The following is a 57,096-nucleotide window of genomic DNA, read 5'->3' on the forward strand; positions in this document are numbered from 1 at the left end:
CGGCATGCCACCGGGTTCGCAGGCGCCGTTCTCGCCCTCGTGGATGGTCGCGGCGACCCAGGCGATGATCTCACCGTCACGCACGATCGGCATGATCATGGACTGGTCGGTGTTGTGCACATTGCCGAACCGGGCGTCATTGTGGATGAATCCGTCGCCTTCGTGGATGCCGACGGTCGGCTCGTCCTTCCAGTACTTCATGATGTACCGGATCGGGTGGTGCAGGATGGCGGAGAACGCGATCACCCCGTGACAGGACAGGTAGGAAACGTCACCGGCGGCCGTGTAGATGGCTGTGGTGAGGTCGCCCCACTTCGCGCCGGGCGCGGCGCCCTGCGCCTCGCACATCTCGTAGCCCTCGTCGAGGGCGCCGGCGATGCGTTTGCGTACCCGCTCTACAGTCACTCGGTCAACGCCCTTGGCGATACAGGCGTCCTCGTAGACTGATCGCTCGGCGATGCTGTGTGAACGCATGATCTCCGGGTCCGGCCCGAGGAACAGCGTTGTCTCGTCCATGAACTTGTCGACCCATTCCTGCTCCTGCTCGGAGAGGTCTTGAGGCCGATCGTCGAATGTGGTCATGATTGATTGATCCTGTTCTTGTTGTCCGGTCAGTCCTGCAGGAACCACACCGCGCCCTGGCGGGTGGGCTCGAGGCGCCAGCCAGGCTCGACGAGGAAGGTGGTGTTCTCGGTGGTCACGATCGCCGGACCCGGGATGACATGCTCATGGGTCAGCGCGTGCTGGTCGTAGACCGGGGTGTCCGCGGCGCCGTCCGAGTCGACGAAATGAGCGGCCCGCCGGCCCACTGCGACCGGGATGCGCCGCGTGCCACCGTATTCCAGTGAGTCGAAGCGCACGACGTCACCCTCGACGTAGGACGCCACCCGTACTGTCCCGACCCGGATGCCCGCCTCGGGCGCGGCGCAACTCGCGCCGAACCGGTGGCTGTACACCTCGCCGAAGGTCTTGATGACGTGCAACACGTCACCGACCCCGTTGATTCGATTGATATCGAGAGTCACTGCCTGTGTGAGCAACTGGTTTCCGTACCGCATGTCCAGTTCAAGTCGGTAGTGGACATCCTCGGCGGCAAAGCCCTGGCGGACGAGGTCTTCACGGCCCAACGCCTCGAGGTCAGCGACGATGTCATTGAACTCGTCATAGCGGTCGTACAGGGCGCGGGTGGTCGCGTTGTAGAGCACCACGTGTGCACCGCGTTCGTGGAAGTGCAGTTGACGCATGTTGCCGGCGCCAAGGGCCGAGAACACCGACGAGAAGGGCGGTGCCAGCACCCGTTTGATCCCGGCGTGTTTCGCGATTCCGCAGGCGTGCAGCGGTCCGTTGCCGCCGTAGGCCAGCATCGTGAAGTCCTCGGGGAGGTAGCCGCGCACCCGCAGCTCTTTGCCAATGCCGATCGCCATCTGTTCGTCGACACCGCGTTTGATCTCCTTGGCGATATCAAGGACATCGGAATCCAGTTCGTCGCAGAGGGTTTCCTCGATGGCGAACACTGCGCGTTTCGGATTGAGCTTGATATAGCCGTTGGCGTAGTTGTCCGGGTCGAGATAGCCGAGTAGCAGGTCGGCGTCGGTCACCGTGGCCCGCAGACCGCCGCGGTCGTAGCAGGCGGGCCCGGGGTTGGAGCCTGCTGACTCCGGACCGATCTTGATGGCGTCGTGGATCCGGTCGTATGACGCGATGGAGCCGCCGCCGGCGCCGAGGGTGTCGAGGTGCACCATCGGCACCGACACCAGCCACCGGTCGATCGTCGGCAGGAAGTCGTAGTGCTTCACCCCGCCCTCGGGGACCAACCCGATGTCGAACGAGGTGCCGCCCATATCCGTGGAGATCACGTGGCCCAGCCCTGTCTCGGTTGAGAGATGCTCAGCCGCACCGACTCCCGCGATCGGGCCCGAGTGAATGGTCTGCAGGGCATCGGTGGAGTTCATCTGCGCCATGCCACCCGAGTTGTGCACCACCAGCATCGGCTTGTCGTAGCCGAAGTCGCGCAGGTTGTTCGACAGCTGGCTCAACGCGTGGAACATGATCTCGTGCAGGAACGCATCGACGATCGTCGACGTCGCGCGGACGTACTCGCCCTTGCGGCCAGAAACCTGGTGGCCCAACAGGATGGGAATGGCACCCAGCTCATGCAGCGGGAACTCCTCCAGGATGATCTCCTGGATCTGCAGTTCGTGCTCCGGGTTCTCGGTGGCGTTCGTCAGCGATACGACAAGCGCCTCGGCGCCGGCGTCGACGAGTTCACGCACAACGTTGCGAACGTCCTGCGGGTCGAGGCGGGCAACCACCTTTCCCGCCGAGTTCACCCGCTCCTTGACTGAGCGGATCAGCCGGCGCGGCACCAGGGGTTCAGGTCTTTCGGCGGCGGGTAGATTCTGCTGCATCGAGGAGTCCAGTCCCTCACCGTAGCCACGTCCGCGCGACAACGGGATGGTGTCCTCGAATCCATGGGTCACGATCGCCCCCACCATCGGGCCCTTGCGCTCGATGAGTGCGTTGGTGCCCAGTGTCGTCGCGTAACGGACCGAGTCCACCTCGGCAAGGGCGGTGCCCCGGTCGAGTTCGGCTCTCTTACAAGCCAGATCGAGCGCTTCGTTGAAGCCGAGCGCGAGGTTGTGGTGCGTGGTCAGCGCCTTGGCCTCGATGTATTTGTCGTCCCAGACGAAGAAGCAGTCGGTGAAGGTGCCGCCGATATCGACGGAGATTCTTTTCATGGTTGCAACAGCTCCTTCAGGTCAGCGGATTTGGCCGGCGGCTTTGAGTTGGGCGGTGTACTTCTGCGCGTCTTCGCCAGGCCCGTAGTTGAAGACCGCCTCGGCGTCGAGTCCGCGCTGTTGCCACTGCTCGCGCAGGGCCTCGACGTCGAAGACCATGTCGACCGTCGGCGGGTGGCCCGGCGGCACGTATTCGGTCTCGAGTTGAGTCGCGCAGCCGGGGCAGTAGAACTCGAGGATCCGGCAGTACGTCGGGTCCGGAGAGAACGTGAACTCGTAACGGTCCGGATCGATGATCGGCTGGTGGATCTCGCGCGGATCGCGGTCGTAGACCAGGGTTCCCGGCTTGTAGTTGCCGTTCGCATCGCCGAGGTCGCGCTCACACACCCGGCACACCCAGCGTTCGGTGTCCAGGTCGATCAGCAGGTACTCGGTCATTGGGACTCGCATGATTGGTTCCTTTCTGCCCGTGGGGCAGGTCAGTGGGTGTCGGTCAGGATGAGATCGCCGTTGGAGGTGACATCCAACTGCCACCCGGCGGGGACACGGGCGGTGAAGAACGGCCCCTCGACGATCGCCGGCCCGGCAGCCCGGGCGCCCGGCTCCTGCTCGTCGAGGCGGTACACACTGATCTGGTCGACGCCGTGGGAATCGGACCGCACCGCCCGAACCCCGTCCGGCACCGCATCGACGGATTCGACCAAGCTGTCGTCGGTCAGGACCGGATGGGGCAGGGCCGCAACGACATCCAGACGCAGGGAGAGTCGAGTGCTACCGGCGTCCACGGGGTCCCCGCGTCGATAGGGTCGCGTCGCGACGGTGTCACCCTCCGGAGTCTCCTCTGCGAGCATCCATTCGGTGTTGCAGTCGGAAAGCTGGTAGCCCTCCTGGAACATGTCCCGCTCGGCGCGCACGATCATGTCGTCGTAGATGGCGGCGGCCGATTCGGCAGTTGCGTCGGGGACGCCGACTGCATAGGACTTCCCGATATCGGAGAAGCTGATCCCGAAGGCCGAGAACACCGCGGCCAAGCGCGGAATCAGGACCCGCTTCACACCGGCGAGCCGAGCCGCCCCGCATGCGCTCATCGGTCCGGCACCGCCGAACGCGGCTAGCGTGGTCTCCGCGTGGGCAAGATCGGCGATGACCGCCGCCATCGTCTCGAAGTACGCCGTCTCCATCCGCAGCAGCGCTTCATCGAGGCTGATTCCCAGCGGGTGGGCGACTGTTTCGGTGATCACCGCCCGGGCCCGATCGGCGTCCAGGTGGAGCTGACCGTCGAGATAGGTTCCGGGGTCGAGGACACCGAGCAACAGGTTGACATCGGTAATAGTGGCTTCCTGGCCGCCGAGACCGAAGCACGCCGGCCCGGGTGCCGCACCTACCGAACGTGGCCCGACAGTGATCCGGCCGTCTGTGACCCCGATGATCGAGCTGCCGCCGACGCCGGCCGAGGCCACGTCGCTCATCGGGAAGGAGATCGGGATGTTGCCAACCGCGCCGCGCTCGGCGGTCGCGATCTCACCCCCGGTCACCGATCCGACGTCGGTGGTGGTGCCCCCGACATCCATCATCAACACGTGGGTCAGGCCGTAGCTGTTGGCCAGCGCCTGGGTGCCCTCCATTCCACCGCGCGGGCCGGAGGAGTACGTCTTGAGCGCGATGGCCTTGGCGACCCGCGACGATGCGCCGTCATTGCGATACACCAGCAGCGGGTTGGTCACCTTGTGCTCACGCAACCGGTGCTGGGCCTGGTAGAGGAACCGCTCCATCACCGGATGCAGGAACGAGTTCAGGATGCTCGACCAACTGCGCCGGTCGCGGCGGCGGTCACCGACCAGTTCCCAGCTGTAGAGCAGTGGTACCGATCCGAGCAGGTGCCGGGGGAACTTGCGCAGTAGTACGTGTCGCAGGGTCTGTTCCGACTCGGGAGAATCACCGACCACCACGATGCGGGCGGCCCCGTCGGTGGTCAGCTGGTTGACCTTCTGGACAAGGTCGAACGCGAGATCCTTATCGGGCAGGGTGAGGTCGACGGTCGCGACCCGCGTACCGACTAGGTCATCGAAGAGCGCCGCTGCCTCGGCACTGTCTCGCAGTTCGTCGACGATGGCGTGATCCTCGACGATGAGGCCGATGGGCGGTCCTTTCCGCTCCACCAGGGCGTTGGTGCCCTGCGTTGTCGAGTAGCGGATGTGCTGCGTCTGGTGCAGGAGCCGGACCAGGTCCTTCTCGCCGTACAACGTGGCGGAGGCCTTCTCGATACCGTCGAACAGACACTGGGAAAGATCGAACGGTGTGGTCAGTGTCTTGGTGAACGAGAACCCATGCCCGTCCCAGACACAGATATCGGTGAGCGTGCCACCGTTGTCGATGTTGATGAGGTGATTCATGCCTCTCCCTTTGGCCCCAGTGGTCGGAGTGGATGCCATGTCGTCATCCACGTGAGCTATCCACGACTGTGACGGATGTCTCAGGGGTCCTCGGTGTCCCAAAAGTCGGACACTTGAGCCCCGCCACACTGCTGCGACAATGTGACGACCACTACTTTTTGGAAGGTTCTCGATGGGAGACTCGGCTGACCGGCGACTGTTGATCGCGGCCGCGCGCGCAGAGTTCCTCAATTCGGGCGTTCAGGCCGACGGTGGTGTCCCCGACCACATAGCGGCCTCGTGGCGGCGCAGTGCGTCCGCGGGAGTGGGCAACACCGCGTTGACACCGCACTACTACGACGACCTGGACGTGGCATCGCGGCTCGTCCGGTGCGCGACGCCGGTAATCACCCGCCTCATCGACGAGACGGCGGATCTGGCACTCAGTGTTGCCTTGACCGACAACCGTGCGCGGATCTTGAGCCGCACCGACACCTCACGCACCATCGGCCTGCTTCTCGACAATGTCTCGCTCAACAGCGGATTCGGCTATGCCGAGACCGACACCGGTACCAACGGAATCGGCACGGTCCTCGAATCCGGACAGGCGGTTCACATCCAGGGCCCCGAGCATTATGTGGACGCCCTGCAAATCTTCTCGTGTGCCGGCGCGCCGATCCGCGACCCGATCACCGGACGCATCGAGGGTGTTCTCGACATGTCCAGCCTGGCCGACCATTCGAGCCCGCTGATGCACTCCCTGGTCCGCTCGGCCGCACAGCACATCGAACGCGGACTCCTCGTGGATCACAGTCAGTGCCAGCAGGCGCTGTTCGACACCTATCTGCGTACCGACGCCCGATCGCGTGCGGCGGTGATGGCAGTCGGTGACAACCTGGTGATGATGAATGCCCAGGCGCAGCAACTGCTCGACGCCGGGGATCAGACGTCGCTGCAGGAGCATGTGCGTTTCCTGATGGCCCGTCACGACGCGGTGGATGATCAGATCGAGGTGCCGTCCGGCATCACCGTGCGCATGCGCGGTAGCCGGATCATGGTGGGCAACGACACCGCCGGCATGGTGATGGTCATTACCGACGTCGCCGCTGCGCGAAACGGCAAGGTTCAACACGCACCGCTCGAGGACCGAATGCTGCCGCCCCCGGTGGGAGGCCCCTGGCCCCGAAACGCTAACCTGGTCGCCCGGCCGGCCGAGGACCGCGCACCGATCGCCGCGGGCAGGACGGCATCGTGGCGGGCGGCGGCCGCAAACATCGAAGCGGGGCTGCGTGGACGCGAGGCCCTGTTGGTGATGGGCGAGACCGGGGCTGGAAAGTTCACGCTGCTGACCGAGGTGTTCCATGCCCTGCAGAAGGGCGGCCGAAGCGTCAGCTTCGACGCGGCTGATATCGCTGCCACGGCCTACGACCCGGCTGTGATGTTCGCCGACACCGCCGTTCCGACCATTTACATCTTCCGCAATATCGACGAGCTGGGCACCGACGGTGTGGAGCGGCTGGGGAATTTCATGCTCGCGGCCCTGGATACCGATTTGCCCGTGACCGTCGCGGCCACCCTGTCCGACGCCAGTCCGGATTCGGGCCTGCCGTTCTGTGAAGTGCTGCCTTACTTCCAGACCTCGGTGACCGTACCGCCGCTGCGGCAGCGGTCCGCCGACCTCGGCGAGATCGTGACTCGGGCGCTCGCCGAGCTGGCCCCGCACCGGGGGGTACGCATATCGGCCGGTGCGATGCGTCTGATCGAGCGCTACACCTGGCCGCGCAACGTCCGCCAGCTTGAAGAGGCGCTGGCCAGCGCGTTGAAGAAGCGTCCGGTGGGTGTGATCGAGGAAACCGACCTCCCCGGCTATTGCCACACCACCGCCCGCCGGGCGCTATCCCCACTTGAGGAAGCTGACCGCGATGCCGTGATCGCGGCGTTGAAGGATGCCGGCGGCAATCGCGTGCACGCGGCCCGGGCGCTGGGACTTGCGCGCTCCTCGCTGTACCGGCGGCTCAAGCAGTACGGCATTACGACCGTCTGAGACGAGCGCGGTCTCGGTGATCGATGGTGCGGGGACCTGATGGCGTCGTGACGACCCGGTAGGGAATTGCCCGACCGCGAATTTTGCACAGTAGGCAATATTATGTCTATCGTGGTGAGTATGACTGGATTGCGAGAGCGCAAGAAGGCGGACACCCGTCGGGCGCTGAGCGACGCCGCCCTGGAACTGGTCTTCGAGCGCGGCCTCGATGGCGTCACGCGGGAGGACATTGCCACCCTGGCAGGTGTCTCGCTGCGCACGTTCAACAACTACTTCACCGGGAAGTACGAGGCGCTGGCCTACCGCCAGGTCGAGCGAATGCGGCGCAGCATTGACCTCCTGAGTGCCCGACCCGCGAGTGAGCCGTTGTGGACCTCGATCGTAGAGTCCGTGGTCGAACCGTTGGAGGACGACTTCGCGGACGTGTACGGCGCGGAGATGGCGCTGCCGACGCGTAAGCAGCTCGCCGAGGTCCGAAAACTCCTCATGGTTCCGGAGATTCGCGATGCGACGTTCCGCGGACTGTTCGACGAGTGGGTCATAGTGCTGGCCGAGCGGACCGGCACTGATCCCGAGCGCGATATGTACCCACGGCTGGTGGCCGCCGTGGTGCGGGCGGTCGGCGATGCCGCGATGGACCAGTACGTGACGTCTGATCCGCCGGTGGCATTCACGTCGTTACTGCGAAGCGGTTTCGCGGCCGTCGCCGCGGGACTGCCCGAACCGGACCGGAGGGGTGCGCCATGACCGAGACCGTTGACGTCGTCATCGCCGGCGCCGGACCCAACGGACTGCTGCTAGCCGGAGAGCTGGCACTGGCCGGTATCCGTCCAGTCGTGCTTGAGCGCTTGACGGGCCCTGACACCGAACTGAAGGCAAACGGGATTATCGGGCAGGCGAATCGGGTGCTCGATCTGCGTGATCTCTACCGGACGCTCAGCGGATCGGACCAGCCACCGCAACCGATGAACGGCTTCCTCTTCGCCGGCATGCAGGTGCCGTTCGTCGATGTGGCCGACAACCCGATGTACGGCATGCTGATTCAGCAACCACGAGTGGTGCGCCACCTGATCGACTGGGTGTTGGGGTTGGGTGTCGAGATCCGTTGGGGGCATGAGCTGGAAGGTGTCGCTCCCGGACCCGACGGCGTCGCTCTGACCGTGGCGTCACCCGATGGCGGCTATGGTCTTGACACCTCCTATCTCGTCGGCGCTGACGGTGGTCGAAGCCAGGTCAGAAAGAGCGTCGGCATCGAATTTCCAGGCCTGACGACGGATCTGGTCGCGCGTCTGGCTCACGTCAGCATTCCCGATGAGCTACGCACCGGAGACGGTGGTATCGACATTCCTGGGGTCGGACGTCTCCCGTTTGGGCACAACAGATTCGATAGCGGCGTACTCATCTATGCCGAGTTTGAGCCAGGTCGTCCCATGGTCGGGACAATCGAGTACGGCACCTTGCTGCCCGACGACGCACCGCCGTTGACCATCGCCGAACTAGGCGAGAGTGTCGGGCGGGTGCTCGGTGTCGATGTGCCGATTGAGCCGCCGACGGGCCCTGGGCCGCACGCATTACGACGCATCAACGGTCAGAACACCCGGCAGGCCGACCGGTACCGGGCCGGGAATGTGTTTCTGGTGGGGGATGCCGCCCATGTGCACTCCGCGATGGGCGGTCCCGGCCTGAACCTGGGGATGCAGGACGCGATGAATCTGGGCTGGAAGTTGGCTGCGGCGATCTATGGGTGGGCCCAGCCTGGGCTGCTGGACAGCTATCACGCCGAGCGGTACCCGGCCGGTCAGCGCGTGATGATGCATTCGATGGCTCAGGCCGCCCTGATGGCAGCAGGCCCCGAAGTCGTGGCGCTGCGAGCGCTTTTCGGCGAGCTGCTGTCCACGCCGGACGGGTCGACTCACATCGCGAACCTGTTGGCCGGATCGGACGTCCGCTACGACATCGGAGACGATCACCCGCTGTCGGGCTACTTGGTGCCCGACCTCGTGCTCGACGACGGTCGTCGCGTCGCCGGCATGTTGCACTCAGCGCGCCCGGTTCTGCTGGACCTGTCCGGCGGCGTCACGCTGTCGCACGACCGGATCGAGGTGGTGCGCGGCACGATGGCGTCGCCCCCCGCGGCCGCGCTGCTGATCCGGCCAGACGGCTATGTCGCCTGGGCGGCGGACACCTTCGAACCAGAGGACGCGCAGCGACTGACGGCCGCGGCGACCCGCTGGTTCGGTCAGGTCAGCGTGGCGCGGATGCAGACCGTCACGTAGGGCAGGGCCAATCCGCTCGAGTTCGCCAATGCCGGGTGGGTGGCCAGCAGTTCGCGAACCTGGTCCAGCGTGCGGGTGCGCACGTCGGCCGGTGAGGTGATGCAGTAGCTACGCGATGCCACCAGGTCGATGAGTGCCTGCGGCGTCAGGTAACTGGTCCACTCGACATGGTGGCGCTCCACATCGGAGAACGCGTCGGGCAGCGACACGTTGTGGTGAGAGGCCTCGTCGTGGCCGATGATGTGGCCCAGATCCTTGACCCAGCCCAGTCTCTCGTCGCGGGTGTTCCACACCAGCCCGAGCCGTCCTCCGGGACGCAGCACTCGGGCGACCTCCTTGACGGCGCGCTCGGGATCGAACCAGTGCCAGGCTTGGGCCACCAGAACGGAGTCGACGCTGTCGTCAGGCAGCGGAATCTCCTCGGCCGTGCCCAGGAGCGCCGGCGTTTCGGGCAGCGATCCGCTGAGCACTTCGAGCATCTCGGGGATCGGGTCAACCGCGAACACGTTCAGGCCGCGTTCGACGAGCCGCACGGTCAGCTTGCCGGTACCCGCTCCGAGGTCGAGCACATCGCGAGCCCCCGAGGGCAGCAGCCAGTCGATCGCCTCGGGAGGATATGAGGGTCGACCGCGCTCGTAGGCCGCCGCCTGCGCACCGAATGACAGTGAACGGGTGGGGTTGGCGTCGGTCACTTCGACGCCAATTTCAGTGTCTGCCGGATGAGTTCGCCCACAGCGTCGGTCTCGACCAGGAAGCCGTCGTGGCCGTAGGCCGAGTCGATGACGTTGAGGCCCGTACAGCCGGGCAGCAGCTCCGCCAGCTCCTGCTGCAGACGCAGCGGGTAGAGCCGATCAGACGTGATGCCGCCGACGATCACCGGACGCGGGCAGCCAACCAGCGCGGCGCGCACGCCGCCTCGACCCCGGCCGACGTCGTGACTGCTGAGCGCGTCGGTCAGCGCCACGTAGGTGCCGGCGTCGAACCGGCGGGCTAGCTTGCCCCCCTGGTACTGCAGATAGCTCTGCACCGCGTACCGGCCGCCCTCGGTCGGCCGCTCGTCGTCCTGTCCGTCGTTGCCGAAGCGCTCGTCGAGTTCTTCCTCACCGCGATAGGTCAGGTGGGCGAACTGGCGCGCGATCTCCATGCCGACGTGCGGTGTCCGCCCGGTGCCGTGGTAGTCGCCGCCCTGCCACTCGGGGTCGGCCTTGATGGCCGCCACTTGGGTGCACTGCGTGCCGATCTGGTCGGCGGTGGCGCGTGCCCCGACGGCCAGGACCAGCGCGGCCCGCACGGTGTCGGGATGGCCGACGACCCACTCCAGCGCCCGCGCGCCACCCATGGACCCACCGACAACGGCAGCCACCTGGGTGATGCCGAGCGCGGCGAGTGCGGCGAGATCGGCGTTGACCTGATCGCGCACCGTGATGGCGGGGAACCGTGAGCCCCACGGTTTGCCGTCCGGGGCAATCGAACTCGGGCCTGTCGAGCCGCGGCAGCCGCCCAGGACGTTGGTGCCGATCGCGCACCAGCGGTCGGTGTCGATCGGGGCTCCCGGTCCGGCGATACCGTCCCACCAGCCCGGCGTGGGATGGCCCGGTCCGGCCGGTCCGGTGATGTGCGAGTCGCCCGTGAGGGCGTGCAGCACCATGACCACGTTGTCGCGTTCGGGGGAGAGCTCGCCCCAGCGCTGCACGGCGATCGAGACGTCGGGCAGGACTATGCCGCTCTCCAGCTTCAGCGCACCGATGTTGACGACGCCGGTGTCTCCGTCAGAGGGCAGGACTGTCGGCACGTCGCTCAGTATGTCGAAGGTGGTCATGTCGTCTCCGCACTCACACCGACGGCACGGTGTGAGCCGCACCGGAGAATGCCTTGGCGGCGACGAAGCCCTGCTCGAGGTCGGCGATGATGTCGTCGATGCCCTCGATGCCGACCGCCAGCCGTACCAGGCCGGGGGTCACGCCGGTGGCCAACTGCTCCTCGGGTGAGAGCTGGGCGTGTGTCGTCGAGGCCGGATGGATGACCAGTGAGCGGACGTCACCGATGTTGGCCACGTGGCTATGCAGTGTCAGGGCGTTGACGAACGCCCTGCCCGCCTCGATGCCGCCGGCCAGCTCGAACGCCAGCACCGCGCCGGTCCCCTTGGGCGCCAGCTTCTTACCCAGCTCGTACCAGGGCGACGTCGGCAGGCCGGCGTAGTTCACCGACACCACGTCGTCGTGGCCGACCAGGAACTCGGCCACCTTCTGCGCGTTGGACACGTGGCGTTCAACGCGCAGGCTCAGCGTTTCTATGCCCTGGGCGATGAGGAACGCGTTGAACGGCGACGCAGCCGAGCCGAGGTCGCGCAGCAGTTGCACGCGGGCCTTGAGCGCGTAGGCGGGCGCGCCGAGTTCGGCGAACACCACGCCGTGGTAGCTCGGGTCGGGGGTGGTGAAACCGGGGTGGCGGCCCTGGGTCCAGTCGAACGTGCCGCCGTCCACGATCACGCCTGCGATCGCCGAGCCGTGGCCACCGAGGTATTTGGTCGCCGAGTGGACCACGATGTCGGCGCCGTGGCTGATCGGCTGGATCAGGTAGGGCGTCGCAATGGTGTTGTCGACGATCAGTGGCACGCCGTTGTCGTGGGCCACCGACGCGACGCCGGGGATGTCGAGGATGTCGATCTGCGGGTTGGAGATCGTCTCGGCGAAGAACGCCTTGGTGTTGGGCTGCACGGCGGCGCGCCAGGAGTCCAGGTCGTCGGGGTTCTCGACGAAGGTGGTCTCGATGCCGAGCTTGGGCAGCGTGTAGTGCAGCAGGTTGTACGTGCCGCCGTACAGTCGGGGGCTGGACACGATGTGGTCACCCGCGCTGGCGAGGTTGAGGATCGCGAAGGTCTCCGCGGCCTGGCCGGACGACAGGAACAGCGCCGCGACGCCGCCCTCGAGTGCGGCGACGCGCTGCTCGACGACGTCGGTCGTCGGGTTCATGATGCGGGTGTAGATGTTGCCGGGTTCGGCCAGTCCGAACAGCGCCGCGGCGTGTTCGGTGCTGTTGAACGTGTACGACGTCGTCTGGTAGATCGGCAGTGCGCGCGCGTTGGTGGCGATGTCGGGGGTTTGGCCGGCATGCACCTGCTTGGTCTCGAAAGACCAGTTGGCACTCGGATCCGCTTCGGGGTTGGCTGCTCTTTCCGGGTCGGTCATGGGGTAGATCTCCTAGCGAGGTGTGCGGCGCGTCGCGATGGCGAGCGCACGCAAGTGATCTGGGTTTTTGGGCGAGATCAACGACACGCACACATGACGGGCCTCCACATCAGGTTTCCCTGTTCTCTCGGGGGGTCCGTTGACTGCGGACCCGCGCTTGCCGTGTGGCCGACTGTCGTTTCACAACCAGTCAGCTACCCAACCTGGTCAATCACCCGGGGCACCCCACCGCGGTTGGAGGGTTGCCGGCCAGCGAGCCGGGGCTTGACGCTGGCACTCATGACCGATACGAAGCCTAACTCACGACCGTGATCCCGTGCCAGTAGGTTGCTGGTGAGGACGGTCGGTGAGCCGACTCCGCGGACCGCGGGGGAGCCTCCTGCCGACCCGTCGCCTACGCGTAGGTTCGGAACCGAAGCGATACTTATGTTCTGAATACTTACGTCCGTGATGCCAGGAGAGTGACCCTTGACTGCCAAGCAGCCCACCATCATCTACACGCTGACCGACGAGGCTCCGCTGCTCGCGACGTACGCCTTTCTGCCGATCGTGCAGACCTTCGCCGAGGCGGCCGGCATCGATGTCACGACGAGTGACATCTCGGTGGCGGCGCGCATCCTTGCCGAGTTCTCCGACTACCTGACCGAAGAGCAGCGCGTGCCGGACAACCTGGCCGAACTGGGTGAGCTGACGCAGTTGCCGGACACCAACATCATCAAGCTGCCGAACATCAGCGCCTCGGTGCCTCAGCTCCTGGCCGCCATCAAGGAGCTGAAGAGCAAGGGCTATGACCTGCCGGAGTTCCCCGGTGAGCCGAAGACCGACGAGGAGCGGACGATCAAGGCGCGCTATGGCAAGTGCCTCGGCAGTGCGGTGAACCCTGTGCTGCGCGAGGGCAACTCGGATCGTCGCGCACCCAAGGCGGTCAAGGAGTACGCGCGCAAGCACCCGCACAGCATGAGTCCTTGGTCACAGGCCTCGCGCACCCACGTGGCGACCATGAAGCACGGCGACTTCTATCACAGCGAGAAGTCGATGACGCTGGACAGCGCGCGCAAGGTGCGGATGGAACTGCTGACGACCGGTGGCGAGACCATCGTGCTCAAGCCCGAGGTGTCGTTGGACAAGGGCGACGTCATCGACAGCATGTTCATGAGCAAGAAGGCCCTCTGCGACTTCTACGAGGAGCAGATGGAGGACGCCTACAAGACCGGCGTGATGTTCTCCCTGCACGTCAAGGCCACGATGATGAAGGTCAGCCACCCCATCGTCTTCGGCCATGCGGTGAAGATCTTCTACAAGGACGCCTTCGCCAAGCACCAGAAGCTGTTCGACGAGCTGGGCGTCGACGTCGACAACGGGCTGTCCGATCTGTACGACAAGATCGAGTCGCTGCCCGCCTCGCTCCACGAGGAGATCATCCGAGATCTGCACGCGTGCCACGAGCACCGTCCCGAGCTGGCCATGGTGGACTCGGCCAAGGGCATCTCGAACTTCCACTCGCCCAGCGACGTCATCGTCGATGCCTCGATGCCCGCGATGATTCGCCTCGGCGGCAAGATGTACGGGGCTGACGGACGAACCAAGGACACCAAGGCCGTCAACCCCGAGTCGACGTTCTCGCGCATCTACCAGGAGATCATCAACTTCTGTAAGACCCACGGCCAGTTCGACCCGACGACCATGGGCACCGTCCCCAACGTCGGTCTGATGGCGCAGAAGGCCGAGGAGTACGGCTCCCACGACAAGACGTTCGAGATCCCCTCCGACGGTGTCGCCAACATCGTCGACAACGACACCGGCGAGGTGCTGCTCACACAGAACGTCGAAGAGGGCGACATCTGGCGCATGCCGATCGTCAAGGACGCACCGATCAGGGACTGGGTGAAGCTGGCCGTCACGCGGGCTCGCGACTCCGGCATGCCCGTGGTGTTCTGGCTGGACACCGAGCGTCCGCATGAGAATGAGCTGCGCACGTTGGTCAAGAAGTACCTGAAGGACCACGACACCGAGGGTCTGACCATCCAGATCATGCCGCAGGTGTGGGCCATGCGGTACACCATCGAGCGAGTAAGCCGCGGGCAGGACACCATCGCCGCGACCGGCAACATCCTGCGCGATTACCTCACCGACCTGTTCCCGATCCTGGAACTCGGCACCAGCGCCAAGATGCTGTCGATCGTTCCGCTGATGGCCGGCGGTGGTCTGTACGAGACCGGGGCGGGCGGTTCGGCCCCCAAGCACGTCAGCCAGCTGATCGAGGAGAATCACCTGCGCTGGGATTCGCTCGGCGAGTTCCTCGCGCTGGCAGTCAGCCTGGAGGACCTCGGCAAGAAGGCCGACAACCCGCGCGCGACGATCCTCGCCAAGACGCTGGACGCCGCGACCGGGAAGCTGTTGGACAACGACAAGAACCCGTCGCGCAAGACCGGTGAACTCGACAACCGTGGCAGCCAGTTCTACCTCGCCATGTACTGGGCGGCCGAACTCGCCGCGCAGAGCGAGGACAAGGAGTTGGCCGAGCACTTCGCGCCGCTCGCCAAGGCGCTGGCGGAGAACGAGGACGCCATCGTTGCCGAACTCAACGAGGTGCAGGGCGAGTCCGTCGACATCGGTGGGTACTACTACCCCGATCGGGAGAAGACCGCTTCGGTGATGCGGCCGAGCAAGACGTTCAACTCGGTGCTGGAGGCATCCAACGGCTAACCGGTCGGCGGTACCTCGGCGCGCTCGGGCACGGTGTGGGCGTCGACGAAGTCGGCGATCAGCTCGGTGACGCGGCCGGGTGCCTCCAGCATCGGAATGTGGCCAAGCCCCTCGAGCCGAGTCAGCTGGGCCTCCTGCGGCAGGTTGTCGACGAAGTAGCGGGTGCCGCGAGGGCTGGGGAACACCCGATCCTTCTCGCACAGCACCAGGTGCGTCGGCGCCGCGACCTTGGCCAGCTCCAGCAGGCCCGGTAGCCGCAGTGTCTTGACCATCAGCTGCACGTAGGCGGTGCAGTGCGTCGCGTCCTCGACCAGGGCAATGAGATCGGGTTGGCTGGGCCCGTCGGCTGGACCGCTGACGGGCAGCGTCGCCAGGCGGCGGGCGAAGGGCAGATCGAGGATCCGGGGGCCCATGAGCCGCGCCGCGATGAGCGCCGGTCCGCCGAGCAGGAACTTCAGCACCGTCTCGTACTTCGTGAGTGCGTGCTTGCCCCAGCCGCCGGCGGGGGCGATCGCGGTCAGGGTCCTGGCCCGGCCGCGCCGCTCCAGCTCGAAGGCGACCCAGCCGCCCAGCGAGTTGCCCACGATGTGGGCGGTGTCCCAGCCGAGCCGGTCCATCCGGCGCTCGATGTCGTCGACCAGGGTGGCGGTGTCGAGGAACAAGCTGCCGGCCCTGGCGCCGCCGTTGTGGCCGACCATCGTCGGTGCGAACACCTCGAAGCGCCCGGCGTCGGCGAGCTGCTCGGCCACGGTGCGCCACACGTTCTGCGAGCACAGGAACGGGTGCAGAAGCAGGATCGGTTCGCCGGACCCGAGGTGGATGGGATCACGTTCTGGCATGCGGCCGACACTAAGGTGATACCGCCGGTACCGCAAGGTGCGTCGTCGCGGTGCCGGTGTCGTCGCGGTGTCGCTGTCGGTGGGGCGGGACATGATTTTGTGAGGCGTCATCAAGTGTTGACGTCATCAAATGTTGACGGCCCGCAAAAGGTGGTGCTCTTCATGGTGGTGGATGGGGCAGCTGAGCCGGCGAGTGAGAAGTCGCAACCGTGGTGGGCCACCGACCCGGAGATCGCGGCCATCAATCGAGCGGTCATCGAGGAGTTCGTGCAGCCGCAGCCGCAGCCACAGCCACAGCCGCGGACACCGGCGCCCACTGAGCCCGATCCGGTGCTCGTCGACGTCCTCAGCGGTGCGAGCGCGCGGAGGCTTGGCGAGGCTCGCGACGACCTCCACCGCGCGAAACGGCGCTACGCCGACGCCATCGGCGCCGCTCGCGCCGCGGGGTTGTCCTGGGGCGAGATCGGGCAGGTGCTCGGGGTATCGCGGCAGTCACTGCACCGCCGCTTCGGGGACGTCGGTCTCCTCGATTAGGGTCTCTCGCTGATGACATCGACGATCGTGAGCACTATCAACGTCAATGGGATCCGCGCCGCCGTCAAGGAGCGATCGCCGGAGAACCTCGGGCTGCTGCCGTGGCTGAAGACCACGCTGGCCGACGTGGTGTGCCTGCAGGAGACCCGCGCCGACGACGAGCAACTCGCCGAGGCGTTGGCGCCCGCGCTGGCCGACGGGTGGCACCTCGCGTCGGCCGATCCGCACATCAAGGGCCGCAACGGTGTTGCCGTGCTGAGCCGTCAGGCCATCACCCGGGTCAAGATCGGGCCCGGTGTGGAGAACGGGGTCGACGAGTTCGAGGCGCACGGCCGCTATCTGGAGGTCGACACCGGCGACCTGACCGTCGCGAGTGTCTATGTCCCCACCGGGGAGGCGGAGACCGACCGGCAGCTGGAGAAGGAGCGGTTCATGGCCGCCGTCGCCGCCCGGATGGCCGACCTGCGGGGCAAGGACCGTGACGCCGTGCTGTGCGGCGACTGGAACATCGGCCACACCGAACTCGACATCAAGGCATGGAAGGCCAACCAGAAGAAGGCTGGCTTTCTGCCAAGCGAACGGCAGTGGTTGACCGATCTGCTGGCCACCGGCTGGGTGGACGTGGTGCGGGTGCTGCACGCCGACGTCGCGGGCCCGTACAGCTGGTGGTCGTGGCGAGGCAAGGCGTTCGACAACGACGCGGGCTGGCGCATCGACTATCAGCTGGCGAACGAGCGGCTGGCCAAGCGGGTCGTGTCCGCCCGGGTGGAGCGGGCCGAGGCGTACGCGTTGCGCTGGTCGGACCACGCACCCGTCACCGTCGAGTACGGCGCCGGGTAGCGCCACTCAGCCCGGGGGCGCGAAGAACTCCAGGGCGATGCCATCGGGGTCGCGGAAGCTTAGGCCTGACCCGTAACCGGCGTCGACCACGCCGCCGTGCTTGATGCCGAGTGCGTCCAGCTTGGTCGCCCACTCCTCGAGCGCTGCCCTGTTTGGACAGCCGAACCCGACGTGGTCCAGGCCGACTCGGTACTCGCTGAAATCGCCGTCCGGCGCGGGTGTCTTGTGCTGATGCAGGCCGAACAGCATGCCGTCGCCGATCAGGAACACGACGTGGCGAAACCCGCCGTCGGTGTCCTCGTCGAGCACGGGGTCGGCGCCGATGAGCGCTCGATACCAGGGCACGCTCACCGCGAGGTCGCGGACCGTGACTGCCACGTGGGCCAGGGGAGCAAACGTTGTGTCGGACATGTTCCCTGCTTAGCCCCCGGAGCGGACCGGCGGTGAGGTTTCGCAATTCGGGTGCCAATCCGGTCGGCGTCCGAGGTGGCGCAGGATCCGATCGGAATCGTCTGCGCTCTCAGACTCGACGGCCCGCGCGAACGGTGAGTCGGCTTGGGTGCGGAACTCGCCGTCGGGCACCGCCATCACGATCGGCAGCACCGCCTCGATGACGTCGGCTGGCAGTTCGAAGGGCACGCCGAGCGAGGCCGCCACATCCCAGCCGTGCACCACGTAGTCGACGAAGTGAAAGCCCTTCGCCGTCGCGCCGGGGACGACCGCGTCGGGGCCGAACTCGGGCAGGGCGAACGGTGCTTCATCCGTGCCGTCGGCCGCGAATGCGTCCAGCACGTCGTGCGCCGCGGCGGCGTAGGTGCCGGCCGGGTCGGCAGTCACCGCCTCGACGACGTTCTCCACGCGCCACACGTTCGGATCAGCGCCCACGCCGCGGGCGGCCGCGGCGAACCCGTGGTGCTGCACGGTCATGTGGGCGAGCAGGTCGGCCAGCGTCCAACCCGCGCACGGGGTGGCCAGGTGCAGGTCGGTGGGGCGGACGGTGTTGACGACGTCGACGGAGGCGAGGACCGCGGTGCGGTGTTGCGCAGTAAATGTAGGCATGCGCTTACGATAAGCGCAAGCGTATGATTTTGCAATGCCTACGATGGCGCGGTGTCCGCGAGCGGTTCATCCCGACGCCCCGATCTGGCGGCGATGCTTGCCCCACTCATGCGCGATCTCATCGCGGCCGAGAGCCCGGTGCTGGCCTCCCACGGACTGTCGATGTGGGGGTATGTGGTGCTGTTGGCGCTGGATCGAGGGGCGATGCGCTCTCAGTCCGCGCTGGCCGAGGCGATCGGCGCCGACAAGACCCGCATCATCCGCACCCTGGATGAGCTGCAGGCCGACGGTCACATCGAGCGCCATCCCGATCCCGACGATCGGCGGGTGCGGTTGCTGGCGATCACGGAGTCCGGCCGGGCGGTCAAGGACGCCGCGCAGGCCGAGATTCAACGTGGCGAGGAGCGCTGGCTGGGGGAGTTGGACGCCGACGAGCGCCGGGTGTTCCTGCGGGTGCTGCGACGACTGGCCCGTGACGAAATCGAATGACCCGGAATGAGAAGATCGACCCATCATGAGCACGAGCGACAGCAAGCGCGTCGTCTTCTCCGGCGCCCAACCCACATCCGACTCCATGCACCTCGGCAACGCCCTGGGCGCGGTGAACCAGTGGGTGGGCATGCAGGACGACTACGAGGCGTTCTTCTGCGTCGTCGACCTGCACGCGATCACCATTCCGACCGACCTGGACCCGGCCGTGCTGCGCAAGCGCACGCTGGTGACCGCCGCGCAGTATCTGGCGCTGGGCATCGACCCCGCCCGCAGCACCATCTTCGTGCAGAGTCACGTGCCGGCGCACACCCAATTGGCTTGGGTGCTCGGGTGTTTCACTGGTTTCGGGCAGGCGTCGCGGATGACCCAGTTCAAGGACAAGTCGGCCAAGCAGGGCGCTGACGCGACCACGGTGGGGCTGTTCACCTATCCGGTGCTGATGGCCGCCGACATCCTGGCCTACGACACCGATCTGGTGCCCGTCGGCGAGGATCAGCGCCAGCACCTGGAGCTGTCGCGCGACGTGGCGCAGCGCGTCAACGCGCGCTTCCCGGGCACCTTCGTCGTGCCCGAGGCGATGATTCCGAAGGCCGCCGCCAAGATCTTCGACCTGCAGGATCCGACCGCCAAGATGAGCAAGTCCGCGGCCACCGACACCGGGTTGATCGCCCTGCTGGACGATCCGGCCAAGACCGCCAAGAAGATCCGTTCGGCGGTCACCGACAGCGAGCGCGAGATCCGCTTCGACCAGCAGGCCAAGCCCGGTGTATCGAACCTGCTGACCATCCAGTCGGCGGTCACCGGGGCCAGCATCGACAAGCTGGTCGACGGATACGTCGGACGCGGCTACGGCGACCTGAAGAAGGAGACCGCCGACGCCGTCGTGGAATTCGTCACGCCGATCAAGGCTCGGGTCGACGAACTGCTGGCCGACCCGGCCGAACTCGAGAGCGTTCTGGCCGCGGGCGCGCAACGTGCGCGAGAGGTGTCTGCGAAGACGGTGCAGCGGGTATACGACCGGTTAGGGTTCTTGCGGCAAACCCACTGACACCCCAGGAGGCTGGTATGACCGAGCCGGCCGAACCGGGAGTGCTCGACCGGCTGCGGGCCAGATTCGGGTGGCTTGACCGTGTGATGCGGGCCCAGCAGCGCTACACCGACAGCAACGGCAATTTCTACGCCGCCGGAATCACCTACTTCACGATCTTCGCGTTGTTCCCACTGCTCATGGTGGGATTCGCCGTCGGCGGCTTCGTGCTGTCCCGCAATCCGGAACTGCTCGCCGAGATCGAGAGCCGGATCAAGTCGGCGGTCTCCGGCGACCTCGGCACCCAATTAGTCAACCTGATGGACTCCGCTATCGAGTCGCGCACGTCGGTGGGCGTCATCGGCCTGGCCACCGCCGCGTGGGCCGGACTGGGCTGGATGGCCAATCTGCGCGAGGCGCTCAGCGCGATGTGGGAACAACGACCGGAACCCGGGAACTTCGTCAAGTCGAAGCTGTCCGACCTTGGCGCACTCATGTCGGCGTTTCTTGCCATCGCGCTGACGATCGCACTGACGGCACTTGGCAGTTCGGACCTCATCAATAACGTCCTCGATTGGCTTGGCATCCCGGACTTTCCGGCATTGGCTGTGGTGCTGCGGGTGATCTCGCTGGTGCTATCGCTGATGGTGTCCTGGCTGCTGTTCACCTGGATCATCGCCCGGCTGCCGCGGGCATCCGTGAGCTTCCGCAGTTCGGTACGGGCCGGACTGCTGGCCGCCGTCGGCTTCGAGATCTTCAAACAGGTCGCCTCGATCTACCTGAAGTCGGTGGTGACCGGCCCCGCCGGTGCGACGTTCGGTCCCGTTCTGGGCTTGATGGTGTTCGCCTACATCACTGCCCGGCTGATCCTGTTCGCGACCGCGTGGGCAGCCACGTCGAGGGACAACCTGGAGGTGGCGCCCGTCGAGCCGCCCAGCCCGGCGCAGATCACCACTCGCGTGCAGGTGCGGGAGGGGCTCGGCGTGGCGGGTGCGGTGACGGCGGTGGTCGCCGGTGCGCTTGGCGCGCTTGGTCTTTCCCGGTTGATGCGACGTCGCTGACATGAAGGTGGGCCCCTCCTCGGAGGAGAGGAGGAGTCCACCGGTCATGCACGCTTTCCTGCCGTGCTGACCCGATGGCAGCTGTCGCCGAGCGCGATCATCTGTTCGCGTGACATGTGATTGAGGTAGTGCGCGCGGATCCCTCGGGCATACGTCTTCAGCGCAGGTCCGAGCCGGGATCGGCCCCTAGTGGTGATGGTGGCGAGCACGCCCCTCCGATCGCCCGGATCGGGGCTGCGACTGACCAGGCCCTGAGATTGCAAGCGGCGAATCTGTTGGGTCACCCGACTGGGCATCATCGCGAATGCGTCGGCGATATCGCGCATTCGAGCGCTCCCGAAGTCCGATTTGGCGAGATAATCGAGCAGTAGCACGTCGAACAGTGTGAGCCCGTGTGCGTCCATCACATTGTTGTTCAAGGTGGCCAAGAGTCGCGTTGACGAGGTGAAAAACTGTTGCCAGCACCTAATCTCGGCCTCATCAGCCTCCAGTACATGACACGTTGACGGCTCTAGATCTGTGTCCACCTGCATGGCGGGCGACGCTAATTAGTGACACCGCCGGGCCGCTGAGGAATGGCCGTCTATGCGCCGATTATTATTCGAACTCATTCTATTTTGTGTAGTCGGTTGACCATCCGGGTGGAGTAGCTCGCAAGCGGGAACTGCGCCGGAGGCGGACTACGCAGTGGGACGGTACGGCTTCAGGGCGGTGTTGATCCGCCGGCTGTTCTCCTCGATGGCGGCGATCTGCGGACGCGATAACCCACCGAGGAGATCTGTGCGAACACTGCGTCCATATGTCGCGGTCGCCTTGGCCACCAGTGCCAGACCGTCGTCGGTGATGATGGCCAGCACGCCGCGCCTGTCGTCTGCACACGTCTCGCGGCGCATCAGTCCGCGCTCCTCCAGGCGACGGACCCGCTTGGTGAGGCGGCCGGGCAGTGATTCCACCGCTTCGGCCAGATCGCCCATTCGCACCGATCCGTCGGTGGCTTTGGCCAGGATGTCCAGCACCCGCAGGTCGACCACGCGCAGCTGGTGCTCGTCGGTCAACTGCCGGTTGACCGCCGCACGAGAGCGCAGCGTCGCGTCCAGATAGTTCTGCCACGACTTCTGTTCGGCGATATCCAGCCCGGGAAGATCACTGGCCGACCGGCGATGCTGACGACGCTCCATGGGCGTCATGCTAAAGCGTGTCGGTGTTCGCGGTGCGCTAGTGGGTGGGGCGTCGGTTCAACGACCGTGCGCCCATGATGAGCGCGAAGACGATCAGCGATCCGACGATGCCGACTCCGACGCGCACCGGGGTGGCGTCCTCGGGTGGCAGCGCCGACGCAAGGTCTTGGGCCGCTTCGAGATTCGACAACGTGGCCGGATCCTTGACGGTCAGCGAGGGGTCGGGGTCGATGAGCGTGCCGATCTTGGTTCCCGGCTCGGTGGCGAAGCCATAGTCGAGGAGGCGGGCGGCCTGCTCCCACGGGGCGATCGGCACGCGGGTGCCACGCAACAGCACCGCGACCAGTCGGCGGCCGTCACGTTCGGCGGCGCCGACGAACGTCTGGCCGGCGTCGTCGGTGAAGCCGGTCTTGCCGCCGAGGGCGCCGGGGTAGTTGTCGAGAAGCTTGTTGTCGTTCTCGAGTTCGTACTCGGGCAGGTTGTACTTGCGGGTGGCCACGATGTCGGTGAACACCGGGTTCTGCCAGGCGTAGCGGTAGAACAGCCCGATGTCGTAGGCCGACGTGCTCATACCGGGGCCGTCGAGGCCCGACGGGGTGGCGGCTCTGGTGTCGCGGCCGCCGAGCTTGCCCGCGAGCTCGTTGATCTTGCCCAGCGCGGAGTCCATGCCGCCGAGCTGTCCGGCCAGCGCGTGGGCGGCGTCGTTGCCGGAGTGCATCAGCAGCCCGTGCAACAGGTCGTTCACGGTGTAGACGCTGCCGTCCTTGACGCCGATCTTGGTGCCCTCGGCGGCGGCGTCGTCGGCGGTGCCGACGACCTGCTTGTTGATCGGCACGTCCTTGATGGACTGCATCGCCACCAGGACCTTGATGATGCTGGCGGGGCGGTGTCGGCCGTGCGGGTCGCGGGCGGCGATGACGTCACCGGAGTCGAGGTCGGCGACGAGCCAGGCCTCGGCCGAGATGTCGCCCGGGACTGGGGGAGTGCCGGGCGCGGTGATGATGCCGCACCCCGACAGTGCGTCGCCGCCAAGCGGTTTGGCCGGGACGGGCAGCGGCGCTGGCGGCGGCCCTGCCTTCGGCACCTCGGAGGAGTCGACGGCGGGTGGGGTGACGACCTTGTACGGGCAGGGGTCCGGGTCGGCGCCCGCAACCGGGACGCCGACGAACACGGGAGCCGCGCCGAAGGCGAGAGCCGCGGCCACGCAGGCCACGCGGCGCGATACGGATCCAAACATGGTGTGTGCAGATTAGGAGATCGAGCGTTGATTTTCGGGGAGGCACGCTGTGACGTGTGTGACTGATGTGAAAACGGTCAGGAGTCGGCTAGGCCCGCTTCGGCTCCGCTGGGGGACTTGTCCACTTCAGCGGTGTACTGATCCGGCGACACGTGTCGCCGAGGTCCAACCGCACAAAGCAGTGGGCCCCCTCATCGAGGGGGCCCACTGGCCTAGGCGGTGGTGCTACTCCTCGCCACCGCCGCTGTCGGCAGAACCGGCTCCGGTCGAGTCCGCCGAGCCACTGGCACTTCCGGCGGGCTTGGCGAAGCCGTGGGCGACGTTGTCGAGCGCCGACTTGACCTGAGCGCCAAGGTTCTTCAACGGGGTCTGCGCCGCCTCAATCGACTTCGACAGCGCGGTGCCGCCGCCCTTCACACCCGTGTTCACCACACCGGGCACGACCTTGTTGCCGTCCTTCACGGTGGTGGCATCCTCTGCCACTGCGGGCTCGGTCTCAGCAGCCACCTCGGCGGTCGTATCCGTCGCATCCGTGACAGGCGTTGACACCACCACGGACTCGGCGTCGATGGCCTCCACGACGGTCGTCGGATCCGTTGTATCCACAACAGGTGTAGCAGTCGAGTCACCACTCGCGGCATCAGGTGCCGGCGTCGCAACGACGGCATCATCCTGGCCCGCTGCGATCGCTCGCGTCTCAGGAGCGGCCGCCAAGGCAGCCACTGCGCTCACCGCGGCCGGGTTGGGCAGGAGCCGAGGTCTCGCCTGGAACGCCCGCACCAGCACGTTCTGGATGACCCGGACCTGGTCGGCCATGCCAGCGGCAAACGAAATCGCCTTCGAGGCCACATCCGCGATGCCGTGTTGAACGGCATTCAGAATGGTCACCGGGTTGCCGGTCATGACGGCGTCGATGATTGTTTGGCCGCTGCGAATGAACTGCTGTATCAGGGGAACCCCGTGCGTGAAACCGGCGATGATGAAGTTCTGTGGCCGACTGAAGGACGCTGCGATCAGCTCCTGGAAGACCGCGACGGGTCGCTGCAGGACCGAGTAGACATGGCTCATCTTGACCAGGAGTGCGCCCGCCGGCGTCAGGATTCCCTGCACGATGTCACCGAACGCCGTGGCGGGATCACCCGCGAGCGACTTGGCAATCGCGCTCTGCAGGATTGCGGGCATTCTCGTGGCGATGACGTAGAGCACCTCGCCCGCCGTCCGGCCCACACCGCCGAGAATGGTGGCGCTCTCGACCTGATTCTTGATGAACTGTTTCAGGACCGGAAAGGGGTTGGCGGCCTGCGTATTGATGAAGCCCTGGATGGCGGCGCCAGCCTGATCGAAGACAGGCCGGAACACATCGACGGGATTGTCGATGGACGCCGTCAGCTGCACTGCCACTGAAGAGGTGCTGATCGACGGCACGTGGATATCGGGCGTGACGGGGCTGATCGGGCTCATCGCGATGACGCTGGCACCGACCAGCGCTATGCCGCTGGTGACGTAGGGGCGAAGTGCGAGTTGCAAGTGGGTTCCTTTGCTGGGCAGGACAGGGGCTTGAGCCAGCGACGAACGTAACTGAGAAGAACCTGAGTGCCGTCAAGCAGTGAGCAATCATGGGCGGAATGCATGCCGGCGGATAACTAGTGGGCAATCAATACGCGGCCGAGGAACACCTGTTGAGAGCGCAGAGTGGTGCAACGTAGCAATCAAGGTTCTACAATGGTGAATAGTTAAAGATGGAAGCATTTCGCGCCACAAAGTAGAACACGTTCAGCCAGCGATCGTCGCCAGTTTGGCCCGGCGGCCAGCCGTCCGCTAACACGATCATCGGTTTGCGTGACGTCGCCGAGTCACCGGGCTGGTGCCTACGGCCAGGCGATCATCAGGCCCCTCGCGCCCGGGTCTGTGACGGGAGTTCGCCGAACAGGGTGCGGTACCTGGCCGACATGCGACCCAATTCGCTGATTCCCCATTGATTGGCCACATCGGCGATCGTTGAGGTCCGCGGGTCGGCGGCGAGCAGGTCGGCCCGGATGCGGTGCAGTCGCATGCGTGCGATGTACGACCACGGTGACTCGCCGAGCGTTTCCTCGAAAGACCTTGTGAGAGTTCGGCGGGAGACGCCTGCGCGGCGTGCGAGATCCTCGATGTCGAGGCGTTGACCCAGGTTCTGGTCTATGTGGGCACGGGTCGACTCGACGATTCTCTCGCGTTGCCGCAGCGGCCGCAGGATCAGGGATTCGGGGCGCTGCGCGAAATGGCCGATGAGGGCCGCGACGATATCGGCGAACGTGGCGGAGCTGAGTCGGGACTGGCTGTCGGCCTGGTGCAGGCGGGCCAGGATGTCGGAGATCATCGTGAGGTGTGCGGGTGCCATCGACTGCGGGTGAACGCGAGTGCGCCGAAAGGCGTTGCGGGAGAAGGGTAAGCCAAGGCGCTCCGCCTCGCGCTCCAATGTCTCCTCGCTGAGGGTTAGGACGGCGTAGCGGGTGTCCAGATCGTGAAATGCCTCCTGCTCTTCGCCGGGGCGAAGCATGCAGACGATCCCGCTGTCGATGTCACGCAGCAGGAGTCGGCTCCTGGGCATCCGCAGGCCAACACAGACGGAAATCTCCTCATCGGACAGTGGCCCGCGGAGCTGTATCCGGCCTTCGTGTTGGCCAGAACTCAGCGTTATGCCGTCGTGGGCGGCGTGCACCAGACTGCCGATGGGAGGTTGGCGCGATAGCTGGAAGGCACTGAGTCCCGCGTTGTCGACCGCGTCGCATAGATCTTCGAGTCGATCGATCTGCGTCCGAGCGAACGGCACCTGCATAAAGCGTCAGTGTAGGACATCGGGCCGTTGTCCAAATCTGCATAGACCGCATTCTCTGGCTCCGTTGTGATCTCCACAGCGGTGACCCACCACACCGCGCAATGGGCGTTTCAGTGGACGAGGGAGGTGTCGAACGCGATGTCGGCAGCTGCATCTGGAGAGCAAGTCCTGGGTCGAGGATTCCTGGAGATGAGTGACGAGGAGCAGTGGAGCTGGAAGCGCTTCGCGGACTCGGCCAGTCGGCTCTACCGAGAGATCAACACCGCCCTCACGGACAAGCACGACCTCGCGATCCGCGATGTGCAGATACTTCAACAGCTCAACACCGACCCGAGTGGTCTTGTTCGAATGGGGGCTCTGGCAGAGACTTTGGTGGTCTCTCCCAGTCGAGTCACATGGTTGGTGACCCGACTGGAGGATCGGGGTCTGGTGGGCAGGGTCCGTAGCCGCAAGGACAGACGAATCGTCGTCGTCGGGATCACCCGAAAGGGAGAGGATCATCTGCGGCTCGCGCTGCACACCTATGCCGATCTCGTGCGGCAGTACTACCTCGGTTCCCTTACCCGAGACCGGATGACCGCGTTGGGGGACACCGCCAGTCGACTCAGTGACGGCTTGAGAAACCAGACTGATGACCGCTTCCGTCACAGCTCGTAGTACGCAAGGGCGGGAAACTCGATGGTCGACATCCACAGCCGCCCGCCGGACTCGACGACGCCGGTGACAGCGCCGAAGTCAGGGTGTGTGGTGCGGATGCCACCGACCGCGGATCCACTGTCGGGGTCGAACCCGATCACCCAGATATCGGGAGCGATCTTCGGATGCAGTCGAGCCGGGAGTCGCCAGACGAGCTTTCGGAGCCACGGCGCCCGCGGCATCAGGCTCTCGGCGGCGGTGTTCACCGGGGTCACCATTGCGGTCCAGATCCGACCGTCGGAACCCGTCGAGATGTTGTCTGGCATGCCGGGCAGATGAACCGCCAGGGGCGTCACGGTTCCAGCTAGCGGGCCCGTGAGCCAGTACTTGGACAGCCTGCGGCCCATCGTCTCGGCGAACACCAGCGCCGACCCGTCGGCGGTCACCGTGACCCCGTTGGTGAAGTACAGCCCCGAGACGAGTGTCGTGACGGTGCCATCGGCGTCGAGGCGGAACAGGCCCCCGCGGCCCCGCGCCTCGAGGAATGGGCCGAGGAAGTTCTCGAAGCCGAAGTCGGCACTTGTCGACTCAGTGAAATAGATTGTGCCGTCCGCGGTCTCGGTGACATTGGAACAGAACCCCAGTGGGCGGCCATCGACCGACGTGGCGAGGGTGCTCAGCACGCCACTGCTTGGATCCAGCGCGAGCAGGCCTCGGTCGCAGTCGCAGATGAGCACCCGTCCGTCGCGGGCCACATGCAGGCCCAGCGGTCGACCGCCGGTGTCGGCGACCACGGAGTACTCGCCGTCATCGGGTGAGATCCGCACGATGCGTCCGTCGACCAAACCCGTCCAGAGCTGACCCTCGGCGTCCACGACGACGTCCTCCGGGCCCATCCCGCCGACCGGCACGATTGTGACCGGTCGGGCGGGCGGGTCGGGGAGGGCGTCGACTGGCGGCGGCCTCCATCGGACGGGGTCGATCGGCGGCTTCCGCAGCTTCGTCGGCACGCGCCGACGATAACGCTCCTGCTACATGCGGGCGCTGGCTTCGCTCAACACGTTGTGCAGGATGTCGTAGATCGCGTCGAACTCCTTCTGCCCGCTGATCAGCGGGGGCGCGAGCTGAACGACTGGGTCGCCACGGTCATCGGCGCGGCAGTACAGCCCGGCCTCCCACAGTGCGGGGGTCAGGAAGCCCCGGAGCAGCCGTTCGGATTCCTCGTCGTTGAAGGTCTCCTTGGTGGCCTTGTCCTTGACCAATTCGATGCCGTAGAAGAAGCCCTCGCCGCGGACGTCGCCGACGATGGGTAGGTCGTACAGCTTCTCCAGGGTCGCCCGGAACGCGGGTGCCATGGTCTTGACGTGGTCGTTGATGCCCTCGCGCTCGAAGATGTCGAGGTTGGCGAGCGCGACCGCCGAGGACACGGGGTGCCCGCCGAAGGTGTAGCCGTGCCCGAAGACCGTCTGACCGTCGTCGAAGGGCTCGAAGAGCCGGTCGCTCGCGATCATCGCCCCGATCGGGGAGTACCCCGAGGTCATACCCTTGGCGCAGGTGATGATGTCGGGGATGTAGTCGAAGTCCTGGCAGGCGAACATCGAACCGATCCGGCCGTAGGCGCAGATCACCTCGTCCGAGACCAGCAGCACGTCGTACTCGTCGCAGATCTCACGGACCCGCTCGAAGTACCCGGGTGGGGGCGGGAAGCAGCCGCCGGCGTTCTGCACCGGCTCGAGGAACACGGCCGCGACGGTGTCGGGGCCCTCGAACTCGATGGCCTCGGCGATGCGGTCAGCACAGTAGCGGCCGAACGCCTTCGGGTCGTTGTCATAGCGCTCGGGTGCCCGGTAGAAGTTGGTGTTGGGCACCCGGAAACCGCCGGGGGTCGGCGGATCGAACGGCGCCTTGAACGCCGGGATGCCGGTGATGGCCAGCGCTCCCTGCGGGGTGCCGTGATAGGCGATGGACCGCGAGAGCACCTTGTACTTGCCGGGTTTGCCGGTCAGCTTGAAGTACTGCTTGGCCAGCTTCCAGGCGCTCTCGACGGCCTCGCCGCCACCGGTGGTGAAGAAGACGCGGTTCAGATCGCCCGGTGCGTACCCGGCGAGCCGGTCGGCGAGTTCGATCGCCGGCGGCGTGGCGTAGGACCACAGGGGGAAGAACGCCAGGGTCTCGGCCTGCTTGGCCGCGGCCTCGGCGAGTTCCTTGCGGCCGTGCCCGACCTGGACCACGAAGAGCCCTGAGAGCCCGTCGATGTAGCTCTTGCCCTTGTCGTCGAAGATGTGCACGCCCTCGCCGCGGGTGATGATCGGCGGGGTGATACCAGCGCCGTGCCGGGAGAAGTGTCCCCACAGGTGGCGGTCGGCCTTGGCGCTCAGGTTGGAAGTGGTGTCGTTCGTTGAGTCGATGAGTGTCATCTTGTGCCCCAATTGTATTGCTGCTTAACGAGTTTAAGGTAAACCAAGGTTTCGGTGGTTATCACTCCTGGCACGGCGCGGATCTTGGTGTTGAGTAGGTCTAGAAGGTCGTCATCGTCCTCGCACACGACCTCGGCGATGGCGTCGAAGGACCCCGCGGTCAGCACGACGTAGTCGACGGACTCGATGGCGGCCAGCTGCTCGGCGACCTTGAGGGTGTCGCCCGTGCAGCGGATGCCGATCATGGCCTGGCGGGCGAAGCCCAGCTGCATGGGATCGGTGACGGCGACGATCTGCATCACCCCGGCGTCCACCATGCGCTGCACGCGCTGGCGCACCGCGGCCTCGGACAACCCCACCGCCTTGCCGATCCCCGCGTACGACCGCCGGCCGTCCTGCTGCAGCTTCTCGACGATCGCCTTGGACAGCTCGTCCAGGTGATAGGCCGCGCCTGGCCGAGAATGGTTGATGCGGAGTGAGACGGCCTGCAACCCGGGGCGAGCGTCAGGGGTGTCCATGCCCACGATTGTGCACGGAATCAGTCGTCAGGGGCAACCGATACATCTGAAATCGTGTGTTTCGAGTGTCCGATGCTGCGGTATTGCGTGGCGGACGCCGTCGAGGGTCGGCTAGCTTGGTGGCATGACGATGGCGAGCAGCTGGATCGACGGTCGCGAGGTTCTGACCGGAGGCCCAACCCACAAGATCATCAATCCGGCCACCGGCGACGTGGTCAACGAGTACGCGCTGGCGACCCCGACGGAGGTCGACACCGCGGTCGCGTCGGCACGCAAGGCGCTCTCGGGTTGGGCGACGGCGACTCCGGCGGACCGCTCGGCGGTACTGGCCAAACTGGCCGAGCTGGCCGGCGCGAACGCCGAGAGTCTGGTCGCCGAGGAGGTCAGCCAGACCGGCAAGCCGGTCCGGCTGGCGACCGAGTTCGACGTGCCCGGCAGCATCGACAACATCGACTTCTTCGCGGGCGCCGCCCGTCACCTCGAGGGCAAGGCGACCGCCGAGTACTCGGCCGATCACACCTCGAGCATTCGGCGCGAGGCCATCGGCGTCGTCGCCACGATCACCCCGTGGAACTACCCGCTGCAGATGGCGGTGTGGAAGGTGTTGCCCGCGTTGGCCGCCGGCTGCTCGGTGGTGATCAAGCCCGCCGAGATCACCCCGTTGACGACGCTGACGCTGGCCAGGCTGGCCAGCGAGGCCGGCTTGCCCGACGGTGTGCTCAACGTCGTCACCGGCGCGGGGCACGACGTCGGCACGGCACTTGCCGGGCACCCGGGCGTCGACCTGGTGACGTTCACCGGCTCGACGGCCGTCGGCCGCAAGGTGATGGCCGCCGCCTCGCTGCACGGGCGCCGCACCCAGCTGGAACTGGGCGGCAAGGCGCCGTTCGTGGTGTTCGAGGACGCCGACCTGGACGCCGCCATCCACGGCGCGGTCGCCGCATCACTGATCAACACCGGCCAGGACTGCACCGCCGCCACCCGTGCGATCGTCGCCCGCCCGCTCTACGACGACTTCGTCGCGGGTGTCGGCGAGCTGATGGGCAAGATCGTCGTCGGTAACCCGCACGATCCCGACACCGACCTGGGCCCGCTGATCACGACGGCGCACCGCGAGAAGGTCGCCGCCATGGTCGCCCGCGCCCCGGGTGAGGGCGGGCGGATCGTGACCGGCGGCAGCGCACCCGAGGGGCCCGGCTCCTTCTACCGGCCGACGCTGATCGCCGACGTCGACGAGCGCTCCGAGATCTACCGCGACGAGGTCTTCGGGCCGGTCCTGGTTGCGCGCGCGTTCACCGACGACGACGATGCGCTCCGGCAGGCCAACGACACCGAATACGGCCTGGCGGCCTCGGCCTGGACCCGCGACGTCTACCGGGCGCAGCGGGCCTCGCGCGAGATCCACGCCGGCTGCGTGTGGATCAACGATCACATCCCGATCATCAGCGAGATGCCGCATGGTGGCGTCGGCGCATCGGGCTTCGGCAAGGACATGAGCGACTACTCCTTCGAGGAGTATCTCACCATCAAGCACGTGATGAGCGATATCACCGCCGTGGCCGAGAAGGACTGGCACCGCATCATCTTCAGCAAGCGCTGACGTTCGCCGCTAGTCGCGGGGAATGACGATCACCGGAGCGTCGGTGCCCGCCAGGATCCGGGACGCAGTGGAGCCCAGGAAGATTCGTTTGGGTGCGGCGAACCGGCTGGAGCCGACGACCAACACCTCCGAGTCGGACCAGTTCAGCTTCTTCAGCGCCGACTCCAGGGTCATGCCCTCAGCCACCAGCGACTCGATAGTGGTGTCCGGCAGGGCGCGATCGGCGACCGCGAGGTTCTCGCGCGCAGCCGCAATCTGCTGTGCGCGTAGGTCTTCCAGGTTCTCGGCCGTCGCCAGATTCTCGGCCGATACCAGTGACACCATGCGGATGGACAGCCCCGCGGCGCTGGCCAGGGTGATGGCGAAGGGGAGCGGGTTGTCGTCACCCGCCTTCGTCGGTACCGCCGCCGTCACCGCGGTGATGGCGGCCGGCGGGTCCTCGGCGTAACCGCGTGGCGCGAGGGCCACCGGAATCGAGGAGGTGTGCAGCAGCGCGCTGGAGACCGGACCGATCACGTGACCGCCGAAGAACCCGTCCCGCGCACCGCCCACGACGATCAGGTCCGAGTGGTGTTCCTCGGCGAACGACATCAGCATCTCGGGGAACGAGTCGCCGATCGTCACCGTGGCAGCTGCCTTGATGCCCGCGGCGGCGAGGGTCGATATGGCCTTGCTGATCCACTCCTTGCCACGCTCGAGCAGGAACTCCTGGTACTGCGCGCGGCCGGGATGGCCGTCGGGCAGCTCCTCGCGCACGACGAGAACGACGTCAACGGTCGCGCCGAAGGTCTTCGCCAACACGCCTGCGAGTGCCACGCCGTCATCACCGGTGGGGGTGGCCAGATAGCCGACGGTCAAATGCATGTTGTCTCCTAAGTCCGCGTGCCCGAGCCTCTCGAGATGATCAGTAGACGTCCGGGACCTTGACCTCCGTCGACGCGTTGAGCGTCTCGCCCCGGAAGAAGCGCTTGGTGCCGAATGCGAAGCAGGCCAACATCAATGGGATGCCGAGGACCAGCATGCCGACACCGAGGACGAAGACGCCGCCAATGGGACCGAACGCCGTGTAGCCGTAGTCCGGCGCGATCATGTCGGTGGCGCTCTGGATGAACGCCCACGTCATGGCCAGCGCCCCGAGCAGGGGGAAGATGCCACGCATGAACAGGTTCTTGGCCGAGACGAACAGGGTCCTGCGGAAGTACCACACGCAGGCGTAGGCGGTGATGCCGTAGTAGAACGCCACCGCCAGACCGAGGGAGGCCACCGAGTCGGCCAGGGCGTTCTCGGAGACGAATGTCAGCACGAGGTAGAAGAACAGCGCGGCGGCACCCATCACCATGGTGCCGAACGCAGGCGTCATGTACTTCGGGTGGACGGCGGCGAACCGCTTCGGCAGCGCCTCGTAGACCGCCATCGACAGCGTGCCGCGTGCGGTGGGGAGGATCGTCGTCTGCGTCGAGGACAGGGCCGACACCGAGACGGTCAACAACAGCAGCGACGCCGCGATGCTGCCGGCGACGGGCTTGCCGAGCACCGTCAGCACGTCGTCGGTGTTGTTGGCGTTGTTCAGGCCGATCCCGACTGTGCCGAAACCCGCGAACGACTGCACTGCGTAGGCGACGAGAACGTAGGTGCACACCAGGATCAGCGTGGTGAGGACGGCCGCGATACCCGGTGTGCGGCCGGGGTTCTTGGTCTCCTCGCCGACGGCCAGGCAGGCGTCCCAGCCCCAGTAGATGAAGATGCAGAGGATGATCGCCGCGGCGATCGAGGAGGCGTCGAGACCGCCCGGCCACAGCCAGGCCAGCGTCGGCGTGATGGCCTGGGCCCCGGCGTTTCCGGCGAACACGCGGATCAGCGCCCAGATGCTGACGATGATCAGCACACCGAACTGAATGGCGATCAGGACGTTCTGGATTCGCTCGGACAGCACCACGCCACGGGCGCTGACGAGGGTCATGGAGATGATGAAGAACGAGCCCAGCGTGACCTTCGCCCATAGGTTCTCGGCGAGCGCGTCCTGGCCCAGGAACTTGAACAGATAGATGGCGGCGACTTCGGCGACATTGGCCAGCACGATGATTGCCGACACGGCCAGACCCCAGCCACCGATCCAGCCGATCCACGGTCCGAACGCCTTTGTGCCCCACGTGAAGGTCGTGCCGCAGTCGGGGGTGTCCTGGGACAGCTCCTTGTACGCGAAGGCGACGAGCAGCATCGGGATGAACGCGAGAACGAACATCGCGGGCGCCTTGTCGCCCACCGCGAGCACGACATAGCCCAGTGTGGCCGCCAGGCTGTACGCGGGTGCGACCGCGGCGAGACCGATGACGATGTTGCCGACCAGGCCCAGCGCCCCGGCCTGGAGTCCCTTGCCCGCAACGGTCGGCGGGGAGGGAGCCGACGGTTCAGCGATTGCCATTTCAGGGAATATACGGTTCCGATCGGCTGTGCGAGCCCGTTCGGTTGAGCGCAGTAGCGGAATCGCGACATCGCAGTGCCGCGCGACTGCGCGGTCGCAAACCCGCCAGCGTCGACGGCGATGGGGTGCTGAACTGCGACGAGTAGCTCATCACTCGATCGGAGACTCAGTGACGTTCGCCCTCAACCCGTTTCGGGCCGATCCCGCGGCTCCACCGTCCAACCGGTGGCTGGCCGTGGTGTCCATCATGGCGGGGATCTTCGCGATCGTGACCGCCGAGATCCTTCCCATCGGGCTCCTGCTGCCGATCGCATCGGAGTTCGCGGTGACGCCCGGAGTGTCCGGCGTGATGATGACCGTGCCCGGGTTCGTGGCCGCGGTGGCGGCACCGCTGGCGACCGTGGCCACCGCCCGGGTCGACCGGCGCACGATGCTGATGGTGTGGACGGCGTTGCTCGTCGTGTCGAACCTGATCTGCGCCGTCGCGGCAGACTTCTGGATGATCCTCGCCGCGCGCGTCCTGGTGGGCGTGGTGATCGGCGGATTCTGGTCCATCGGCGCCGGCCTGTCCGGTCGCCTCGTCGAGTCTCGGCACGTCGCCAGGGCCACGTCGACGATCTTCCTGGCGGTGCCGCTGGGATCGGTTCTCGGTGTCCCACTGGGCACATTCGTCGCAGACGTCGCAGGCTGGCGCGCCGCGTTCGTCGGGCTTACCGCCCTGTCGGCCGTCGTACTGATCGCGTTGGCGTGCACCGTGCCGGCGCTGCCCGCCGCTGAGGTGACGCGACTCTCGGTGCTCGGTCGGCTGCTGCGCGTCCGCGACGTCAGGGTCGGCCTGCTGATCACATTCCTGGTCGTCCTCGCACACTTCGGCACCTACACCTATGTGTCGGCGTTCCTGACCGAGGTCACGGGCGTCGGATTGTCGGCGGTCAGCGCGCTGCTGCTGTTGTACGGCGCGGCGGGGCTGGCGGGCAATGCCATCGCCGGTGTGACCCTGGGGCGCAGCGTGGGTGCCACCTTCGGGTGCGCGGCCGCACTGATCGCTATTGCGACGCTGCTGCTGCCCGTCATCGGCGGTCATGTCGGCGGGGCGGTCGTGCTGCTGCTGTTGTGGGGCGTGGGATATGGCGCGGTGCCCGCGTGCAGCCAGACGTGGCTGGCGCGGGTGTCGGGCGGAGCGGACGAGGCGGCCACGGTGCTTTTCACCAGCTCGTTCCAGGCGACCATCTCGATTGGTGCGCTACTGGGCGGGGTGCTCATCGACGGGGTGTCGGTGGTGGCGCTGATGGTGGCGGGCGGCGCGGTCGCGGCGGTGGCGTCAGTCGTCGTCTGGTTACTAGGCTCGAGGAGGTGACGACCAGCGTCGATGAGTTCGAGGGCCTGCGTTCGCATCTGCTTGCAGTGGCGTACCGGCTCACCGGGACGTTCGCGGACGCCGAGGACGCGGTCCAGGACGCCTGGCTGCGTTGGGACGCGCTGGGTTCCAAGCGTGACGGCATCATCGACACCCGGGCGTGGTTGACCACCGTCGTCAGCCGCATCGGGCTGGACCGGCTGCGGTCGGCGGCGCACCGGCGCGAGACATATGTCGGGGAGTGGCTGCCCGAGCCGGTCGTGACGCCGCTGGACGGCTCGGATCCACTGGCTGCGGTGGTCGCCGACGAGGACGCGCGGTTCGCCGCGATGGTCGTGCTGGAGCGGCTCACCCCCGACCAGCGGGTCGCGTTCGTTCTGCACGACGGCTTCTCGGTGCCGTTCGGTGAGATTGCCGCGGTGCTCGACGTCACCGAGGCCTCGGCCCGTCAACTCGCCTCACGCGCGCGTCGGTCGGTGGCCGGTGCGCAGGCGCCGCCCCGGGACTCATCTCATGACGAGGTCGTCGGCAAGCTGATGGCGGCCATGGCGAGCGGTGACCTGAACGCCGTCGTCGCCGTGCTTGCGCCCGACATCACCTTCACCGGGGACTCGAATCGTATGGCGCCCACCGCCGCCCGCGTCATCCACGGATCCGACAAGGTGGCCAGATTCATTCTCGGTCTGGTGTCGCGGTACGGCCCGAGGATCTTCGAGGCCCCGCAGTTTGCACTCATCAACGGCGAACTCGGCATCTACAACGACAGGTTCGACACGGACGGGCAGTGGCCCGAGTTGGCGCCGCGCATTCAGGCGCTGACCGTGCGCAACGGTCTGGTGTGCGCGATCTGGGACGTCGCCAACCCGGACAAGTTCACCGCGTCACCGCTGGCTAGCCGTTAGAGTCGGCCCACGGAACCCGGCACGCATCACCGGAATTGAAGCCCTGCTCGGTGATTCCGAGTGCGGTGTTCATCCGGGCCCGCATGTTCTCGACGCCGATCTGGTACGTCAGCTCCATCACGCCCTTGTCGCCGAAGCGTCGCCTCAGGTCCTCGACCTGTTCATCGGTGACGTTGTGCGGATCGGTGGTCATGGCGTCGGCGTAGGCGATGGCGGCACGCTCGTCGTCGGAGAAGTGTGATGAGGTGGCGTAGTCGTCGATGTGCTTCAGCCGCGCCATGTCCAGGCCCTCCATGCGCATCAGCATCGATCCGAAGTCCACGCACCACGAGCAGCCGACGCGGCGCGCTGTCCAGTAGACGGCGAGTTCGCGGATGTTGGCGGGCAGCGTTCTCGACGCTTTCTCCAACATGCCCTCGTGTGCGGCGCCGGTGACCAGCAGGCCCGTGTGATGGGCGTAGATCGTGAACGGTTCGGGGACCTCGCCGTAGCGGCGCTTGGCGTAGCGCCACATCAGCCGCGTCACGAGCGGGGCCTTCTTGGGGGATAACGGTGCGATTCTCGTGGTCATAACCCTCAGACGAGACAGCCCGTCGATGTGTGACCGCCGAACGTGAACAAGATGACGAAACTTCGCGGATTTCTCGCAATCCTCTTCACGTTCGGCAGGGGGTCTAGAGGGTCAGCGAGTCTTCCTCTGTTCGGCCTTGACCAGACCGCCACCGATGATGAGTCGCTGGATCTCGCTGGTGCCCTCGTACAGACGCAGTAGTCGGACCTCCCGGTAGATCCGTTCCACAGGCACCTCGCGCATGTAGCCGGTGCCGCCGTGCACCTGCACCGCGAGGTCGGCGACATTGCCGGCCATCTCGGTGCAGAACAGCTTGGCGGCCGACGGGGCGATCCGGCGGTCCTCGCCCGACACCCATTTGGCGGCGGCGTCGCGGACCAGTGCGCGGCCCGCCATCACCCCGGTCTGCTGGTCGGCGAGCATGGCCTGCACCAGCTGAAAGCTGCCGATCGGCTGACCACCCTGGGTGGCCGCGGCGGCGTAGGCCACCGACTCGTCGAGCGCCCGCTGGGCCGCGCCGACGGCGAGCGCGGCGATGTGCACCCGGCCGCGGGCCAGCGATGTCATTGCGGCGCGGTAGCCGACGTCCTCACTGCCACCGATCAGCGCGTTGCCGGAGACCCGCACGTCGGTGAAGCTGACATCGGCGGTCCAGGCGCCCTCCTGGCCCATCTTGGCGTCCTTGCCGCTGACCGCGATGCCGGCGGCGTCGGCGGGCACCAGGAACACCGCGATCCCGGGGCCGGCATCGTCGGCCGGCCGGGTCCGGGCGAACACGACGAACAGATTCGCCGTCGGGGCGTTGGTGATGAAGCGCTTCTGCCCATTGATCACCCAGTCGTTCCCGTCTCGGACGGCCTTGGTGCGCAGGCCCGCCGGGTTCGACCCGGCGCCGGGCTCGGTCAGCGCGAACGACGCCACGACATCCCCGGACGCGATCCCCTCCAGCCACGTGCTCTTCTGCTCCTCGGTGCCGAAGCCCACCAGCACCTGACCGGCGATGCCGTTGTTGGTGCCGAACATCGACCGCAGGGCCAGCGAGGTATAGCCGAATTCCATTGCCAGCTCGACATCCTGGGCGAGGTTGAGGCCCAGGCCGCCCCACTGTTGGGGGATCGCGTAGCCGAACAGCCCCATCGCCTTGGCCTGGTCGCGAAGATCGTCGGGCACCTTGTCGTTGGCCAGGATCTCGTTCTCGCGCGGGACGACGGCGCTGCGGATGAAGGTGCGGGTCTGCGCCAGGATCTCCTTGAAGTCCTCGTCGCTGACCTCGGCGACGGCTGGGGTGTCACTCGCGGTGGGGGTCACAGACGGACTCCTTGTTGGCTCGGCTGGTTGGCTCGCAGCACGGCGAAACCGCGCGTTATTTTCGTATATGAAACTGCTATCGTATACGAAAATGCGGACGCCGACGGTGGCGGAACCACGGATATCGAGTTGGGACAGGTGATCAGGTGTCGTTACTGGCCGGCCAGACTGCAGTCGTGACAGGTGGTGCCCAGGGCCTCGGCCTTGCCATCGCGCAGCGCTTCATCTCCGAAGGTGCCCGGGTGGTGCTCGGTGACCTCAATCTGGAGGCAACGGAGGCCGCTGTCGAACAGCTGGGCGGCGCCGCTGTCGCCACCGCGGTCCAGTGTGACGTGACCCGCGGGTCCGACGTCGACGCACTGGTCGCGGCGGCGGTGGAGCGGTTCGGCGGGCTGGACATCATGGTGAACAACGCCGGCATCACGCGTGACGCGACGCTGCGCAAGATGACCGAGGACCAGTTCGACCAGGTCATCGCCGTTCACCTGAAGGGCACCTGGAACGGCCTCAAGTCCGCCGCGGCGATCATGCGGGAGAACAAGTCCGGCGCGATCGTCAACATGTCGTCCATCTCGGGCAAGGTCGGCCTGGTCGGCCAGACCAACTACTCGGCGGCCAAGGCCGGCATCGTCGGGATGACCAAGGCCGCGGCCAAGGAGCTGGCGCACCTCGGCGTGCGGGTCAACGCGATCCAGCCGGGCCTGATCCGCTCGGCGATGACCGAGGCCATGCCGCAACGGATCTGGGATCAGAAGCTCGCCGAGATTCCGATCGGCAGGGCCGGTGAACCAGACGAGGTCGCCAAGGTGGCGCTGTTCCTGGCGAGCGATCTGTCGTCGTACATGACCGGGACCGTGCTCGAAGTGACTGGGGGTCGGCACGTATGAGCACGGGCACCCGTGAAGCGGTCATCTGCGAACCGGTTCGCACCCCGATCGGCCGCTACGGCGGCATGTTCCAGTCGCTGACCGCTGTTGAACTCGGGGTCGCGGTACTCAAGGGCCTGCTGGAACGCACCGGGGTGCCCGCCGACGCGGTGCAGGACGTCATTCTCGGGCACTGCTACCCGTCCGGCGAGGCTCCGGCGATCGGACGGGTGGTGGCACTAGACGCCGGACTGCCGATCACGGTGCCCGGTATGCAGATCGATCGCCGCTGCGGATCGGGGCTGCAGGCCGTTATCCAAGCCTGCCTTCAGGTGGCCAGTGGCGGCAACGATCTCGTCATTGCCGGCGGTGCTGAGTCGATGAGCAACGTGGCGTTCCACTCCACCGACATGCGGTGGGGCGGGTCCCGGGGTGGTGTCACCGTGCATGACGGGTTGGCCCGTGGCCGGGTCACCGCAGGCGGCAAGAACTACCCGGTGCCAGGCGGAATGCTGGAGACCGCGGAGAATCTGCGCCGCCAGTACGGCATTTCGCGCACCGAACAGGACGAACTTGCGGTCCGCTCGCACCAGAGAGCAGTCGCCGCCCAGCGCAGCGGGGTTCTCGCGGAGGAGATCGTTGCGGTCACCGTGACATCCCGCAAAGGTTCTGAGGTGATCGATACCGACGAACACCCGCGCGCCGATACCTCGGTTGAGGCGCTGAGCAAGCTGCGGCCGGTGCTGGGCAAAAACGATCCCGACGCCACTGTGACCGCAGGCAACTCCAGCGGCCAGAATGACGCCGCGTCCATGTGCATCGTGACAACGCCCGAACGTGCGGCTGAACTCGGCCTGAAACCCCTTGTGCGACTGGTGTCCTGGGGATTGGCCGGTGTCGCGCCCAACATCATGGGTATCGGCCCGGTGCCCGCCACTGCACGAGCCCTGGATAGTGCCGGGCTGGCATTGTCGGATATCGACCTCATCGAACTCAACGAGGCGTTCGCCGCCCAGGCGCTGGCCTGTATGCGCGAATGGAAGTTCACCGACGCCGATCTGGAGCGCACCAATGTGCGCGGCTCGGGTATCTCGCTCGGCCATCCGGTCGGCGCCACCGGGGGACGAATGCTGGCCACCCTGGCCCGTGAACTCGAATTGCGCGAGGCCCGCTACGGACTGGAGACCATGTGCATCGGCGGCGGCCAGGGTCTGGCCGCCGTGTTCGAGAGGTTCGCGCGATGACCAAGCTCGCACAGACTCTGGGTCTGACCGAGATTCAGACCGAGATCGTCTCGACGGTAAGACAGTTCGTCGACAAGGAGGTCATCCCGACCGCCCAGGAACTGGAGCACTCCGACACCTACCCGCAGGCCATCGTCGACCAGATGAAGGACATGGGCCTGTTCGGGCTGATGATCCCCGAGGAGTACGGCGGGCTCGGCGAGTCGCTGCTGACCTACGCGCTGTGCGTCGAGGAGCTGGCTCGCGGCTGGATGAGTGTTTCCGGCGTCATCAACACCCACTTCATCGTGGCCTACATGATCCGCCAGCACGGCACCGACGCGCAGAAGCAGCGGTTCCTGCCGCGCATGGCCACCGGTGAGGTCCGCGGCGCGTTCTCCATGTCGGAGCCCGAGTTGGGCTCTGATGTCGCGGCGATCCGCACCAAGGGTGTCCGCGATGCGGACGGCAACTACAGCATCTCCGGCCAGAAGATGTGGCTGACCAATGGTGGAAGTTCGACCCTGGTCGCCGCATTGGTGAAAACCGATGAGGGAGCGGACAAACCGCACCGAAACCTGACCGCCTTCCTGATCGAGAAGCCAGCCGGATTCGGCGAGGTGGTGCCGGGCCTGACGATCCCGGGCAAGCTCGACAAGCTGGGGTACAAGGGCATCGACACCACCGAGCTGATCTTCGACGGTTATCGCGCCGACGCCAACGACGTCCTCGGCGGTGTGGCCGGGCAGGGCTTCTTCCAGATGATGGACGGCGTCGAGGTGGGCCGGGTCAACGTCTCGGCCCGTGCCTGCGGCGTCGGCATCCGTGCCTTCGAACTCGCGATTCGCTATGCGCAGCAACGGGAGACGTTCGGCAAGCCGATCGCCGACCATCAGGCCATCGCCTTTCAGCTGGCCGAGATGGCCACCAAGGTCGAGGCCGCCCACCTCATGATGGTCAATGCGGCGCGGCTGAAGGACTCCGGTGAGCGCAACGATGTCGCCGCCGGAATGGCCAAGTACATGGCCAGTGAGTTCTGCGCCGAGGTCACGCAGCAGAGCTTCCGGATTCACGGTGGTTACGGCTACTCCAAGGAGTACGAGATCGAACGCCTGATGCGGGACGCACCATTCCTGCTCATCGGCGAGGGCACCAGTGAGATCCAGAAGAACATCATCAGCAAGCGGTTGCTGGCCGACTACCGGATCTGATCAGTGAGCGCTCCGGATTCATCGGTGCCGCAGCTGGCCGACGATGTGGCGCGCCTGGTACGCCGGCGGATATTCGACGGCACCTACCCGGCAGGGAAGTACGTCCGTCTCGAACAGCTCGCGGCGGAACTGGGTATCAGCGTGACGCCCGTGCGCGAAGCGCTATTCGGTCTGCAGGCCGAGGGACTGCTGACTCAGCAGCCCCGACGTGGCTTCGCGGTATTACCCGTCACTCGACGAGACATCGACGATGTCGCCGGGGTGCAGGGCCACATCGGTGGTGAGCTGGCGGCGCGCGCTGCCGCGCACATCACGGATGATCAGATCGCCGAACTCGAACGCCTCCAGGTGCAGCTCGAGGACGCGCACGCCCAGAATGACCAGGATCGGGCGGTCCGGCTCAACCATGAGTTCCACCGCGGCGTGAACATCGCCGCTCGGTCCCCGAAGCTGGCGCAGCTGATGTCCCAGATCACCCGGTACGCCCTGGAATCCGTGTTCCCGACGGTCGACGGCTGGGCCGAACAGTCCATGCACGATCACCGGCGCGTGTTGTCGGCGCTGAGGGAGCGCGACGGCGAATCGGCCCGCACGGCAATGGCCGAGCATCTGTGTGCGGGAGCGAAACCGCTCATTGATCACTTGGCCGGGCTGGGCGTGCTGGAGTAGGCCCCGAACTCGCGCTGCCCGCCGAACGTGAAGAAGATGGCGAAACTTCGCGGATTTATCGCAATCTTGTTCACGTTCGGCGGGGATGGAACGCGGCGGGCCTGTGCACCGTCCTATCCACATGCCATTTCTGGGAAGTGAGGCGCTCGCGGCGGGCACCGTCAACCGATATCAGCTGAACACGCGCCACGACATGCTGCACCGCGATGTGTTCGTGCCGCGCGGGGCGGTGCTCACCCCCGTCGACAAGGCGGTGGCGGCATGGCTGTGGTCGGGACGGCGCGGGGTCTTGGCGGGTCTTTCGGCCGCGGCGCTGCACGGATCGCTGTGGATCGACGCGAACCTGCCCGCCGAGCTGAACCAGCCCTGCAGGCACAGGACGACCGGCATCATCCTGCACAGCGATCACCTCGCCGAGGACGACGTCTGCGCGCTCGACGGCATTCGGGTGACCACACCGGCGCGCACCGCATTCGACCTCGGTCGCCAGCGCGGACTGGTGACCGCGGTCATCCGGGTTGATGCGCTCCTGCAGGCAGGGGAGCTGAAACTGCCTGACGTGCAGACGCTTCTCGATTCGCATCGCGGCGCACGCGGTGTGGTCCAGCTGCGCCGCGTGCTCGATCTGGCCGACTACGGCGCCGAGTCGCCGCAGGAGACCCGGCTGCGTCTGCTGCTGACCTTCGCGGGTATGCGTCCCTCGCACACGCAGATCGAGGTGTTCGACGAGTACGACCAGTTCGTGGGGCGACTCGACATGGGCTGGCCGGAATGGAAGGTCGGCGTCCAGTACGACGGGAAGCAGCACTGGGACGACCCTGTGCAGCGTGCCCGTGACATCGATCAGGGCGTCGCCTACGCCGAGCTGGGCTGGCGCATCGTCCGTGTCGGCGCCGACCTTATGCGGTACCGGGAGGCCACTGTCATCGGGCGGACCCGGGCCGCATTACAGGCCTCGGGTGGCCCTTTCTAGCCGCCGAACGTGAAGTAGATGGCGAGAATTCAGCGAGGACTCGCCATTTAGTTCACGTTCGACGCCGCCTGCATCTAGCGCGCGAACATCAGCGCGCGCTTGACCTCTTGAATCGCCTTGGTCACCTCGATGCCACGGGGGCAGGCCTCGGTGCAGTTGAACGTGGTGCGGCAACGCCACACGCCGTCGACCTCGTTGAGGATGTCGAGGCGCTCGGCGGCGGCCTCGTCGCGGCTGTCGAAGATGAACCGGTGGGCGTTGACGATCGCCGCGGGCCCGAAGTAGGAACCCTCACTCCAGAACACCGGGCAGCTCGTCGTGCAGCACGCGCAGAGGATGCACTTGGTGGTGTCGTCGTAGCGCGCCCGGTCCGTCTGGCTCTGAATGCGCTCGCGGGTGGGCTCGTTGCCGCTGGTGATCAGGAACGGCTTGACCGCACGGAACGCGTCGAAGAACGGCTCCATGTCGACGACGAGGTCCTTCTCCACGGGCAGCCCGCGGATCGGCTCGATCGTGATGGTCAGCTGCTTGCTTGCCTTCTTGGGCAGCATGTCGCGCATCAGCACCTTGCACGCCAGCCGGTTCACACCGTTGATGCGCATGGCGTCCGAACCGCACACGCCGTGCGCGCACGACCGGCGGAAGGTCAGCGTTCCGTCGAGGTACCACTTCACGTAGTGCAGCAGGTTCAGCAGTCGGTCCGTCGGCAGGCACGGCACGCGGAAGCTCTGGAAGCCCGCGCCGTCGGGATCCTCGGGGTTGAACCGTGCGATCTTCAGGGTCACCATCACCGCACCCTCGGGCACGGGGGGTTCCTGCTGATCGACCTTGTCGATGACGGGTGCGCTCATCGTCAGTACTTCCGTTCCATCGGCTCATATCGGGTCTGGACGACGGGCTTGTAGTCCAGCCGAATGTCGGACAGTAGGTCGGTGCCTTCTTTGTAGGCCATGGTGTGACGCATGTAGTTGGTGTCGTCGCGGTTCGGGTAGTCCTCGCGAGCATGGCCGCCGCGGGACTCCTTGCGGTTCAGCGCGCCCACCACGGTGACCTCCGCCAGCTCCAGCAGGAAGCCGAGTTCGATGGCCTCGAGCAGATCGCTGTTGTAGCGCTTGCCCTTGTCCTGCACCGTGATTCGCGAGTAGCGCTCCTTCAGTGCGTGGATGTCGGTGAGCGCCTGCTTCAACGTCTCCTCGGTGCGGAACACCGCTGCGTTGTTGTCCATCGACTGCTGCAGCGCTCCGCGGATGTCGGCGACGCGCTCGTTGCCGTGCTCGGAGAGGATGTCGCCGACCCAGCCGGTCACCATGCTCGCCGGGGTCTCGGGGAGGTCGACGAAGTCGTGTCCCAGCGCGTAGTTCGCGGCGGCGATACCCGCGCGACGGCCGAACACGTTGATGTCCAGCAGCGAGTTGGTGCCCAGTCGGTTGGAGCCGTGCACGGACACGCAGGCGCACTCGCCCGCGGCGTACAGGCCGGGCACGACGGAGTTGTTGTCGCGCAGCACCTGGCCGTGCACCGTCGTGGGGATACCGCCCATGACGTAGTGGCAGGTCGGGTACACCGGCACCAGCTCGGTCACCGGATCGACGCCCAGGTAGGTACGGGCGAACTCGGTGATGTCGGGCAGCTTGGCCTCGAGGACGTCGGCGCCGAGGTGGCGCACGTCGATGTAGACGTAGTCCTTGTTGGGTCCGGCGCCGCGGCCCTCGAGCACCTCGAGCACCATTGAGCGGGCCACGATGTCGCGGGGCGCGAGGTCGACGATCGTCGGCGCGTAGCGCTCCATGAACCGCTCGCCGTCGGCGTTGAGCAGGCGACCGCCCTCACCGCGCACGGCTTCGGAGATCAGGATGCCCAGGCCGGCAAGGCCTGTCGGGTGGAACTGGTGGAACTCCATGTCCTCCAAGGGAAGTCCCTTGCGGAACACGATGCCCAGGCCGTCGCCCGTCAGCGTGTGCGCGTTGGAGGTCGTCTTGTACATGCGGCCCGACCCACCGGTGGCGAACACGATCGCCTTGGCGTGGAAGACGTGGATGTCGCCGGTCGCCAGCTCGTAGGCGACGATGCCCGTGGCCACGGGGCCGCCGGGGGTCTCCGACAGGACGAGGTCCAGCGCGTAGAACTCGTTGAAGAACTCGACGTCGTGCTTGACGCAGTTTTGGTAGAGCGTCTGCAGGATCATGTGGCCGGTGCGGTCGGCGGCGTAACAGGCGCGGCGGACGGGGGCCTTGCCGTGGTCACGGGTGTGCCCGCCGAAGCGGCGCTGGTCGATACGGCCCTCGGGGGTGCGGTTGAACGGCATCCCCATCTTCTCGAGGTCATAGACGGCGTCGATGGCCTCCTTGCACATGATCTCGACCGCGTCCTGGTCGGCGAGGTAGTCGCCGCCCTTGACGGTGTCGAACGTGTGCCACTCCCAGTTGTCGTCCTCGACGTTGGCCAGTGCTGCGCACATGCCACCCTGCGCGGCGCCGGTGTGGCTGCGCGTCGGGTAGAGCTTGGTCAGGACGGCGGTGCGCGCCCGCGGGCCGGCCTCGACGGCGGCACGCATCCCTGCGCCGCCGGCGCCCACGATCACAACGTCGTATCGGTGTTCGATCAGCATTTGCAGGACTCCTGGGTCAAGAGATGTTCGCGTCGAATGTCAGCAGCACATACGTGCCCAGAACCAGGGTGAACACAATCGAGAGCAACAGCACCGTGTTCAGCCAGAACTTCGTCGAGTCCTTGCGGGTGTAGTCGGCGATGATCGTGCGCATGCCGTTGCCGCCGTGCAGTTGCGCCAGCCAGAGCAGCAGCAGGTCCCAGGTCTGCCAGAACGGCGACGACCAGCGCTGCGCGACGTAGTTGAAGTCGATCCGGTAGACGCCGTTCTCCCACATCAACATGATGAAGAGATGTCCGAGCGCAAGGAAGATCAGGACGACACCGGACATCCGCATGAACAGCCAGGCGTACTTCTCGAAGTTCGGCATTCCGCCGCGACTCCGCGGTGAACGCGGATTGTCCAGGCTGGCGGGCCGGTCGAAGGCGCGCTGCATGACCGGCGCGGGGCCGCCGCGCTCGGTCACGTGGTCGTAGGGGTTCTCCACCGAGGGGCTCATAGGAATCGCTCCACCATGTGCATGCCGATCACTCCAAGCGAGGCGATGAGGACGGCGATGAACACGCCGGCGACGATCCACAGCATCTTGCGCTGGTGCCTCGGGCCGTCCTTCCAGAAGTCGATCAGGATGATCCTGACGCCATTGAGGGCGTGGTAGAGCACCGCGGCCACCAGGCCGATCTCCATGAGCCCGACGATCGGCGTCTTGTAGGTCTCGATGACCTGGTTGTAGGCCTCGGGGCTGACGCGGACCAGCGCGGTGTCCAGCACGTGGACGAAGAGGAAGAAGAAGATCGTGGCGCCGGTGATGCGGTGCAGCACCCACGACCACATGCCCGGGTCGCCGCGATACAAGGTGCGGCGGCGCGGGGGTGACGAACGCGGGGCCGGTATGGCCGAATCCGCGGCTGTCGCTGTACTCATCTCCGACCCTCCAACGTCATCGGTGGACTTCGGAATCCCGTCGTAACCGGTAGCGCAAGCCATCGATTCGAACTGCCCGAAACCACGGGGGACTCTAATCCCAAATGTCCCACTGAAAGAACTAGCGTGGAAGGGCGGATGACCCACTGGCGTTGAAAGTTAGGGTCACCTATCTAGCTATTCGAGCCGCTCGAGAGGTTCTTCGGAATGCATTCAGAAGATGGACGGAAGGCCTGATATGGCAACGGATATCGACTGGAAGAATTTGCGGCACAACGCAATTAGCGTTTCCAAGCTGGCTTATGCGCCATATTCCGGTTTTCCGGTTGGGGCGGCCGCGCTGACCGAGGACGGCCGCGTGGTGGTCGGTTGCAATGTGGAGAATGTCTCATATGGCCTAGGTCTCTGTGCCGAGTGTTCTGTGGTCTGCGCGATGCATTCGAGTGGAGGCGGCAGGCTCGTCGCACTGGCGTGTGTGGACGGTTCCGGCGCGTTGCTCATGCCGTGCGGACGGTGTCGGCAGGTGCTGCTCGAGCATGGCGGTCCCGGCATGCTGATCGACCATCCGGCTGGGCCACGCACGCTCGGTGAACTGCTACCCGACGCATTCGGCCCCGACGATCTCGATCGGGTGCAGCGCCAGGGGCAATCGCAGTGACCCAGTTCACATTCGATGCTCCGTCCGTCATCCGGACCAAGCGCGACGGCGGTGTCCTGTCGGACGCCGCGATCGACTGGGTCATCGACGGCTACACCCACGGTCGGGTGCACCCGGAGCAGATGTCGGCGCTGTTGATGGCCATCTTCCTGCGCGGTATGGAGACCGGCGAGATCGCCCGTTGGACGGCGGCGATGATCGCTTCCGGTGATCGGTTCGACTTCGGCGACCTTCGGCGTGACGGCAAGCCACTGGCGTTGGTGGACAAGCACTCCACGGGCGGCGTCGGCGACAAGATCACCATCCCGCTGGTGCCGGTGGTGATGGCGTGCGGCGCGGCGGTGCCCCAGGCCGCCGGGCGCGGTCTCGGGCACACCGGCGGCACCCTGGACAAGCTCGAGGCCATCGCCGGCTTCACCGCGGAGATCTCAAAAGACCAAATCCGCCAACAACTTCAGACCATCGGCGCCGCAGTGTTCGCCGCCGGGGACCTGGCGCCGGCCGACCGCAAGATCTACGCGCTGCGCGACGTCACGGGGACCACCGAGTCGCTACCGCTGATCGCGAGCTCGGTGATGAGCAAGAAGCTCGCCGAGGGCGCTCGCGCACTCGTGCTGGACTCCAAGGTGGGCAGGGGCGCCTTCCTCAAGACCGAGGCGCAGTCGCGCGAGCTGGCCCGCACGATGGTCGACCTGGGTGCCGCCTACGGGGTACCGACCCGGGCGCTGCTCACCGATATGAACCGCCCGCTGGGCCTGGCCGTGGGCAATGCCATCGAGGTCGCCGAGTCGATCGACGTGCTGGCCGGTGGCGGCCCCGCCGACGTGGTGGAGCTGACCCTGGCGCTGGCCCGCGAGATGCTCGACGCCGCCGGGGTCGACGGGATCGACCCCGCGGACACGCTGGCTGACGGCACGGCGATGGACCGGTTCCGGGCGCTGGTCGCCGCCCAGGGTGGCGACCTGGACCAGCCGCTGCCCGTCGGGGCGTACTCCGAGACGATCACGGCGCCCCATGGCGGCACGATGGGGGATACCGACGCCATGGCGGTGGGCCTTGCGGTGTGGCGACTAGGGGCGGGCAGGTCGGCGCCGGGCGAGCACGTGCAGTTCGGCGCGGGTATGAGGATCCACCGAAGGCCCGGCGAGCCCGTCACCGCAGGTGAGACGTTGTTCACGCTGTACACCGACACCCCGCAGCGCTACCCGGGTGCGATCGCCGAACTCGACGGCGCGTGGAGCGTCAGCGGCCCAGGGGAGCAGCCACCCGATATCGGCCCGCTCATCATCGATCGGATCACTCGCTGACAACCACGGTGTTCCGGCCGCCCCTTTTGGCGCCGTAGAGAGCCTCGTCCGCGCGGGTGAGAATCGCGTCGATCGAATCCGCAGTCCGCGCCACGGTGACGCCCACGCTGACGGTGACGGGGATCAACGTGTCGGAAGCGTCCTGAGTCAGATGCTGGTGTGCGATGGCGTCGCGGAGCTGGTCGGCGAATCGGTGGGCGTCTGAGAGTTCGGTGTCGGGTAGAGCGAGGGCGAACTCCTCGCCGCCGATCCTGGCCGCCAGCCCACCCGCTTTCAGCCGCGTCTGACAGGTGAGCGCGATGGCGATCAACACCGAATCGCCTGCCGCGTGGCCGTGTTCGTCGTTGATGCGTTTGAAGTGGTCCACATCGAAGACCACGACCGCCACTGGACCGTCGCGTTCGGTCCTCCTCCTGAGTTCGTGTTGCAGGCTCTCGACGAAGTGTCGGCGATTCGCCAAGGGCACCAATGAGTCGAGGCGTGCGAGATCGTCCAGCCGTTCGACCAACACCCGACGCTCCTCGAACATCGCAAACAGCATCAACGAGAAGATGGAGGCCGTGGCGATGAAGAAGCTGACATAGGCGAGGCGGTCGGAAACGTCGAGATGCGATAGGAAACCGGTTCCGACCGCTCCCGCCCACGTGATTGCCGGTGCGATCAGGACGTTCGCAGTGGTGACACCGCGCAGGCCACGCCGAAGCCCGATCCAGACCAGCAGCGGATAGGTCACGCCGAGCACCAGCAACGGGTAGATGGTCAACTTGGTCGCGGCGAGGCCCAGCAGGCCGATGGCCAGCGCGCTGACAAGGAGGTCGTAACTCGACTTCGGCCGGCGCGAGACGCCCCTAATCGCCCAGGCGAGTAGCAACGGTGCGATCAGCATCTGTCCTACGGAGTTGCCGATCCACCAATGAATCCACGCCGGGGCGATCTCACTCGGGTCGGCAAGCGGGCGCTGGATCCCCTGAATCCAGAACGACTGCCACGCGTCCGGAATCCAATCCGCGGGTGTAGTGCCGATCGCCCAGAGCACGCTTACCCCGCCGGTGGCGCTGATCGGCTGCAAGATCAGGAAGACCAATGCGACGAACAGGAGGACATCGCGCGGCCGGGCGAACTGCGGCGAGATCCGCCAGCGCGCGAACAGAATCGCGCCGAGGGCGCATTCGAGGCTGTTCACCAGTCCGATGGCGGCACCGCCCAGCACCGACGGACCAGACCAGATGGACAGGATCGTCTGCCCGACAAGCACGCCCCAAGCGACACGCGGCCCGAACAGTATGCAGAAGGCCAAGGCGATGCCCTCGGGTGCGAAGACGACACTCGTGACATTGCTGTTCTCGACCGACACCGAGAACGTGAGCCGACCCAGCACAACGTAGGCGAACGCCAGCACGAGAGCAGCGAGTGCGGTGTGCCTTGGGTTCGACCGAATCCGCTCGATCGAGTTCGTCCACATGTCGGTGCGGGTGTCAGTGGGGAGCAGGCGAGTCACCGACCAACCACCACCATGTCCCGGCCACCTCGTTTCGCGTCGTACAGGGCCGCGTCGGCGCGGTTGAGGAAGTCATCGAGGGAATCACCCGGCTGCAGGGCGGCGACGCCGACGCTGATGGTGATGGCAGCGGCCACTGTTGCGTCAGAGGCTACGAGGTGTTGCACAGCGATGGCACTGCGGAGTCCATCGGCGAATCGTTGCGCGTCGGCGATGTCGGTGTCGGGGAGCACGATGGCGAACTCCTCGCCACCGATCCGAGCGGCGATGTCGGTGTCGCGTAGCAGTGCTTTGCATGTGTTGGCCACAGCGATGAGTACTCGGTCGCCGGCAGCGTGGCCGTTGGTGTCGTTGATGAGCTTGAAGTGGTCGATGTCGAAAGTTATTGCTGCCAAAGGGCTGCCGCGTGCGGTTGCCTGCTGGATGAGTGGCTCGAGCTGCTCGACGAAATGGCGCCGGTTATCCAGCGGAACCAGCGAGTCCTGGCGCGCGAGACGTGCCAGCCGTTCGACCAGCAATCGGCGTTCCTCGAACATCGAGAACAGCATCAAGGAGAAGAGGATGAAGGCGGTCGCGACAAAGAATCCGACGTAGGCAAGGCGATCCGGAACGCTGACCTGGTCCAGGAATCTCTTGGCGGAGGTGCCGGCCCAGAGGACGGCTGGCGTGATGACGACATTGGCCGTGGTCACACCGCGCAGGCCGCGCCGAAGCCCGATCAGTACCAGCAATGGGAAGGTCACGCCGAGCACCAGCACCGGGTGAATGGGCAACACGGTGGCTGCTATTCCCGTCAGTCCGATGACCAGTGCACTGGCAAGCAAGTCGCCGCGGCTATCGGGCCGCCGCCACGTTCCCTTCGTGGCCCAGGCCAGCAGCAGTGGCGCGACCAGGATTTGGCCGAGGGAGTTTCCGATCCACCAGTGCACCCACGCCGACGGGAGCTGGCTCGGATCGGAGATCGGGCGTTGAATCCCGTGAATCCACATGGCGTCCCAGCCGCTGGGGATCCAATTGGCGGGGGTGACCCCCACTCCCCACAACACACTCACGCCGGCGGTCGCACTGATGGGCTGCAAGATCAGGAACACCAGGGCGACGAACAGGGCTACATCGCGCGGCCGGGCGAACTGCGGCGATATCCGCCACCGCGCGAACAGCGCCGCGCCGAGGATGCCCTCGAGGCTGTTTACCAGCCCGATGCCGGCACCGCCCAGCACCGACGGACCCGTCCAGATCGACAGGATGGTCTGGCCGAGGAACACGCCCCATGCGACACGCGGCCCGAACAGTATGCAGAACGCCAAGGCGATGCCCTCGGGGGCGAAGACGACGCTGGTGACGTTGCTGTGTTCGACGGATACCGAGAATGTCAGCCGACCGAGAAGTACGTACGAGAGCGCCAGCACCATTGCGGCGCCTGCGGTGGCCCGTCGACTCGAGCGAATACGCTCGACGGCGGGTATCCACATTCGGCGATCCTAGCTGCGAACAACGCGTGCTTGCGCTTGAATAGTCAACCGACTGTCAGCGACTGACGAGAATTCCTGGCGCGCTTCCGGTTGTTGGGGGGAGCATTCGACCGTCGGCGGCGAGTCTGTCCGTCGACAGCTCCTGTGTTTGCTCAATCTCGAGGCCGCTGCACTGGGGCGGCGAATACGGGATGGCTCGAGCACCGGGAGCTGATCATCACCCGAACATTGAGTGTGCAGCGGCCCGATTACCTCGCCGTCGCCGGAGTTGTTGCGCAAGATGGGGAGATGACGACACTCCTGACGTTGGACTCGATCAGGCAGGCACCCAAGGCGCTGCTGCACGACCACCTCGACGGCGGGCTCCGCCCGGCGACCGTGGTGGAGCTGGCCGATCAGTTCGGTTATGCGGAGTTGCCGGCCACCGACGTCGACGAGCTGGCGACGTGGTTCAAGACGCAGGCCCACAGCGGGTCGCTGGTGCGCTACCTCGAGCCCTTCGCGCACACCGTCGGCGTCATGCAGAACTCGGAGGCGCTACACCGGGTCGCCTACGAGTGCGCGGAGGACCTGGCGGCCGACTCGGTGGTCTACGCCGAGGTGCGGTTCGCTCCCGAACTCCACATCGACAACGGGTTGTCGTTGGACGCGGTGGTCGACGCGGTGTTGGCGGGCTTCGCCGATGGCGCCAAGGCCGCGGCCGCCGCGGGCAAGCCCATCACGGTGCGCTGCCTGGTGACCGCGATGCGCCATGCCGCCCGGTCACGTGAGATCGCCGAACTCGCGGTCAGATTCCGGGACCGGGGCGTCGTCGGCTTCGACATCGCGGGCGCCGAGGCGGGATACCCGCCCACCCGGCATCTGGACGCGTTCGAGTACATGCGAGGCAACAACGCGCGGTTCACGATTCATGCCGGCGAGGCGTTCGGCCTGCCGTCGATCCACGAGGCGATCGCGTTCTGTGGCGCGGACCGGCTCGGACACGGCGTGCGGATCGTCGATGACATCGAAACCATGCCCGACGGTTCGATGCGGCTGGGCAGGTTGGCATCCATCCTGCGGGACAAGCGAATTCCCTTCGAGATGTGCCCCAGCAGCAATGTTCAGACCGGTGCGGCGCCCAGCATCGAGGATCACCCGTTCGACATGCTGGCGCGGCTGCGGTTCCGGGTCACCGTCAACACCGACAACCGGTTGATGAGCGACACCACGATGAGCCAGGAGATGCTGCGCCTGGTCGAGGCCTTCGGCTACGGCTGGAGCGACCTCGAGCGGTTCACCATCAATGCGATGAAGTCGGCGTTCATCCCGTTCGACGAGCGCCTCGCCCTGATCGACGACGTCATCAAACCGCGATACGCCGTCCTGGTCGGGTGATGTCGGCGCGAGCTACTCGGCGCGCAGTCGCGATTCGACGAAGGTCTCCAGTTCCTCCCACTGCGCGACGGCCTTGGCGTACGGCGCGGGGGGCTTGCTGACGGTGTCGGCGTCGAGCACGTGGGCGACGAACCGGCCCAGGGGCTGGTCGGCGTCCAGGGCGGTGTCGACGGCGGGATCCTCGGCGTAGTCGGCCACGTCGCGCAGCAGTTCCACCGCGAGGTCGAGCTGATCGCGGTCGACGGCCTCGGGACCGTCGGCGATATCGTCGGCGAGGCCGCTCAACACGTAGATGTTCTCGTCGAGGACGTCGATCTGCAGCGAGCCGTCGGTGGCGGCGGTGCGGATGTCGTCGTAGGAGTCGAACCCGGAGAGATCGTTCTCGTGCTCGTCGGCCAGGAACCGCGCCAATGACCGCTCGGAGTTGAAGACGCTGATTCGGCCGTTGCGGCCGAGGAACTTCGGCTCGTCGCCGACGTAGCAGCGCAGGGTGTAGAACGTGCCGCCGCGGCTCATGATGCGGATGGGATCGATGCCGACGCGGGTCCAGAAGTCCTCGTCACTGCCGAGCACCTGGTCCTCGGCGTGGGCCGCGAGCGCGTCGACCTCCTCATCGGTGTCGACGACGTCATCGATCATCGGCTCCTCGACCTCGGGCTCCGGTGCGGGCTCGGCGAGTTCTTCCTCGGCCTTCTTCACCGCGGCCGAGTTGACGTCGGGTGTCGTGATGATCTCGTCGATGGCGTCGACGACGCCATCCCAACTACGACCGATCGCGGCCTCGATCTCGGCCCAGCGCTTGCGGCCGGGCCGCCCGTCGAACGCGTCGATGCCGCCGCCGAGCGAGCCCAGCACCGGGTTGCCGTTGAAGAACTTCGTGACGGCCGTCAGATCGCACACCGAGCCGAGGGCCTGAACGAACGACAGTGCCTGGAGAAGCGACTTCACCGACTCCTCGGTGGGCTTCTCGGCGACCGCGTCGGGCACACCGATGAGGTCGTAGGTGTGGCGATCGTCGGGGTCGCAACGGTGCGCGTTCGCCTCGGTGAGCGCCGTCCACGCCGGATGGTCGACCAGGTCGTTGTCCGTGTCGGTCCGGACGAACGCCGTCAGGTCGGCGACCGACGCGAAGGCGTAGAGGTCCTCGTCCTTGCCGAGGAATCCCTGCCACTCGTCGTCGGAATCACGCCACGACGGCGCCCACAACGTGTACAGATCGCCCTTGGTCAGCCCGAGCCGAACCGGCACGATTTCTGCAGCCATGCGGCACAGCCTAACTACGTCGCTGGGACGAGTTCGACAGTCACCGGTCGAAGTGATCGCGCACGCCGGCGTCGACAGCCTCGACAAACTGCTTCTGAAGTCAAGAATGCCTGGTGGGCGGGGTCCTCAGCTGCCTATCCTGAGTGAACTCTGGAGGATTTCAGGGGACGGGGGACGGCGACGTGGACGGTTACCAGACGGTGTTGGTGGGGACCGACGGTTCGGAGTCGTCGCTGCGTGCGGTGAGCCGAGCGGGCGAGATCGCCGCCGACGCGGGAGCGAAGCTGATCATTGCCACCGGGTACTTCCGCCACGAGGACGATCGGCGCGCGGCCGACGCACTCAAGGACGAGGCCTACATGGTGCAGGGCAACGCCCCCATCTACGCGGTGCTGCGGGAGGCCCACGCCCGCGCAGCGGCGGCAGGGGCGACCGTCGTCGAGGAGCGATCCATCGAGGACGCCCCGGTGCACGCCCTGGTCCACCTCGCGGAGGAGGTCGGGGCTGACCTTCTAGTGGTCGGCAATGTGGGGCTGAATGCGCGACGCGCCATCCTCGGGCGGTTGTTCTCGGTCGCCGGCCAGGTCTCGACCAGGGCCAAGTCTGACGTTCTGATCGTCCACACCACCGACTGACCAAACGGTCATGAGCGTTCCCTGCGGGTCATGCGGGACCGAGTTGGGCGCTAAGGCCAAGTTCTGCGGTGAGTGCGGTACACCTGTGGTCCAAGACCCCCAGTCCGCTGAGTACAAGCAGGTCACCGTTCTCTTCGCCGATGTAGTGCACTCAATGGACATTGCCGCGGCTGTCGGGGCTGAGCGTCTACGGGAGATCATGGCCGAACTCGCCGACCGAGCGGCGGTGAAGGTGCACCGCTATGGGGGGACGGTCGCTCATTTCACCGGCGACGGCATCATGGCCGTCTTCGGCGCACCGATTGCGTTGGAGGACCACGCGGAACGCGCCTGCCTAGCCGCGCTTGCCATCCAGGAGGAGGTGCGCAAGCAGGCGACCACGGTGCAGGGCCGCGATGGCGTGGATCTGCGGCTGCGTGTGGGTTTGAACTCGGGTCAGGTGATAGCCGGCGAGATCGGCTCCAGCGCTTTCGGTTACACCGCGATGGGCGAGCAGGTCGGGTTGGCGCAGCGGATGGAGTCGATTGCTCCTCCCGGCGGTGTGATGCTGAGCGAGTCCACTGCGCGACTGGTCGAGGGTGCGGCCGTGTTCGGTGAACCGGAGATGGCCCAGCTGAAGGGCCGGGAGGCCCCCACGGTGACGCGTCGCCTTCTGGGTATCACCCCGCCCGAACGGAAAGACGCATCGCGCACCATGCTGGTCGGGCGTGATCTAGAGCTGAGAACCGTTGTCGGCCTGCTGGAACGGTCGGTGAGTGGGCGTGGATGCGTGGTATGCGTGGAAGGTCCAGCAGGTATCGGCAAGACACGGCTCGTCGATGAAGTCGTCTCGCTCGCGAAGGCGCGCGGTATCGAGGTCGTGTCGACCTTCTGCGAATCACATTCCACTGAAATATCTTTCAATGTGGTGACGCGCTTGCTGCGCGCATCCCTCGGGATCCGCGGCCTCGAAGATGAGGAGGCCCGTTCGCGCGTACGCTCCCAGTTCCGCGACGCTGATCCGCACGATCTGGTGCTACTTGATGATCTTCTGGGCGTCGCTGATCCCGCGGTGAACCTTCCGAGAATCGACCCGGATGCCCGGCGGCGCCGGTTGACAGCGCTGATCAGCGCGGCGTTGTTGACCAAGGTGGCGCCAAGGGTGTTCGTCGTAGAGGACGTGCATTGGATCGATGTCGCCAGCGAGGCAATGCTCGCCGACGTCCTCACGGTCATCCCGCAGACCTCGACGATGGTCTTGGCCACCTACCGCACCGATTACGAGGGAGCCTTCGCGAGGGTGCACGGCGTCCAGACCATTGGGCTCGTACCCCTTTCTCGTTCGGAATCGGAGGGGTTGATCGCTCGGTTGTTGGGAGATGACCCCTCGATAGCCGAGTTGACGGGGTCAATAGCGGAACGCGCCTGCGGGAATCCGTATTTCGCGCACGAGATCGTGCGAGACCTCAGTGAGCGCGGCGCCTTGGAAGGGCAACCAGGGTCCTACGTCTGTCGAACCGACGTTGCCGTGCCGAGTGTTCCCGCAACGCTGCAAGCCGCCCTGGCCGCACGTATCGATCGCCTCGACCCGCGAGCCAAACGGACCTTGACTGCAGCAGCGGTGATCGGGTCGAGCTTTGACACCGAACTGTTGAAGATGCTCGTCGTCGATCCGATGCTCGACGAGCTGGTCAGGGCAGAGCTGATCGACCAGGTGAGGTTCATACCGCGCGCGGTGTATGCGTTCCATCATTCGTTGATTCGCACGGTTGCCTATGACGCGCAACTGAAGACGGACCGCGCTGAGCTACATCGGCGGCTGGCCCGGGCGATTCGTGATCGTGGCCCAGAGGACCTCGACGCGAATGCGGCACTGATAGCCGACCATTTGGGTGCTGCCGGTGACTTCCGTGATGCGTACCAATGGCATATGCGCGCCGGAGGGTGGTTGGCCAAGCGGGATATCGCCGCGGCGAGGCTGAGTTGGGAGAACGCGCGCCAGATTGCCGATGCGCTGGCCGCCGACGTCGCGGACCGTGCCGCGATGCGTGTCGCACCCCGAGGCATGCTGTGCGCAAGTGCCTGGCGGGTTCGTGCGCGCAGTTCTGAGCAGGAGTTCGAAGAGCTTCGACAGCTGTGCGCGGTGAGCGGTGACAAGGCTTCGCTCGCCATCGCCATGGCCGGCGGCATCATGGGGCATATCGCCTACGGCCGGGTGCGCGAGGCGTCGCAGTTGGCATCCGAACAAATGGCGCTGCTCGACGCGGTTGGCGACACCACCCTGAAGATCGGG

52 protein-coding genes and 1 riboswitch (2 of these 53 running past the window's edge) are annotated in these 57,096 nt (G+C 66.2%); of the genes, 23 read left to right on the top strand and 29 right to left on the bottom strand.

Annotated features, from left to right (window positions below; translation table 11 throughout):
* The 4 genes in view from ABIA65_RS25370 to ABIA65_RS25385 are tightly spaced (at most 29 nt apart) and all read right to left on the bottom strand, a layout consistent with a single transcriptional unit that may run on beyond the window.
* A protein-coding gene (locus ABIA65_RS25370) for a hydantoinase B/oxoprolinase family protein (protein WP_354525272.1) crosses the window boundary here: on the bottom strand, window positions 1–582 show its 5' portion. Its footprint begins 1,719 nt before the window's first position; only the first 582 of its 2,301 coding nucleotides appear in the window; the start codon lies at window positions 580–582; the stop codon falls past the left edge of the window.
* 29 nt (window positions 583–611) lie between these two features.
* Window positions 612–2,738 carry a hydantoinase/oxoprolinase family protein gene (locus ABIA65_RS25375; RefSeq protein WP_354525273.1) on the bottom strand — a complete coding sequence of 709 codons (2,127 nt, stop codon included), beginning with the start codon at window positions 2,736–2,738 and terminating at the stop codon, window positions 612–614.
* 21 nt (window positions 2,739–2,759) lie between these two features.
* Window positions 2,760–3,188, bottom strand: a complete 429-nt coding sequence (locus ABIA65_RS25380; protein WP_241400590.1) for an acetone carboxylase subunit gamma — start codon at window positions 3,186–3,188, stop codon at window positions 2,760–2,762.
* A gap of 29 nt (window positions 3,189–3,217) precedes the next feature.
* Window positions 3,218–5,131, bottom strand: coding sequence for a hydantoinase/oxoprolinase family protein (locus ABIA65_RS25385; protein ID WP_354525274.1), 1,914 nt, complete (start codon window positions 5,129–5,131; stop codon window positions 3,218–3,220).
* 172 nt (window positions 5,132–5,303) lie between these two features.
* On the opposite strand from ABIA65_RS25385, the gene ABIA65_RS25390 reads away from it, so the two are divergent.
* From ABIA65_RS25390 to ABIA65_RS25400, 3 genes are all read left to right on the top strand, one after another.
* The gene (locus ABIA65_RS25390; RefSeq protein ID WP_502919615.1) at window positions 5,304–7,154 is read left to right on the top strand and encodes a sigma-54-dependent Fis family transcriptional regulator; all 1,851 of its coding nucleotides are present in this window, start codon (window positions 5,304–5,306) and stop codon (window positions 7,152–7,154) included.
* A 120-nt stretch (window positions 7,155–7,274) separates the two neighbouring features.
* The gene (locus ABIA65_RS25395) at window positions 7,275–7,901 is read left to right on the top strand and encodes a TetR/AcrR family transcriptional regulator (protein ID WP_241400587.1); all 627 of its coding nucleotides are present in this window, start codon (window positions 7,275–7,277) and stop codon (window positions 7,899–7,901) included.
* Window positions 7,898–9,430 (top strand): FAD-dependent monooxygenase, encoded by a 1,533-nt coding sequence (locus ABIA65_RS25400; RefSeq protein ID WP_354525276.1) that lies wholly within the window; start codon window positions 7,898–7,900, stop codon window positions 9,428–9,430. The genes ABIA65_RS25395 and ABIA65_RS25400 overlap by 4 nt, the downstream gene beginning before the upstream one ends.
* On the opposite strand, the gene ABIA65_RS25405 is transcribed toward ABIA65_RS25400, so the two are convergent.
* The 3 genes from ABIA65_RS25405 to ABIA65_RS25415 are packed head-to-tail and all read right to left on the bottom strand — an operon-like array spanning window position 9,394 to window position 12,618.
* Window positions 9,394–10,122 (bottom strand): class I SAM-dependent methyltransferase, encoded by a 729-nt coding sequence (locus ABIA65_RS25405; RefSeq protein WP_241400585.1) that lies wholly within the window; start codon window positions 10,120–10,122, stop codon window positions 9,394–9,396. The genes ABIA65_RS25400 and ABIA65_RS25405 overlap by 37 nt on opposite strands.
* A complete protein-coding gene (metX, locus tag ABIA65_RS25410; RefSeq protein ID WP_241400584.1) occupies window positions 10,119–11,249 on the bottom strand; it encodes a homoserine O-acetyltransferase MetX in 1,131 nt (376 codons plus the stop codon). The genes ABIA65_RS25405 and metX overlap by 4 nt, the downstream gene beginning before the upstream one ends.
* Window positions 11,250–11,262: 13 nt before the next feature.
* Entirely contained in the window at window positions 11,263–12,618 is a 1,356-nt protein-coding gene (locus ABIA65_RS25415; protein WP_241400583.1) for a bifunctional o-acetylhomoserine/o-acetylserine sulfhydrylase, read from the bottom strand.
* Between the two features lie 148 nt (window positions 12,619–12,766).
* Window positions 12,767–12,903: riboswitch (SAM riboswitch) on the bottom strand.
* 183 nt (window positions 12,904–13,086) lie between these two features.
* On the opposite strand from ABIA65_RS25415, the gene ABIA65_RS25420 reads away from it, so the two are divergent.
* Window positions 13,087–15,324: an NADP-dependent isocitrate dehydrogenase gene (locus ABIA65_RS25420; RefSeq protein ID WP_354525277.1), complete on the top strand. Its 2,238-nt coding sequence runs from the start codon at window positions 13,087–13,089 to the stop codon at window positions 15,322–15,324.
* Here the strand turns inward: ABIA65_RS25420 and ephH are convergent.
* Complete coding sequence (gene ephH, locus ABIA65_RS25425) at window positions 15,321–16,163, bottom strand: epoxide hydrolase EphH (protein WP_354525278.1); 843 nt, start codon at window positions 16,161–16,163, stop codon at window positions 15,321–15,323. The genes ABIA65_RS25420 and ephH overlap by 4 nt on opposite strands.
* A 114-nt stretch (window positions 16,164–16,277) precedes the next feature.
* Here ephH and ABIA65_RS25430 point away from each other — a divergent pair, with 114 nt between their 5' ends.
* Window positions 16,278–16,697, top strand: coding sequence for a hypothetical protein (locus tag ABIA65_RS25430; protein ID WP_354525279.1), 420 nt, complete (start codon window positions 16,278–16,280; stop codon window positions 16,695–16,697).
* 12 nt (window positions 16,698–16,709) lie between these two features.
* Entirely contained in the window at window positions 16,710–17,537 is an 828-nt protein-coding gene (locus ABIA65_RS25435; protein WP_354525280.1) for an exodeoxyribonuclease III, read from the top strand.
* 6 nt (window positions 17,538–17,543) lie between these two features.
* Here ABIA65_RS25435 and ABIA65_RS25440 read toward each other — a convergent pair whose 3' ends face one another.
* Window positions 17,544–17,948 carry a VOC family protein gene (locus ABIA65_RS25440; protein WP_241400578.1) on the bottom strand — a complete coding sequence of 135 codons (405 nt, stop codon included), beginning with the start codon at window positions 17,946–17,948 and terminating at the stop codon, window positions 17,544–17,546.
* Between the two features lie 9 nt (window positions 17,949–17,957).
* Window positions 17,958–18,596, bottom strand: a complete 639-nt coding sequence (locus ABIA65_RS25445) for a TIGR03086 family metal-binding protein (RefSeq protein WP_354525281.1) — start codon at window positions 18,594–18,596, stop codon at window positions 17,958–17,960.
* A 93-nt stretch (window positions 18,597–18,689) separates the two neighbouring features.
* Here ABIA65_RS25445 and ABIA65_RS25450 point away from each other — a divergent pair, with 93 nt between their 5' ends.
* Genes ABIA65_RS25450 through yhjD form a run of 3 tightly spaced genes read left to right on the top strand, consistent with a single transcriptional unit; the run spans window position 18,690 to window position 21,176 of the window.
* A complete protein-coding gene (locus ABIA65_RS25450; RefSeq protein WP_241405803.1) occupies window positions 18,690–19,085 on the top strand; it encodes a MarR family winged helix-turn-helix transcriptional regulator in 396 nt (131 codons plus the stop codon).
* Window positions 19,086–19,110: 25 nt separating this feature from the next.
* Window positions 19,111–20,136, top strand: coding sequence for a tryptophan--tRNA ligase (gene trpS / locus ABIA65_RS25455; protein ID WP_241400576.1), 1,026 nt, complete (start codon window positions 19,111–19,113; stop codon window positions 20,134–20,136).
* A 17-nt stretch (window positions 20,137–20,153) separates the two neighbouring features.
* A complete protein-coding gene (gene yhjD / locus ABIA65_RS25460) occupies window positions 20,154–21,176 on the top strand; it encodes an inner membrane protein YhjD (RefSeq protein WP_354525282.1) in 1,023 nt (340 codons plus the stop codon).
* Between the two features lie 44 nt (window positions 21,177–21,220).
* Here the strand turns inward: yhjD and ABIA65_RS25465 are convergent, their stop codons facing one another.
* From ABIA65_RS25465 to ABIA65_RS25485, 5 genes are all read right to left on the bottom strand, one after another.
* The gene (locus ABIA65_RS25465; RefSeq protein ID WP_354525283.1) at window positions 21,221–21,595 is read right to left on the bottom strand and encodes a MarR family winged helix-turn-helix transcriptional regulator; all 375 of its coding nucleotides are present in this window, start codon (window positions 21,593–21,595) and stop codon (window positions 21,221–21,223) included.
* Between the two features lie 261 nt (window positions 21,596–21,856).
* Window positions 21,857–22,354 carry a MarR family winged helix-turn-helix transcriptional regulator gene (locus ABIA65_RS25470; protein WP_241400573.1) on the bottom strand — a complete coding sequence of 166 codons (498 nt, stop codon included), beginning with the start codon at window positions 22,352–22,354 and terminating at the stop codon, window positions 21,857–21,859.
* Between the two features lie 37 nt (window positions 22,355–22,391).
* Complete coding sequence (locus ABIA65_RS25475; RefSeq protein WP_354525284.1) at window positions 22,392–23,591, bottom strand: D-alanyl-D-alanine carboxypeptidase family protein; 1,200 nt, start codon at window positions 23,589–23,591, stop codon at window positions 22,392–22,394.
* A 225-nt stretch (window positions 23,592–23,816) separates the two neighbouring features.
* Window positions 23,817–25,118, bottom strand: a complete 1,302-nt coding sequence (locus tag ABIA65_RS25480) for a hypothetical protein (RefSeq protein WP_354525285.1) — start codon at window positions 25,116–25,118, stop codon at window positions 23,817–23,819.
* Window positions 25,119–25,476: 358 nt separating this feature from the next.
* A complete protein-coding gene (locus ABIA65_RS25485; RefSeq protein ID WP_241400570.1) occupies window positions 25,477–26,409 on the bottom strand; it encodes a helix-turn-helix transcriptional regulator in 933 nt (310 codons plus the stop codon).
* A 189-nt stretch (window positions 26,410–26,598) separates the two neighbouring features.
* Here ABIA65_RS25485 and ABIA65_RS25490 point away from each other — a divergent pair, with 189 nt between their 5' ends.
* A complete protein-coding gene (locus ABIA65_RS25490) occupies window positions 26,599–27,066 on the top strand; it encodes a MarR family winged helix-turn-helix transcriptional regulator (RefSeq protein ID WP_241400569.1) in 468 nt (155 codons plus the stop codon).
* Here ABIA65_RS25490 and ABIA65_RS25495 read toward each other — a convergent pair.
* Genes ABIA65_RS25495 through ABIA65_RS25505 form a run of 3 tightly spaced genes read right to left on the bottom strand, consistent with a single transcriptional unit; the run spans window position 27,054 to window position 29,980 of the window.
* Window positions 27,054–28,055 carry an SMP-30/gluconolactonase/LRE family protein gene (locus tag ABIA65_RS25495; RefSeq protein ID WP_354525286.1) on the bottom strand — a complete coding sequence of 334 codons (1,002 nt, stop codon included), beginning with the start codon at window positions 28,053–28,055 and terminating at the stop codon, window positions 27,054–27,056. The two genes, ABIA65_RS25490 and ABIA65_RS25495, sit on opposite strands and share 13 nt — an antisense overlap.
* Window positions 28,056–28,076: 21 nt before the next feature.
* Window positions 28,077–29,462: an aspartate aminotransferase family protein gene (locus ABIA65_RS25500; RefSeq protein WP_241400567.1), complete on the bottom strand. Its 1,386-nt coding sequence runs from the start codon at window positions 29,460–29,462 to the stop codon at window positions 28,077–28,079.
* Entirely contained in the window at window positions 29,459–29,980 is a 522-nt protein-coding gene (locus ABIA65_RS25505; RefSeq protein ID WP_241400566.1) for an Lrp/AsnC family transcriptional regulator, read from the bottom strand. The genes ABIA65_RS25500 and ABIA65_RS25505 overlap by 4 nt, the downstream gene beginning before the upstream one ends.
* 124 nt (window positions 29,981–30,104) lie before the next feature.
* Here ABIA65_RS25505 and ABIA65_RS25510 point away from each other — a divergent pair, with 124 nt between their 5' ends.
* Window positions 30,105–31,580 (top strand): gamma-aminobutyraldehyde dehydrogenase, encoded by a 1,476-nt coding sequence (locus ABIA65_RS25510; protein ID WP_241400565.1) that lies wholly within the window; start codon window positions 30,105–30,107, stop codon window positions 31,578–31,580.
* A 9-nt stretch (window positions 31,581–31,589) separates the two neighbouring features.
* Here ABIA65_RS25510 and ABIA65_RS25515 read toward each other — a convergent pair whose 3' ends face one another.
* Together ABIA65_RS25515 and ABIA65_RS25520 are read right to left on the bottom strand one after the other, a co-directional pair.
* A complete protein-coding gene (locus ABIA65_RS25515) occupies window positions 31,590–32,444 on the bottom strand; it encodes a universal stress protein (protein WP_354525287.1) in 855 nt (284 codons plus the stop codon).
* Between the two features lie 40 nt (window positions 32,445–32,484).
* Complete coding sequence (locus ABIA65_RS25520; RefSeq protein ID WP_354525288.1) at window positions 32,485–34,002, bottom strand: APC family permease; 1,518 nt, start codon at window positions 34,000–34,002, stop codon at window positions 32,485–32,487.
* 169 nt (window positions 34,003–34,171) lie between these two features.
* On the opposite strand from ABIA65_RS25520, the gene ABIA65_RS25525 reads away from it, so the two are divergent.
* Complete coding sequence (locus ABIA65_RS25525; RefSeq protein ID WP_354525289.1) at window positions 34,172–35,359, top strand: MFS transporter; 1,188 nt, start codon at window positions 34,172–34,174, stop codon at window positions 35,357–35,359.
* On the top strand, window positions 35,356–36,261 hold the full coding sequence (locus tag ABIA65_RS25530) for a sigma-70 family RNA polymerase sigma factor (protein ID WP_354525290.1): 906 nt from the start codon (window positions 35,356–35,358) through the stop codon (window positions 36,259–36,261). Before ABIA65_RS25525 ends, ABIA65_RS25530 begins: the two co-directional genes overlap by 4 nt.
* Here ABIA65_RS25530 and ABIA65_RS25535 read toward each other — a convergent pair.
* Window positions 36,251–36,832: a carboxymuconolactone decarboxylase family protein gene (locus ABIA65_RS25535; RefSeq protein ID WP_241400560.1), complete on the bottom strand. Its 582-nt coding sequence runs from the start codon at window positions 36,830–36,832 to the stop codon at window positions 36,251–36,253. The genes ABIA65_RS25530 and ABIA65_RS25535 overlap by 11 nt on opposite strands.
* Before the next feature lie 111 nt (window positions 36,833–36,943).
* A complete protein-coding gene (locus ABIA65_RS25540) occupies window positions 36,944–38,140 on the bottom strand; it encodes an acyl-CoA dehydrogenase family protein (RefSeq protein ID WP_241400559.1) in 1,197 nt (398 codons plus the stop codon).
* 146 nt (window positions 38,141–38,286) lie between these two features.
* On the opposite strand from ABIA65_RS25540, the gene fabG reads away from it, so the two are divergent.
* From fabG to ABIA65_RS25565, 5 genes are all read left to right on the top strand, one after another.
* The gene (gene fabG, locus ABIA65_RS25545) at window positions 38,287–39,027 is read left to right on the top strand and encodes a 3-oxoacyl-ACP reductase FabG (RefSeq protein ID WP_354525291.1); all 741 of its coding nucleotides are present in this window, start codon (window positions 38,287–38,289) and stop codon (window positions 39,025–39,027) included.
* Window positions 39,024–40,250, top strand: coding sequence for an acetyl-CoA C-acetyltransferase (locus tag ABIA65_RS25550; RefSeq protein WP_354525292.1), 1,227 nt, complete (start codon window positions 39,024–39,026; stop codon window positions 40,248–40,250). Before fabG ends, ABIA65_RS25550 begins: the two co-directional genes overlap by 4 nt.
* Window positions 40,247–41,440, top strand: a complete 1,194-nt coding sequence (locus ABIA65_RS25555) for an acyl-CoA dehydrogenase family protein (protein WP_354525293.1) — start codon at window positions 40,247–40,249, stop codon at window positions 41,438–41,440. Before ABIA65_RS25550 ends, ABIA65_RS25555 begins: the two co-directional genes overlap by 4 nt.
* 3 nt (window positions 41,441–41,443) lie before the next feature.
* Window positions 41,444–42,109 carry a GntR family transcriptional regulator gene (locus ABIA65_RS25560; protein ID WP_241400555.1) on the top strand — a complete coding sequence of 222 codons (666 nt, stop codon included), beginning with the start codon at window positions 41,444–41,446 and terminating at the stop codon, window positions 42,107–42,109.
* A gap of 121 nt (window positions 42,110–42,230) precedes the next feature.
* Window positions 42,231–43,082: a type IV toxin-antitoxin system AbiEi family antitoxin gene (locus tag ABIA65_RS25565; protein ID WP_354525294.1), complete on the top strand. Its 852-nt coding sequence runs from the start codon at window positions 42,231–42,233 to the stop codon at window positions 43,080–43,082.
* A 74-nt stretch (window positions 43,083–43,156) separates the two neighbouring features.
* On the opposite strand, the gene ABIA65_RS25570 is transcribed toward ABIA65_RS25565, so the two are convergent.
* The 4 genes from ABIA65_RS25570 to sdhC are packed head-to-tail and all read right to left on the bottom strand — an operon-like array spanning window position 43,157 to window position 46,614.
* A complete protein-coding gene (locus ABIA65_RS25570) occupies window positions 43,157–43,933 on the bottom strand; it encodes a succinate dehydrogenase iron-sulfur subunit (RefSeq protein WP_354525295.1) in 777 nt (258 codons plus the stop codon).
* A gap of 2 nt (window positions 43,934–43,935) precedes the next feature.
* Window positions 43,936–45,690, bottom strand: coding sequence for a succinate dehydrogenase flavoprotein subunit (gene sdhA, locus ABIA65_RS25575; RefSeq protein ID WP_354525296.1), 1,755 nt, complete (start codon window positions 45,688–45,690; stop codon window positions 43,936–43,938).
* 16 nt (window positions 45,691–45,706) lie between these two features.
* Window positions 45,707–46,189, bottom strand: coding sequence for a succinate dehydrogenase hydrophobic membrane anchor subunit (locus tag ABIA65_RS25580; RefSeq protein WP_354525297.1), 483 nt, complete (start codon window positions 46,187–46,189; stop codon window positions 45,707–45,709).
* Window positions 46,186–46,614 (bottom strand): succinate dehydrogenase, cytochrome b556 subunit, encoded by a 429-nt coding sequence (gene sdhC / locus ABIA65_RS25585; RefSeq protein ID WP_241400550.1) that lies wholly within the window; start codon window positions 46,612–46,614, stop codon window positions 46,186–46,188. Before sdhC ends, ABIA65_RS25580 begins: the two co-directional genes overlap by 4 nt.
* A 238-nt stretch (window positions 46,615–46,852) precedes the next feature.
* On the opposite strand from sdhC, the gene ABIA65_RS25590 reads away from it, so the two are divergent.
* Window positions 46,853–47,272, top strand: a complete 420-nt coding sequence (locus tag ABIA65_RS25590) for a cytidine deaminase (protein WP_354525298.1) — start codon at window positions 46,853–46,855, stop codon at window positions 47,270–47,272.
* A complete protein-coding gene (locus ABIA65_RS25595; protein ID WP_241400548.1) occupies window positions 47,269–48,579 on the top strand; it encodes a thymidine phosphorylase in 1,311 nt (436 codons plus the stop codon). Before ABIA65_RS25590 ends, ABIA65_RS25595 begins: the two co-directional genes overlap by 4 nt.
* Here the strand turns inward: ABIA65_RS25595 and ABIA65_RS25600 are convergent.
* Together ABIA65_RS25600 and ABIA65_RS25605 are read right to left on the bottom strand one after the other, a co-directional pair.
* Window positions 48,569–50,077, bottom strand: a complete 1,509-nt coding sequence (locus tag ABIA65_RS25600; protein ID WP_354525299.1) for a sensor domain-containing diguanylate cyclase — start codon at window positions 50,075–50,077, stop codon at window positions 48,569–48,571. The two genes, ABIA65_RS25595 and ABIA65_RS25600, sit on opposite strands and share 11 nt — an antisense overlap.
* Window positions 50,074–51,549, bottom strand: a complete 1,476-nt coding sequence (locus tag ABIA65_RS25605) for a sensor domain-containing diguanylate cyclase (RefSeq protein WP_354525300.1) — start codon at window positions 51,547–51,549, stop codon at window positions 50,074–50,076. The genes ABIA65_RS25600 and ABIA65_RS25605 overlap by 4 nt, the downstream gene beginning before the upstream one ends.
* 288 nt (window positions 51,550–51,837) lie before the next feature.
* Here ABIA65_RS25605 and ABIA65_RS25610 point away from each other — a divergent pair, with 288 nt between their 5' ends.
* Window positions 51,838–52,926 (top strand): adenosine deaminase, encoded by a 1,089-nt coding sequence (locus ABIA65_RS25610; RefSeq protein ID WP_354525301.1) that lies wholly within the window; start codon window positions 51,838–51,840, stop codon window positions 52,924–52,926.
* A gap of 12 nt (window positions 52,927–52,938) precedes the next feature.
* On the opposite strand, the gene satS is transcribed toward ABIA65_RS25610, so the two are convergent.
* Window positions 52,939–54,189: a protein export chaperone SatS gene (satS, locus tag ABIA65_RS25615; RefSeq protein ID WP_354525302.1), complete on the bottom strand. Its 1,251-nt coding sequence runs from the start codon at window positions 54,187–54,189 to the stop codon at window positions 52,939–52,941.
* A gap of 182 nt (window positions 54,190–54,371) precedes the next feature.
* Between satS and ABIA65_RS25620 the strand changes: the two genes are divergently transcribed.
* Together ABIA65_RS25620 and ABIA65_RS25625 are read left to right on the top strand one after the other, a co-directional pair.
* Window positions 54,372–54,824, top strand: coding sequence for a universal stress protein (locus ABIA65_RS25620; RefSeq protein WP_241405802.1), 453 nt, complete (start codon window positions 54,372–54,374; stop codon window positions 54,822–54,824).
* Between the two features lie 85 nt (window positions 54,825–54,909).
* Window positions 54,910–57,096: the 5' portion of an ATP-binding protein gene (locus ABIA65_RS25625; RefSeq protein WP_354525303.1), read on the top strand. The gene runs 924 nt beyond the window's last position; only the first 2,187 of its 3,111 coding nucleotides appear in the window; the start codon lies at window positions 54,910–54,912; its stop codon lies beyond the right edge, outside the window.

This window comes from Mycolicibacterium sp. 624, assembly GCF_040548615.1.
Classification (GTDB): Bacteria; Actinomycetota; Actinomycetes; order Mycobacteriales; family Mycobacteriaceae; genus Mycobacterium.

Coding starts and splice junctions, on each gene's coding strand:
- ABIA65_RS25375 (WP_354525273.1), bottom strand. CDS start 2,738: ATGAAAAGAATCTCCGTCGATATCGGCGGCACCTTCACCGACTGCTTC.
- ABIA65_RS25380 (WP_241400590.1), bottom strand. CDS start 3,188: ATGCGAGTCCCAATGACCGAGTACCTGCTGATCGACCTGGACACCGAA.
- ABIA65_RS25385 (WP_354525274.1), bottom strand. CDS start 5,131: ATGAATCACCTCATCAACATCGACAACGGTGGCACGCTCACCGATATC.
- ABIA65_RS25390 (WP_502919615.1), top strand. CDS start 5,304: ATGGGAGACTCGGCTGACCGGCGACTGTTGATCGCGGCCGCGCGCGCA.
- ABIA65_RS25395 (WP_241400587.1), top strand. CDS start 7,275: ATGACTGGATTGCGAGAGCGCAAGAAGGCGGACACCCGTCGGGCGCTG.
- ABIA65_RS25400 (WP_354525276.1), top strand. CDS start 7,898: ATGACCGAGACCGTTGACGTCGTCATCGCCGGCGCCGGACCCAACGGA.
- metX (WP_241400584.1), bottom strand. CDS start 11,249: ATGACCACCTTCGACATACTGAGCGACGTGCCGACAGTCCTGCCCTCT.
- ABIA65_RS25415 (WP_241400583.1), bottom strand. CDS start 12,618: ATGACCGACCCGGAAAGAGCAGCCAACCCCGAAGCGGATCCGAGTGCC.
- ephH (WP_354525278.1), bottom strand. CDS start 16,163: ATGCCAGAACGTGATCCCATCCACCTCGGGTCCGGCGAACCGATCCTG.
- ABIA65_RS25435 (WP_354525280.1), top strand. CDS start 16,710: ATGACATCGACGATCGTGAGCACTATCAACGTCAATGGGATCCGCGCC.
- ABIA65_RS25440 (WP_241400578.1), bottom strand. CDS start 17,948: ATGTCCGACACAACGTTTGCTCCCCTGGCCCACGTGGCAGTCACGGTC.
- ABIA65_RS25445 (WP_354525281.1), bottom strand. CDS start 18,596: ATGCCTACATTTACTGCGCAACACCGCACCGCGGTCCTCGCCTCCGTC.
- ABIA65_RS25450 (WP_241405803.1), top strand. CDS start 18,690: ATGCTTGCCCCACTCATGCGCGATCTCATCGCGGCCGAGAGCCCGGTG.
- trpS (WP_241400576.1), top strand. CDS start 19,111: ATGAGCACGAGCGACAGCAAGCGCGTCGTCTTCTCCGGCGCCCAACCC.
- yhjD (WP_354525282.1), top strand. CDS start 20,154: ATGACCGAGCCGGCCGAACCGGGAGTGCTCGACCGGCTGCGGGCCAGA.
- ABIA65_RS25470 (WP_241400573.1), bottom strand. CDS start 22,354: ATGGAGCGTCGTCAGCATCGCCGGTCGGCCAGTGATCTTCCCGGGCTG.
- ABIA65_RS25475 (WP_354525284.1), bottom strand. CDS start 23,591: ATGTTTGGATCCGTATCGCGCCGCGTGGCCTGCGTGGCCGCGGCTCTC.
- ABIA65_RS25485 (WP_241400570.1), bottom strand. CDS start 26,409: ATGCAGGTGCCGTTCGCTCGGACGCAGATCGATCGACTCGAAGATCTA.
- ABIA65_RS25490 (WP_241400569.1), top strand. CDS start 26,599: ATGAGTGACGAGGAGCAGTGGAGCTGGAAGCGCTTCGCGGACTCGGCC.
- ABIA65_RS25500 (WP_241400567.1), bottom strand. CDS start 29,462: ATGACACTCATCGACTCAACGAACGACACCACTTCCAACCTGAGCGCC.
- ABIA65_RS25505 (WP_241400566.1), bottom strand. CDS start 29,980: ATGGACACCCCTGACGCTCGCCCCGGGTTGCAGGCCGTCTCACTCCGC.
- ABIA65_RS25510 (WP_241400565.1), top strand. CDS start 30,105: ATGACGATGGCGAGCAGCTGGATCGACGGTCGCGAGGTTCTGACCGGA.
- ABIA65_RS25515 (WP_354525287.1), bottom strand. CDS start 32,444: ATGCATTTGACCGTCGGCTATCTGGCCACCCCCACCGGTGATGACGGC.
- ABIA65_RS25520 (WP_354525288.1), bottom strand. CDS start 34,002: ATGGCAATCGCTGAACCGTCGGCTCCCTCCCCGCCGACCGTTGCGGGC.
- ABIA65_RS25535 (WP_241400560.1), bottom strand. CDS start 36,832: ATGACCACGAGAATCGCACCGTTATCCCCCAAGAAGGCCCCGCTCGTG.
- ABIA65_RS25550 (WP_354525292.1), top strand. CDS start 39,024: ATGAGCACGGGCACCCGTGAAGCGGTCATCTGCGAACCGGTTCGCACC.
- ABIA65_RS25555 (WP_354525293.1), top strand. CDS start 40,247: ATGACCAAGCTCGCACAGACTCTGGGTCTGACCGAGATTCAGACCGAG.
- ABIA65_RS25565 (WP_354525294.1), top strand. CDS start 42,231: ATGCCATTTCTGGGAAGTGAGGCGCTCGCGGCGGGCACCGTCAACCGA.
- ABIA65_RS25570 (WP_354525295.1), bottom strand. CDS start 43,933: ATGAGCGCACCCGTCATCGACAAGGTCGATCAGCAGGAACCCCCCGTG.
- sdhA (WP_354525296.1), bottom strand. CDS start 45,690: ATGCTGATCGAACACCGATACGACGTTGTGATCGTGGGCGCCGGCGGC.
- ABIA65_RS25580 (WP_354525297.1), bottom strand. CDS start 46,189: ATGAGCCCCTCGGTGGAGAACCCCTACGACCACGTGACCGAGCGCGGC.
- sdhC (WP_241400550.1), bottom strand. CDS start 46,614: ATGAGTACAGCGACAGCCGCGGATTCGGCCATACCGGCCCCGCGTTCG.
- ABIA65_RS25590 (WP_354525298.1), top strand. CDS start 46,853: ATGGCAACGGATATCGACTGGAAGAATTTGCGGCACAACGCAATTAGC.
- ABIA65_RS25605 (WP_354525300.1), bottom strand. CDS start 51,549: ATGTGGATACCCGCCGTCGAGCGTATTCGCTCGAGTCGACGGGCCACC.
- ABIA65_RS25610 (WP_354525301.1), top strand. CDS start 51,838: ATGACGACACTCCTGACGTTGGACTCGATCAGGCAGGCACCCAAGGCG.
- satS (WP_354525302.1), bottom strand. CDS start 54,189: ATGGCTGCAGAAATCGTGCCGGTTCGGCTCGGGCTGACCAAGGGCGAT.